Origin of the sequence: Pseudomonas sp. PDM17 (genome assembly GCF_014851985.1) — a bacterium.
Classification (GTDB): Bacteria; Pseudomonadota; Gammaproteobacteria; order Pseudomonadales; family Pseudomonadaceae; genus Pseudomonas.
The window spans coordinates 947,481-1,001,759 of record NZ_JACVAT010000001.1; the positions used below are offsets into that span (position 1 = coordinate 947,481).

Here is a 54,279-nt window from a genome sequence, read left to right on the forward strand (position 1 = left end):
CGCGGGTCGTCGTGAATCCGTTCGAGCATGCGTGCCACGCTGCGGGACGGCAGGGTCGCCACGCTTGTGTCGAGGCGCTGGTCGAGTAGTTCGCCGAACAGGTCGAGCACGCCTTCGCTGGCTTCCTCCGCACAGGCGCCCGGCAGATGTTGCAGCAGGCTGGCAATGCGCTGGGCGAGTTGTCGGTCGGCGAGGGCGGGTATGGTGAACTCGCGTCGGGCCATTTCCCCGCCGGCCAGTTCTGCCAACAGTGCCGGCTCCACGTAGAGCATCCACCAGCGCCGCGGCGCACCGCGCAGGGGAATGCCGTCGTGCAGTTCATTGGGGTTCACGGTGATGATGTCGCAGGGCCCGGCCTCGATCTGTCCGCGGCCACTCCAGGAGCTGTGCCCGCCTTCGAGCATCACGCCGATGCCGTACTCGTCATGGGCGTGGCGCGGGAAGCTGCGCTGCGTGAGTATCTCGACGATGCGCAGGCCGGGCAGTGCGGCGGCGGTGCAGTTCACTCGGTGCAGCATTGGGTCAGGCCTGCGGGCGCGGAGAGGTGATAGGCAGAGTAGTCCCTGGTACAGCGTCGATCTTGAATGAAATTGACTTTCTCGGCGCCGGGAGCTTTCCGCGCGAGGTCTCGCCCTCACCCCAGCCCTTTCCCCCCCTGGGAGAGGGCTGGGGTGAGGGGCTGGCGTCTCAGAAGAACGGTCGTGAGGCCTTGAACATGAACGCCGAGTCGCAATAGGCATTGTGCCCGGAGTAGGCGCTGCAGTCGCCGCCGGTCAGGCTGCTGCCGCTGTAGGAGAAGTTCAGATCAATGCCGTTCCAGGGGCGGCTGAAGTTCACTGACCAGTCGCCGAATTCGCTGACGCTGCCACCGCTGTTCAGACTCACGGGGGAGGCGAGGTTGTAGGTGGAATACTTGAAGGTCACGTCAAAGCCGAGGTCAGGCTGCACGCCCAGGTCGGTGAACAGCGTGGTGGTGCTGCGCCCGGCCTGGGCGCTGTAGGCCGCGCCGAGACGGCTGCCGAATACCGAGAGGCCGCCGTACAGGGCCTGGCTGTCGTAGTCGGGCTGTTCCGGCCGGGTGTAGCGCAGGGTGCCCACTTCGTAGCCCAGCTTGCCGTCGCCCAGCGGGTGCTTGAAGCCGGCGTAGCTGTCGATCTCCAGCGGCTTTTCCTGCTCGATGTTCGAGGTCCAGCTGCCCACGTACCAGCCACTGTCGTGGGTTATGTCGAGGCCGCCCTGGGCGCTGTTGGCCTGGCCCGGCTGGACCAGCCCCTGGGCCATGCTGCGCGTTGGCGAGTTGGCGAACTTGAGTTCGAAATCGCCCAGCTCGCGCTGCATCACCTGGGCACCTGCGTACGGCGCCGCGCACAACACGCAGGCCGCGATGAGAATGGACTTGTACATGCTCCCCCCTTCTTGCGGGTGCGACCCTTCCAAGGCCTCTTGCGAGCCTTCGCTCTGCGTCGCACGCGTAAAAGGGTAAAGGCATTCGCCGCGCCTGTGGCGACCGGCGGTCCATTAATCGACCTGCCGGGGTACCGTTCGACCGGTCTGGCGAGGCGGTTTCCCATCGTTCGCCGAGGTTGCCGCTGTCCCCGCTAGCTGCTACATCTTCAAGCTCGTGCGCGACCATCGATCGATAAGGAGAATCCCATGGCCATCACTTCCGTTCCCTCCGCTGACGGGCAGGAGCTCACCATCGTGGTCCAGGGACGTTTCGATTTCGGCGCGCACCAGGAATTCCGCAACGCCTACGAACGCGTAGAGACCACGCCCAAGCGCTATGTGGTGGACCTGAAGGGTGCCACCTACCTCGACAGCTCGGCGCTGGGCATGCTCCTGCTGCTGCGCGACCACGCCGGCGGCGAGAGCGCGCAGATCAGCCTGGCGCACTGCAATCCGGACGTGCGCAAGGTGCTGTCCATCTCGAACTTCGAGCAGCTGTTCAAGATCAGCTGACGCGGCTCGCTCTGCAGTGGCAACGGCCATGTCCGAACTCCTCACCGTCCTGATCGCCGACGACAACGCCGCCGATCGCCTGTTGCTGTCGACCATCGTCAGCCGCCAGGGCCATCGTGTGATCACCGCCGGCAACGGGCTGGAAGCGCTCGCGCTGTTCGCCCAGGAGCGCCCGCAGCTGGTGCTGATGGATGCGCTGATGCCGGTGATGGACGGCTTCGAGGCGGCGCGGCGGATTCGCCGGCAGGCTGGCGAGGAGCTGGTGCCGATCATCTTCCTCACGTCGCTGAGCGAGCCCGAGGCGCTGGTGCAGAGCCTGGAGGCGGGCGGCGATGACTTCCTTTCCAAGCCCTACAACCGCGTCATCCTCGAGGCCAAGATCCGCGCCATGGGCCGCCTGCATCACCTGCAGCGGATGGTGCTGGAGCAACGCGACCTGATCGCCCGGCACAACGAGCACCTGCTCAACGAGCAGCGGGTGGCCAAGGCGGTGTTCGACAAGGTGGCGCATTCGGGTTGCCTGAACGCGGCGAACATTCGCTACCTGCAATCACCCTTCGCGCTGTTCAACGGCGACCTGCTGCTGGCGGCGTTCAAGCCCTCCGGCGGCATGCACGTGCTGCTCGGCGATTTCACCGGCCATGGCTTGCCGGCAGCCATCGGCGCCATGCCGCTGGCCGAGGTGTTCTACGGCATGACCGCCAAGGGCTACCCGATGGCGGACATCCTTCGCGAGATGAACGCCAAGCTCAAACGCATTCTCCCGGTGGGCGTGTTCTGCTGCGCGGCGGTGCTCAACCTGAGTTTCCAGCGCGGCCTGGTGGAGGTGTGGAACGGCGGCCTGCCCAACGGCTACCTGCACCGCCACGACAGCGGCGAACTGCAGCCGCTGGTGTCGCGGCATCTGCCGCTGGGCATTCTCGACCCTTCGGCCTTCAGCGACCATGTCGAGGTCTACGCGATGGAGGAGGGCGACCGTGTGTTCCTCTTCTCCGATGGCGTGCTGGAAGCGCGCAATGCCACGGGCGAGGCCTTCGGCGAGGAGCGCCTGCACCAGGTGTTCGGTGAGGGCCTCGTGCCGTCGCGCCTGTTCGACGGCATCCAGGCGGCGGTGGCGCGTTTTCGCGGCGAGGCCCAGGACGACGTCAGCATGCTGGAGATCGCACTGGTCCCCGAGGACTCGCTGCAGCGCCCGCCGCTGGCTTTCTCCGACAACGGACTGAGCAGCCCGCTGGACTGGTCCGCCAGCTTCGAATTCCGCGCGCCGACGCTGCGCAACTTCAATCCGCTGCCCTTCCTGTTGCAACTGCTGATGGAAGTGCAAGACCTGCGCCCGCGCGGCGGTGCGCTCTACACCGTGCTCGCCGAGCTGTACTCCAACGCCCTGGAGCACGGTGTGATGGGCCTGGACTCCTCGCTCAAGTGCGATGCCGCCGGCTTCGCCCGCTATTACCAGGAGCGCAGCAAGCGCCTGATCAGCCTGCGCGACGGCTTCGTGCGCTTCCATCTTGATCTCGCCCCCCACGGCGATGGCGGGCGCCTGCTGGTGCGGGTGGAGGACAGCGGCGACGGTTTCGACGTGGGCGCGGTGCTGGCTTCGCAGCGGGCCGCCGGCAGCCTCTGCGGGCGCGGCCTGACGCTGGTTCGGCAGCTATCGGACCGCTGTCAGTGGTCGGCCGACGGCAAGGCGGTCTCCGTGGAGTTCTTCTGGTCGGCTCAGGCATAATCGGGGCCTTCTTGTCCCCCGCAGGGTGGCGAGCCGTCTTTCAGGGAGTGCCCAATGTCCGAGCCGCATCTCGATGGCGCCGTGCTGAGCAATTTGCTGTCGATCATGGAAGACGAGTATCCGCTCCTGGTGGAAACCTTCCTCAGCGACTCCGAGGAGCGCCTGCGTAGCATCCGCGAGGCATCCGCCGCCAGCGATGCGCCGGCCCTGCGCCACGCCGCGCACAGCTTCAAGGGCAGTTGCGGCAACATGGGCGCCTCAGTACTGAGCAGCCTGTGCAAGCGACTCGAGGAGGCCGCGCGGCAGAACGACCTGGCCGGCGCGCAAGGCCTGATCGGCAAGGTCGAGCACGAATTCTCCATCGTCCGCACCCTGCTGTTGCCCGGTCGCCCCTGACCTTTTCCGAGTTGGCCCGCGCCTTGCTATCTCCGTGTTGGATATTCACATCAACGGAGAACTCCGATGGCTGTCGCCCCGGATATTTTATTGACGTCGACGCCTGACACCCGGCCCAAGGCGGCGCTCTCCAAGTCTGCGCAAAGTTCGTCGAACAGCAGCAGCGACAAGGGTTCCAGCTTTGCGGACGTCTACGCCAAGGAGCAGCGGCCAGCCGCCAGCGAGCGCGCCGACAAACCGGTAAAGGCGAAGAACGACAAGCCGCGGGACAGTGCCGACAAGGACACCGCGAGCAAGGACTCCACCGCGCCGGCTGCCGCTGACCAGCCAAAGGTTGCCGAGGACGGCAAGGCCTTGCCGGCCGATGGCGCCAGCAAGGCGGACGAGAAGGTAACGGATACCCAGACCAGTCCCGACGCGACCCTCGACCCGCTGCTGATGCTCGGCATGACCGGCCAACTGCCGGAGCCCGAAGCGCCGCCGCTGGTGGTCAGCACCGGCACCAGTCCGCTCACCGATGCCAGCAGCGATGGCGATCTGCAGAAGCTCAACGAGATTCCGGGGGTGAACCTGACGCTCGCCGTGGGCGCCGACGACCAGGCCCAGCAGGCGCAGCAGACCCAGCTCACCGGTCATCTCGGCGCCAAGGCGGGGGACAAGTCACTGGATGCCAGCGGCAAGAACGATCTGTCCGCCGCCCTCGCTGCACTGACCTCGGACTCGACGGCCAAGGGCTCCGAAACCAAGCTCGCTGAAGGCGCATTGAAAGATGGCGCCGACCTCACCCAGCAACTGGCGGACGTGCAGACCGACGCCAAGCCGGAGATGCCGCGCAACGAGGCCTTTGCCGCACGCCTGGAGTCGCTGACGCAGGCGCTGAACACGCCGCAGGCCATGACCAGTCGCCCGGTGAACCCGCTGGTGCCGGGGCAGGCGGTGTCCGTGCAGCAGAACGGCTGGACTGATCAGGTGGTGGACCGGGTGATGTGGATGTCCTCGCAGAATCTCAAGTCGGCCGAGATCCAGATGGACCCGGCCAACCTCGGCCGCCTGGAAGTGCGCATCCACATGACCGGCGACCAGACCCAGGTGAACTTCGTCAGCGCCAACGCCAACGTCCGCGAAGCGCTGGACAGCCAGCAGCACCGTCTGCGCGAGATGTTCAACCAGCAGGGCATGCAGCTGGACGTGAACGTTTCCGACCAGTCCGCCCGTGGCTGGCAGCAACAGCAGCAGGGCGACGGCCGTGGCAGCTCGCGGAGCGTGGCGGGTAGTGGCAGCGGTGACGATGAGCCGATGCTCAGTGGCGTGTCCGAGATCCGCCCGCAGACGGCGGCGCAGGGCAGGGGATTGGTGGATTACTACGCGTGATCCCCGCGGGCTTCATGGGGCGTAGAACGGACAGCGTTTTACGCCCCATACCCCGATTAGCTGGCATCGACTGAAATTTCTCTTCGCTCCCCGTGACATCCTCCGTCTAGCCTGTAATATCCGCGGCGTCGCCAGTAGGACTCTTCCAAACTGGCACAGCCCTTGCTGCTACCCCGGTATCAGCGCTTCGCGCCGCAAAAGTGACGGATTATTGGCATGGCCAAGAAAGAACAGACGCCTTCTCTCCCCGATGGCCAGGCGCCCGGCAAGGGCAAGCTGAAGCTCATCATCATCATCGTGCTGGCTTTCCTGCTGGCGGTGGGTGCGTCGGTGGGCGGTACCTGGTTCTTCCTGCACAAGAGCGCCAAGCCCGACGAAGCCCAAGCCAAGGCCGCGGAACACGCCGAGCCGACGAAGAAGCAGGCGGTCTACGAGATTCTCGCGCCGTCCTTCGTGGTCAACTTCAACCAGAACGGCCGCCAGCGCTATCTTCAGGTAGCCGTTGCCCTGATGGGCCGCGACCAGGCGCAGATGGATGCCCTGCGCGAGCAGATGCCGCTGGTGCGCAACCAGCTGGTGATGCTGTTCTCCAGCCAGAATTTCGACAATCTGGTGACTCCGGTCGGCAAGGAGATGCTTCGTCAGCAGGCCACGTCCAGTCTTCAGGAACTGGCGAAGAAGGCGACCGGTCAGTTGACCGTGGAGCAAGTGCTTTTCACCAACTTCGTATTGCAGTAGGTACCCGCCATGGCCATGCAGGATCTACTTTCCCAGGACGAGATCGACGCGCTGTTGCACGGCGTCGACGACGGCCTGGTGGAAACCGAGTCCGACGTCGAGCCGGGGGCGATCAAGTCCTACGACCTGACCAGTCAGGACCGTATCGTCCGGGGTCGCATGCCGACCCTGGAGATGATCAACGAGCGATTCGCCCGTTATACCCGCATCAGCATGTTCAACCTGCTGCGCCGCTCGGCGGATGTCGCCGTGGGCGGCGTGCAGGTGATGAAGTTCGGCGAGTACGTGCACTCGCTGTACGTACCCACCAGCCTCAACCTGGTGAAGATGAAGCCGCTGCGCGGTACCGCGCTGTTCATCCTCGACGCCAAGCTGGTGTTCAAGCTGGTGGACAATTTCTTCGGCGGTGACGGTCGTCACGCCAAGATCGAGGGCCGCGAGTTCACCCCCACCGAGCTGCGGGTGGTGCGCATGGTCATCGAGCAGGCCTTCGTCGATCTCGCCGAGGCCTGGCATGCGGTGATGCCGATCAACTTCGAGTACGTGAACTCTGAGGTGAACCCGGCGATGGCCAACATCGTCAGCCCTAGCGAAGTGGTGGTGGTCTCCACCTTCCACATCGAGCTGGACGGCGGCGGCGGCGACCTGCACATCACCTTGCCGTACGCGATGATCGAGCCGATCCGCGAGATGCTCGATGCCGGCTTCCAGTCCGACGTGGACGATCAGGACGAGCGCTGGATCAATGCCCTGCGCGAAGACATCCTCGACGTCAGCGTGCCGCTGGGGGCCACCGTCGTGCGCCGCCAGCTCAAGCTGCGCGACATCCTGCACATGCAGCCGGGCGACGTGATCCCGGTGGAGCTGCCCGAATACATGATCATGCGCGCCAACGGCGTGCCTTCCTTCAAGGTCAAGCTGGGTTCGCACAAGGGCAACCTGGCCTTGCAGATTCTCGATCCCCTCGAGCGCTTGCGCTGAGCGGATCCCACGAGGACCCACCATGTCTGACGAAGAAAACGTGACTCCCGAAGAACAGGCGCTGGCTGATGAGTGGGCTGCGGCCCTCTCCGAATCCGGTGATGCCAACCAGGACGACATCGACGCGATGATGGCCGGCGCTGCGGCTCCGGCCGTGCCCGCCGCACCGCGCGCACCGATGGAAGAGTTCGGCATGGCGCCCAAGACGCCGATGATCGCCGGGCTGGAAGGCCCCAACCTGGATGTGATCCTGGATATTCCGGTGACCATTTCCATGGAGGTCGGCCATACCGACATCAACATCCGCAACCTGCTGCAGCTCAACCAGGGCTCGGTAATCGAACTCGATCGCCTGGCCGGCGAGCCGCTGGACGTGCTGGTCAACGGCACCCTGATCGCTCATGGCGAAGTGGTGGTGGTGAACGAGAAGTTCGGCATCCGCCTCACCGACGTGATCAGCCCCAGCGAACGCATCAAGAAGCTGCGCTGACATGGGCCGCCTGCTTGCGAATCCCCGTCTGCTCTCCAGCGTAGGCGCCCTCCCGCTGCTGGGGCTGTCGCTCTTCGCCCTGGGAGAGGAGGCCAAGGCACCGGCATCCAATCCGGCCATCGTCCACGCCAGTTCCACGCCGAGCATCATCACCGGCAGCGCCGGCGCGCAACTGATGCAGTTGCTGCTGGGCCTGGTGCTGGTGGTCGGGCTGATCTTCCTGCTGGCCTGGCTGGTGCGTCGCGTGCAGCAGGTCGTGCCGCGCGGCAACCAGGCGATCCGCCTGATTTCCAGCCAGTCCCTCGGCCCGCGTGATCGGCTGGTGCTGGTGCAGGTGGGCGAGGAGCAGGTGCTGCTGGGCCTGACGCCCGGACGCATCACCCCGCTGCACGTCATGCGCCAGCCAGTGCATGCTGCCGAATCGGAACCGGCGCAGCCGGAATTCGCCCAGCGCCTGCTGGAATTGCTGAACAAGGACAAGGGCCGCCCGCAGTGACCCGTTCGCCGAACCTCTCCGCTCTGATCGGTGCGCTCAAGGCAGTCGCGCCGCTGCTCCTGGGCCTGCTGGCGCTGATGGCGCCGCAGGCCTTCGCCGCCGATCCGACGCAGCTGACGGCGATCACCGTGACCACCAACCCGCAGGGGCAGCAGGAATACTCGGTCAGCCTGCAGATCCTGCTGATCATGACCGCGCTGAGTTTCATCCCGGCGTTCGTCATGCTGATGACCAGCTTCACCCGGATCATCATCGTCTTCTCCATCCTGCGCCAGGCGCTGGGCCTGCAGAGCACGCCGTCGAACCAGGTGCTGATCGGCCTCGCCATGTTCCTCACCCTGTTCGTCATGGCGCCGGTGTTCGACAAGATCAACACGACTGCGCTGCAGCCTTACCTGAGCGAGCAGATCCCCGCGCAGGAAGCACTTACTCGCGCGGAAGTGCCGCTCAAGGCCTTCATGCTGGCGCAGACCCGGCAATCGGACCTGGAGCTGTTCGTGCGGCTGTCCAAGCGCACCGACATCGCCAGCGCCGACGCCACGCCCCTGACCATCCTGGTGCCGGCGTTCGTCACTTCGGAGTTGAAGACGGCGTTCCAGATCGGTTTCATGATCTTCATTCCGTTCCTGATCATCGACCTGGTGGTGTCCAGCGTCCTGATGGCGATGGGCATGATGATGCTCTCGCCGCTGATCATCTCGTTGCCGTTCAAGATCATGCTGTTCGTCCTGGTGGACGGCTGGGCATTGATCATCGGCACGCTCGCCGGCAGTTTCGGGACGGTCTAGCGATGAACCCCTCTGCTGAACGACAGGAGCAGCCATGACCCCCGAAGTCGCCGTCGACCTGTTCCGTGAAGCGCTCTGGCTGACCGCCGTGATGGTCGGCATCCTGGTGCTGCCCAGCCTGCTGGTGGGCCTGATCGTGGCGATGTTCCAGGCCGCCACGCAGATCAACGAGCAGACCCTGAGCTTCCTGCCGCGCCTGCTGGTGGTGCTGCTCACCCTCATCGTGCTGGGACCCTGGCTGCTGCGGCAACTGATGGAATACACCCAGTCGCTGATCACCAGCATCCCGACGCTGATCGGCTGATGCTCGAGCTCAGCAACGCGCAGATCGGCGGCTGGATCGGGGCCTTCCTGTTCCCGCTGTTCCGCATCGCCGCGATGTTGATGGTGATGCCGATCATCGGCACCCAACTGGTGCCGACCCGCGTGCGCCTGTACCTGGCCGTGGCCATCGCGGTAGCGCTGACGCCCAACCTGCCACCGATGCCGCAGGTGGATGCGCTGAGCCTCAAGGCGATGGTCTACATCGCCCAGGAAATCCTCGTCGGCGCCATGCTCGGCTTTGTCCTGCAGCTGATGTTCCACGCCTTCGTCATTTCCGGGCAGATCATCTCGATGCAGATGGGCCTGGGCTTCGCGTCCATGGTCGATCCCACCAACGGCATCTCGGTACCGGTGCTGGGGCAGTTCTTCACCATGCTGGTGACCCTGCTGTTCCTCTCCATGAACGGCCACCTGGTGGTCTTCGAGGTGCTGGCGGAAAGCTTCACCACACTGCCGGTGGGCGAGGGGCTGTCGAGCAACCACTTCATCACGGTGGCCGGCAAGCTCGGCTGGGTCCTGGGCGCAGGCCTGATGATCGCCTTGCCGGCGATTACCGCGCTGCTGGTGGTCAACCTGGCGTTTGGCGCGATGACCCGCGCGGCGCCGCAGCTGAACATCTTCTCGATCGGTTTCCCGCTCACCCTGATCATGGGCTTCGTCATTGTCTGGATTGGCAGTGCCGAGATTCTCACCCAGTACCAGGCGCTGGCCAGTGAGGGCCTGCGCCTGCTTCGCGAACTCGTGGGGGCCCGCTGATGGCCGAGAACGACAGTAGCGAAGACAAGACAGAGGAACCTACCGAGAAACGGCGCCGCGACGCGCGCGAGAAGGGCCAGCTCCCTCGGTCCAAGGAGCTTAATACCCTGGCCGTGCTCCTGGCCGGCGCCGGGGCCTTGCTGATGTTCGGCGCCAGCCTGGCCGATGCGCTGATGCGCCTGATGCGCGGCAGTTTCGAGCTGGACCGCGCCACGGTGATGAACAGCGAGAGCATGCTCAACCTGCTGATCGCCGGCGGCAAGATCGGCGCCGATGCGATCTGGCCGATCCTCGCGGTGCTGCTGATCGCGGCGCTGGTCGGTCCGGTTGCGCTGGGCGGCTGGCTGTTCTCCGCCGAGGCGCTGGCGCCCAAGTTCAGCCGGATGAACCCGCTGGCCGGGCTCAAGCGCATGTTCTCGCTGCGCTCGCTGACCGAGTTGCTGAAGGCCCTGGCCAAGTTCGTGCTGGTGCTGATCGTGGCGGTCCTGGTGCTCAAGTCCGACCAGGACGACCTGCTGGCCATCTCCCACGAGCCGCTGGAACAGGCGATGGTGCACAGCGCCCGGATTGTCGGCTGGAGCGCCTTCTGGCTGGCCTGCAGCATCATCTTCATCGCCGCCGCGGACGTGCCCTTCCAGCTCTGGGACAACCGCAAGAAGCTGATGATGACCAAGCAGGAGGTCAAGGACGAGTACAAGGACTCCGAGGGCAAGCCGGAGGTCAAGGCCAAGGTCCGCCAGATGCAGCGCGAGATGGCCAACCGGCGGATGATGCAGGCGGTGCCCGAAGCCGACGTCATCATCACCAACCCGACGCACTTCGCCGTGGCCCTGAAATACGACGCGGAGAAGGGCGGGGCGCCCAGACTGCTGGCCAAGGGCAACGACTTCATGGCGCTGAAGATTCGCGAGATCGCCCAGGAGCACAAGGTCACGGTGCTCGAGTCGCCGGCGCTGGCGCGGGCGGTTTACTACTCCACCGAACTCGACCACGAGATTCCCGCCGGCCTCTACCTCGCCGTGGCCCAGGTGCTGGCCTACGTCTACCAGCTCAAGCAGTACCGCGCGGGCAAGGGCAAGCGTCCGGGACCGATGCCGAACCTGCCGATCCCGCCGGATTTGCGACGCGACGAATAAATTTGCGGACTGGAGGTTGCAGACATTGAGTGCACGACCTCGGGTTGGTAGACCAGATGGTGCACTCAGAATTCATAGATGGTTATTTTAGCCGCCTGAAATCATTGGGTGCCTGCATTGCTTGTTGTTGCTAAAAGCGATTGTTCAACGCCTTGGTGAAGTTGGGGTTATGGTTTCTTTGATGATGTATTTGTGGTGTATTTCATCTCTTTCTGGCTGAAGGAGAGCGTTTCTCTAGTTAGTGCTGCTTCTTTTCCGTTGTAGACTATTTGATCTCTGCTGTCCCTTTTGTAGGATTTGGCTATAATTTTTTTATAGTTATTTTTTGATTGGCTCGATACTTCCATTTCTGCATAATAGTCTCCGCCAGCAAATACGTAATATCCTCGGCACCTTATAAGTATATCAAAGGTGTTATCTTTGCTTGATCCCACTCCTTCGTAAGATTTGAATATTGCATCATTGTTGCCATCAAGATTTAAATCGCCTGAGTAAATTAGTAGCCCTTCTGAAACTGATAGCTCTCCTGTTGTTGTGTTTATTCTTGTCAAAGTGTCGATTGAGTTGTCTGGGCTTTTCCAATTGCTTATAAAGTACTTTGTTGTGGATTCTTGAGTGCATGGGGTTGCCTGTTCTGCATAGGCATGTGTGGAAAGTATTGCTATAATTAATGAGGAAGAAATTTTCATTATTAGTTCTCAAGAGAAAATGTATTTCTACCCGTGCGGGGTTGCCCTGGGGGAGTGCCGGAACCATAGTCTGCGGCAGTGGTCGCAGAGTTATTCACGACTGTAGCTGCGTTTAGTAGGTGCGTGGTTAGGGCTGTCTCATGTGCATCAGTCCAGTCAGCTATAGGCTCAGTCCAAGTTAAGTTGGAGTTGCTATTTATTGCTGATTGGATTGCTGCAGTAATACGCTGGCTCTGGTCCCTAACTACATGGCTAGGTCTGTATATGTGCCATCGCAGAAGGATGGCAGTAGCTCGTTCAGATGTATATATTTGGCCGATTGTGGAATTTATAGTGGTGTTGTTTACTTGGAATGATATGCTCTTTGAACGGATGTCGCTGATTCTCCTTTTTGCCATTCCCCACATTGCGTGCCTATAGTTTGTTATGGTTCGGCTGGCCATGGAGAAGCGGAAGAACCAATGCCAGGTTTTTAGATAATGAGCTTCTTCTCTATTTCGAGATAGTGGCGTGAACTCTGAGTCCTGATGAGGTTGTTGAGATGATAAGAAATTAGAGTTGCTCAATTTGATCCATGTCGAATACGTCCTTGTTTCAGAAGAGTATAAGTTAGCGCTTCCCCAAGCTGTGAGTGGGAATAGGCCAAAATGTCCAAATGCACTATCATAGTTTTGGGGGGTTCTGTCTCTGAAGTAGGATAGAAAGGCTGGGAGTTCTCCATTGGAGTACTGGTTGTTGTCAAAAATCCCTGCCGTCCAATGACATGGTCCAGTGGAAAGTAGAGCGTTATCCCAACAGTTTATTACATCGAATTTTCCATAACATTCAGCCTGGGCAGAGCCGCGAATAACTCTATATGTCGATATTTGCGCTGTATTTATATTTTCTGGTGTGAGGTTTGATCCGGTTAAGTTCGAGATGGACATTTCCGACTCGGGAGACCAGCTGTGATTGGATGATGAGGAAGGCCCTCCAAATGATTGTGCTTCGTAATAACCTAGCGTGTGATATTCAGTCTGCGGCCTGCTTGGCGGGTATGTGTAATAATTGGAGAAGTCTCTAAAATATACTCTTGGGCCTGTGTTTGTTATTGCATTATGTTTCCATAGATTGCACCCGTTGGCGGCCAGATTTGTTCTTGTGTTGCTCGTAATGCTCCACGCCTCAATGATTACAGGGCATCTATAATTATTCTCCAGCCAGAATTCGAGCGCTACTATGGTTTCTGCGTTCAGCGCGCCGCAAACGGCTCCACTGTATATGCTTTGGTTGGCGACCGACTCTAGGGAGTCTACGTAGTAGGTAGCAGGCCGTGGCGTGCTTCCTGTCGGTGCCGGTGATTGTCCAGCCGCGCAAACATATACTGCTGAGCTATCGTAGTGTACTTCTTGGTTGTTTATAGTTTGCGGAGAGCCAGAGGCTGTGAGCAGGGGTTGGCCAACTCTATCATTTCGCACTCTTGCGACTTGACCCATCTTTGCATAGATCTGAAATTCGCGAACAGCCCATTCTGTAGTTCTTCCAAAATCTCCATCAGGAGTTTCAACTATAAAAAAACCAAGGGATCTTAGGTCTTCCTGAAGAGAACGAACGTGTTCCGGAATAGTGAGCGTTGTGGTGCTACTGGCAGATGTGCTGCTGGTTTCGGCGTTGGTTTGGGGCTGTGGAGGGTTGTTTACTGCGCCCCACCGAGGAGGAGTTCCTTGCTGGATATTCCCATCATGGTCACCGCGCTGAAGATTGAAATTTCCATACCGCATGTGATTTTCCTTTTAAAAATCATGCTTTTTCTTGAGGTGGGATAATTCTTTATTTGATAGGTTTGCGATATCTGGTAGCTTGCAGGAGCGCAGTAGGCATCTGTTGGCGAATTGTGTTTTTGGGCCAGATTTTCCATCAAGTTCACCATCGTAGAATCCGAGGTTTTTTAATCTTGATTGTTGTCCTTTGATTTCTTCGCTGGGAGCTTGCTTGCCTATATCTATATTCCAAACCCAAGGGTTGTTTTCGCTTCCAAAGGGATACACCTTTAAGTTCGCTACTCCCGATTTTTCCTCCGTATCGCACACTATATTTCCAGAGCTATCTGTCCTTCCTGAAAATATTTTTCCATTTACTTCCAGTGCATAATCCTTATTGGATATTAATTCCTCGGAATACGGTCGAGTTATTCTGATTTTAAGCTTTGATTTTGGGGTGGGCTTTAATGCCTCTGCCAAGGTTTTGGGTTGTATAGTTGGATTGGTTGAAGACAATGGCCCCAGCGGAGCGATGATTCGATTGCTCCCATGTGGACAGCCGCAACTGACGATATTGCCGTCCACAGCACAGAGTGCACCGTCCCATTTGTTCCTGGGGTCGCCTTCGGCGACGACTCCTTCCCGGCCACATCTGGGGCAGGTGGTGGTTGGGTCTCCCATTCGGACGATGCCTCGGGAGAGGCTCGTCGCGGAGTACGTCAAGGTGCTGATCAGGGTCGCGCCCGAGGTTGTCTTGTCACCGTCCAGGGCCTGACCGCGCCCATAGATTTCCGGGCGGCTCATCGCTGAGCTTCCGAGCCTGGAAGGAAGTCGCCGGGCCAGGTGTGCCCCTTGCGGAGGACAAGGACGGCGCAGCCTTGCGGGGTGTTGACGATTTCGTCGCCGTTGTCCAGCAGGCTGCCAACCAGGGCAAGGTTGGAATAGCTCTGGCCTGCGCCTGTCACGATATGGGCAATGCTTCCATCCGGATATTCGACCAGGTCCCCGATGATGGCGGCAGAGACTTTTTCGCCATCGGCAAGCGTGAAGTTCACTGGCGAACTCCCTCTGACGATTCTTCCACCCAGTCGGCTCTGGCTACCTTCGGTGGCAAGCCGGCGAATACCTGCCGCCGGATGCGTGAGCAGCCGCGATTGGCTCTGGCGTATCGTTTCGAGTTCCGCTGGATGGAAAGAAGCGAGTTGCTCCTCTGAAAAAGGCAACTCATCCAGCTTGCGCAACAATGCTTCGGTTGTCTCGTTGGTGTAATAAATGCGGGGGCTTGGTGTGTGAGTCATACCGTTCTCCTGATTGAGCAGTGCGCTGATTTCCCTACTCCGGGGAATGCAGGCGGAGCCCAGAACGCTATCAATGGTGATATGGGCGCGGCTGTCGGAAGTGGCCGAGGTTGCTGTGCTAATCGGGATTTCAGTTGGAGATACTGGGAGGGTTGAGACGCGAAAGCTGCGTAGGACTGTGGGGCGATATTCCGGCTGGACCTGCCGATCCCGCCGGACCTGCGCCGGGACGAGTGACCCGCAGGCTCCGCCCGTGCAGTAGGATGGTCGGCCTGCGTCCGGCGTCGAAGGCTCCGGGCGGCCTGTTCAGCCAAGGAAACGTTTCATGCTTCGGGATTCCTTCGCCGGCCTGCGCTTCGCGTTCTGGCTCTTGCTCTGCCTCTTCACCTGCGTCCAGCCCGTCTGGGCCGACGCGCCCGCCGATGGTGGCGTGCTGCTGCCGCTGAGCGAGCGTGTGGTGGACGTCACTGGCACCCTCGACCCCGCCGCCAAGGCGCGCCTGATCGACAAGCTCAAGGCTCTGGAGGACCGGCGTGGTGCGCAGATCGCCGTGGTGATGCTGCCGACGGTGGGCAAGATGGGCATTGAGGCCTTCTCCAACAAGCTGTTCGACCTCTGGAAGCTCGGCCGCAAGGGCGTGGACGACGGTGTGCTGCTGGTGGTGGCGAAGGACGATCACCTGATGCGCATCGAGGTCGGCTATGGCCTGGAAGGCGCAATTCCCGACGTGCTGGCCGGGCGCATCATCCGCGAGCGCATGGCGCCGGCCTTCCGCGAGGGCGATTTCGCTGGCGGTATCGATTCGGCGGTGGATGCGCTGATCCTGCTGGTCGATGGCGAGGTGCTGCCGGAGCCCGCCTCCGAACCCTTGCGCTTGCCGCTGGAAGCCTGGCTGTTGCTGGCGTCCTTTGTGGCCGGTGGCGTGGGTGGCGTGCTGCTGGCCGCACGGCGGATGGGCTGGCGCGGCGCACTGGCGTTTTGCGCGGTGGTGGTCGTGCTGGTGGCCATATTGTCCGGCGGCAAGGATGCCCTGGGAGTGGTTGCCGTCACGCCAATCTGCCTGCTGGTCGGCGGCGCTACCTTCGGTGCGCTGTGGACGGCTCGGGTGGTGTTCTACGGCGTGCTGGGGCTGATTGCCTACTGCATCCTGCTCGGTTTCCTGACGCCGCGCTTCGGCGGCCTGCTCTGGGTCTATGCGCTGGCTGCGCCGCTGGCGGTGCTGATGGTCATCGGCCTCTGGTGGCTGCTGATCTCGATGATGCGCGACGTCTGGCGCGGACCTCGCAAGGGGCGCAAAGGGCGCAAGACCGCCAAGGCGCCGGCCGGGCACAAGGCCTTCTACTGGCGCCTGGCGATATTCCTCGGCCTGTACCTGCTGATCGGTTTCTTCGCCGGTGCTCCGGCGGCTCCGCTGAACTGGCTGCTGGTGCTGCCGTTCATGTGCCTGCCGGGGCTGGTAGTGTTCGCGGCGGGGCAGGGCGGCGCGGGCGGCAGCTCGGGCTCCGGCGGCAGTTCGTCCAGCGGGTCGTCCGGCGGCAGTTCGGGCGGTGGGTTCTCCGGTGGCGGTGGTTCCAGTGGCGGAGGCGGTGCCTCCGGGAGCTGGTGACCGGCCTAAAGACAGGGGAACCTTTCGCCGGGAGTTGCCGGTCGAACCTTCGACGCGAGGGCGCCAGCCTTCGTGCGCCGGGGCACTGAGCGGAGAAGGGCGATGAGCGAAGCGAGACACTTCAGGATGCTGGCGATGGCGGTGGGCGTCGGACTGTGCGGCGCCTGCGCACCCGATACACCGGTGACGCAGTACCGCCTGCAGGTCTGTGGCACCCAGCACGAAGCGCAGGTGACCGATCGCTGGTGGGGCTCGCTGTATGTCGCCCAGCTCAGCGGTGACAACCAGCTGGTGGTTGGCGTGCCTCTGGCGGTGCAGGGAGAGGGCGGCCACCCGGCGACGCTCACCGCGCAGTTCCACCTGACCACTGCGCAGGACCAGTTGCGCCTCGATCCTTCGAAGCTCTCCGGTCGCTACGCCATAGGCCCCCAGCGCGAGGGTCGGGCAAGGCTGGGTGAGGGCGCGGCGGTACTGTTCCAGGAGGTGCCCGAGGATGCCTTGCGCGCCAGTCATGGCGAGCTGGTGATCGACCGCGTGGAGATCGTCCGCAGCGAAGACGACACCGAGTACGGCGTGATGTCCGGCCACTACCGATTCGAGGCGCGTAGCGACGCCAACCAGTCCACCTGCGCGGTGGCGGGCAGCTTCAAGGACGGTACTTTCAAACTGGTGAAAGACAGTTCCTGAAGCGTTTCGAAGAAGTTGGAACGCTTCCTGCAAAACCCTGTGCGGATGCCCGGTTGGGCGTCAAAAGTTTGATCCGGTGGCCGGCTCGGTCACCAACGCGCAGGGGAAATTCGGGTGGATCGTACGCAACTGATCGGCACTGTTCGCAGCAATCTGGTAGGGCTCAGCCGGGGCAACCTCGGCGTGCCGCTGCTGTTGCTCGCCATGCTGGCGATGATGACCCTGCCCATCCCGCCGTTCCTGCTGGATGTGCTGTTCACCTTCAACATCGCCCTGTCCATCGTGGTCCTGCTGGTCAGCGTTTACGCCCTGCGCCCGCTGGACTTCGCCGTGTTCCCGACCATCCTGCTGGTCGCCACGCTTTTGCGCCTGGCGCTGAACGTCGCATCCACCCGCGTCGTGCTGCTGCACGGCCACGACGGCCACGCGGCTGCGGGCAAGGTGATCCAGGCATTCGGCGAGGTGGTGATCGGCGGCAACTACGTCGTCGGTATCGTGGTTTTCGCGATCCTCATGATCATCAACTTCGTGGTGGTCACCAAGGGTGCCGGGCGTATCTCCGAGGTGAGCGCGCGTTTCACCCTCGACGCCATGCCCGGCAAGCAGATGGCCATCGACGCCGACCTCAACGCCGGCCTGATCGAGCAGGCGGAAGCCAAGAAGCGCCGCGCTGAAGTGGCCCAGGAAGCCGACTTCTACGGTTCGATGGATGGTGCCAGCAAGTTCGTCCGCGGTGACGCCGTCGCCGGCCTGCTGATCCTCTTCATCAACCTCATCGGTGGCGTGGCCATCGGCATGATCCAGCACTCGATGAGCTTCGGCGACGCCGGCAAGGTCTACGCCCTGCTGACCATCGGTGACGGCCTGGTGGCGCAACTGCCCTCGCTGCTGCTGTCCACCGCTGCCGCGATCATGGTGACCCGTGTCTCCAGCTCCGAGGACATGGGCCAGCAGGTCAATCGCCAGATGTTCGCCTCGCCCAAGGCGCTGGCGATCTCTGCCGCCATCCTGATCGCCATGGGCCTGGTCCCCGGCATGCCGCACGTCTCCTTCGTGGGCCTGGGTGGCCTGGCCGCTGCTGGCGCGTACCTGATCTGGCACCGCCAGCGCCAGGCCAGCCAGAAGGCCGAGCAGGAAGCCCAGACCCAGCAGGAACTGCTGCCGGCACAGCGCGCCGAGCAGACCAAGGAGCTGGGCTGGGACGACGTGACCCCGGTGGACATGGTCGGACTGGAGGTAGGCTACCGCCTGATTCCGCTGGTGGACCGCAACCAGGGTGGACAGCTGCTGGCGCGGATCAAGGGCGTGCGCAAGAAGCTGTCCCAGGACCTCGGCTTCCTGATGCCTTCGGTACATATCCGCGACAACCTTGACCTGTTGCCCAACGCCTATCGTTTGACGCTCATGGGCGTCAGCGTGGCGGAAGCCGAGATCTACCCGGACCGCGATCTGGCGATCAACCCCGGCCAGGTGTTCGGCACCCTCAACGGCATCGCCGGCAAGGACCCGGCCTTCGGCCTGGAGGCCGTGTGGATCGAGGCCTCGCAGCGTGATCAGGCGCAATCGCTGGGCTACACCGTGGTCGATGCCAGCACCGTGGTCGCCACCCACCTCAACCAGGTGCTGCACAAGCATGCCCACGAGTTGCTGGGTCACGAGGAAGTCCAGCAACTGATGCAACTGCTGGCCAAGACTTCGCCCAAGCTTGCCGAAGAGCTGGTGCCGGGGATGATTTCCCTGTCGACGCTGCTCAAGGTCCTTCAGGCGTTGCTGCAGGAACAGGTGCCGGTACGTGACATCCGTACCATCGCGGAAGCCATCGCCAACGTGGCGGTGAAGAGTCAAGATCCCGCCGCGATGGTGGCAGCGGTTCGTGTCGCGCTGTCCCGCGCAATCGTGCAAACCATTGTGGGACTAGAGCCGGAGCTGCCTGTGATCACTCTGGAACCCAGGTTGGAACAGATATTGCTCAATAGTCTTCAGAAGGCCGGACAGGGCTCCGAAGAAGGCATGTTGCTGGAACCCGGAATGGCCGAAAAGCTGCAACGCTCGATGGTTGAAGCGGCGCAGCGTCAGGAGATGCTCGGCAAGCCGGCGATTCTGCTGGTGGCAGGTCCCATCCGCGCGATGATGTCGCGATTCGCCCGGATGGCGGTTCCCACCATGAACGTGCTGGCTTACCAGGAAATCCCCGACAACAAACAAGTCACGATCGTTGCCACTGTTGGGCAGAATTGATTGAGGTCGCAGGCCATGCAGGTAAAACGCTTCTTCGCCGCTGATATGCGTCAGGCCATGAAACTGGTCCGTGACGAGCTGGGCCCGGACGCCTCGATCATCGGCAATCGCCGTGTCGCAGGTGGCGTAGAGCTGACCGCGGCGCTGGATTACCAGGCCCCGGTGGCAGCCAGCAAGCCGAACCCGGCGCTGGAAGCCGAGCTGCGCAAGACCCAGGCGAAGATCGCCCAGGCCAAGGCTGACCTGTCGGCTCCGACCCGCGCCAGCGATAGCGTGCGCGGCGACCGTCAAATGTACGGCACCGAGAAGCCGCGTCGCAGCGCCGCCGAAACCCTGGCCGCCGCCATGGATGCACCGGTTGCCCCGGCACCGGCCGCTGCCGGCCAGCAGGCGCTGGAAGCCATGCGCTTCGAGCTCAACGGCCTGCGCGAACTGATCGAAGTGCAGCTGGGCTCGATTGCCTGGAACCAGCTGCAGAACCAGCGCCCGAAACAGGCCGGCCTGTGGCGTCGCCTGCAGCGCATGGGGCTGCCGGCCGACCTGTCGCGCAACCTGCTGGAGCGCGTGGCGTCCATTGCCGACCCGAAGCAGGCCTGGCGCATGCTGCTGGCGCATCTGGCTCGCTCGATCAATACCCCGGAAATCGACCTGCTGGAGCAGGGCGGCGTAATCGCCCTGGTCGGCCCGGCCGGCATGGGCAAGACCACTACCCTGGCCAAGCTGGCCGCGCGCTACGTACTGAAGTACGGCGCGCAGAGCATCGCCCTGGTGTCCATGGACAGCTTCCGCATCGGTGCGCAGGAGCAGATCAAGACGCTGGGCCGCATTCTCAATGTGCCGGTGACCCTGGTCGATCCGGGCCAGTCGCTGATCCAGGCCATGGCACCGCTGGCGCGCAAGCGCCTGGTGCTGATCGATACCGCCGGCCTGCCCGCCAACGATCCGGCGCTGCGCATGCAGCTCGAAGCGCTGTCGTCGCTGAGCCTGAATGTGAAGAATTACCTCGTGCTGGCCGCGACCAGCCAGAGCCAGGTACTCAAGTCCGCCTGGCAGAACTATCGTTCCTGTGGGCTGGCCGGGTGCATCCTGACCAAGCTGGACGAAGCGGGAAGCCTCGGCGAAGCTCTGGCTCTGGCTATCAGCCAGCATCTACCGGTAGCCTATCTGGCTGACGGGCCGAAGATCCCGGACGACCTGCATGTGGCACGCGCGCACCAACTGGTCAGCCGCGCGGTGAGCCTGCAGTCGCCCGAAGAGCCTTGCGAGGATGCCATGGCGGACATGTTCGCCGGCCTTTACCAACAGCCGGTGCGTCGCGCCAGCTGAAGATTGTGAGCCCCGGGTGGGGCGTGGGGTGGCCGGTTGAGCCGCCCAAGCGATGCGGATGCTCTGCAAGACGATCCGCGAGCGCCGGAGGCAGTAGAGCACTGCAGCCGGATTAGCCGAAACGCCGATGCGTGACGGTCGAACGACGAGACAAGGTATTGATATGGGTATGCATCCCGTTCAGGTAATCGCAGTCACCGGCGGCAAGGGTGGCGTGGGCAAGACCAACGTGTCGGTGAATCTGTCGCTGGCGCTGGCCGATCTCGGCCGCCGCGTCATGCTGCTGGATGCCGACCTGGGCCTGGCCAACGTCGACGTGCTGCTGGGGCTGTCGCCCAAGCGCACGCTGGCCGACGTCATCGAAGGCGAATGCGACCTGCGTGACGTGATCCTCCAGGGCCCCGGCGGCATCCGCATCGTCCCGGCGGCCTCGGGCACCCAGAGCATGGTGCACCTCACGCCGATGCAACACGCCGGCCTGATCCAGGCGTTCAGCGACATCAGCGACAACATCGACGTGCTGGTGGTGGACACCGCCGCCGGCATCGGCGACTCGGTGGTGAGCTTCGTGCGTGCCGCCCAGGAAGTGCTGCTGGTCGTTTGTGATGAACCCACGTCCATCACCGATGCCTACGCTTTGATCAAGCTGCTCAACCGCGACTACGGTATGACCCGTTTCCGCGTGCTGGCGAACATGGCCCACAGCCCCCAGGAGGGCCGCAACCTGTTCGCCAAGCTGACCAAGGTCACCGACCGCTTCCTGGACGTGGCGCTGCAATACGTCGGCGCCATTCCCTACGACGAGTCGGTGCGCAAGGCCGTGCAGAAGCAGCGTTCGGTGTATGAGGCGTTCCCGCGCAGCAAGGCTTCCCTGGCCTTCCGTGCGGTGGCGCAGAAGGTCGACAGCTGGCCGCTGCCGGCCAACCCTCGAGGGCACCTGGAGTTCTTCGTCGAGCGCCTGGTGCAACATCCCACGGGTTCGGCCGTATGACCGCGGCCTCCGGAGCGCGTATGTACAGCAAGGCACAGGCGCACAACTCCCAGGAACTGCTGATCCAGAAACACGCCCCGCTGGTGAAGCGCATCGCCTACCACCTGCTCGGCCGTCTGCCGGCCAGCGTGCAGGTGGAGGACCTGATGCAGGCCGGCATGATCGGCCTGCTGGAGGCTGCGAAGAAATACGATCAGGGCAAGGGTGCGAGCTTCGAAACCTACGCCGGCATCCGCATCCGCGGCGCCATGCTCGACGAGGTGCGCAAGGGCGATTGGGCCCCGCGGTCGGTCCACCGCAACACCCGCATGGTCAGCGACGCCATCCGCGCCGTCGAAGCGCGCACCGGACGTGACGCTAAAGATCAGGAGGTCGCTGCCGAACTCAATATGAGCCTTGAAGACTATTACGGCATCCTCAGCGACACCCAGGGCAGCCGTCTGTACAGCTTCGATGACATGTTGCAGGACGGTGACCAGGGCGGCGGCTTTGCCGAAGACGCCTCGCACCACGACAACGAGCCGTCCCACGGGCTGGAAGACGAGCGCTTCCAGGCGGCCCTGGCCGACGCCATCACCAAGTTGCCCGAGCGCGAGCGATTGGTGCTGGCGCTGTACTACGACGAGGAACTCAACCTCAAGGAGATCGGCGAAGTGCTGGGTGTCAGCGAGTCCCGCGTCAGCCAGCTGCACAGCCAGTGCGCCGCGCGCCTGCGTTCGCGACTGGCGGAGTGGCGCGCTCGCTGAGCATCGGGTAGTTTCGCGTCGGCTGCTTCTGAGAGGCGGTGCTGAAGGGATTTTCCTTAGGCAAGTTATAGGCTTACGAATTTTTGGGTGACGTTCCTTTGACGCGCCCACAGCAAAGAGCGCACGGCGCTCGATGAATTGACGGCACGCCCGCCAGGGCGCGTTTGGTATCGATGGAGGCAGGTTTGGACAAGAACATGAAAATTCTCATCGTGGACGACTTTTCCACGATGAGGCGCATCATCAAGAACCTCCTGCGGGACCTGGGGTTCACCAACACCGCAGAAGCCGACGACGGCACCACTGCGCTGCCGATGCTGCACAGCGGCAACTTCGACTTCCTCGTTACCGACTGGAACATGCCCGGCATGACCGGCATCGACCTGCTGCGTGCGGTCCGCGCCGACGAGCGTCTGAAGCACCTGCCGGTACTGATGGTCACCGCCGAAGCCAAGCGCGACCAGATCATCGAAGCGGCCCAGGCCGGGGTCAACGGCTATGTGGTCAAGCCTTTCACCGCTCAGGTGCTGAAAGAAAAGATCGAGAAGATTTTCGAGCGGGTCGGCGGCTGAGGCTGACCAAGAGGGCGTCATGGATTTCAACGAATCCGCGGGTGACTTCGAGTCGACCCTGAAAAAACACGCGCGCGAATTGGTCGACTGCCTCGAGCAGGGCGACGTACAGACCGCCGTGCAGCTGATCTCCGAGCTCAACCAGGCGCGTGATCGCGGGCTCTACCAAGAGGTAGGCAAGCTTACCCGCGAGCTGCACAACGCCATCGTCAACTTCCAGATCGATCCCAGCTCCCCGCGCGCCCAGGAAGTCTCGCAGATTGCCGACGCCACTGATCGCCTGTCCTACGTGGTAACGATGACCGAGAAAGCGGCCAATCGGACCATGGACCTGGTGGAAGAGTGCACCCCGGTGGTCATGCACATCGAGACCCAGGCCAAGGAGCTGCAGGAAGACTGGTCGCGTTTCATGCGTCGCGAGCTGGGCCCCGAGGCCTTCCGTGACCTGGCCAAGCGTGTCGAGCAGTTCCTCTACATCAGTGCCCAGGACAGCCGCAAACTTTCCGCGCACCTGAACGACATCCTGCTCGCGCAGGACTTCCAGGACCTCACCGGGCAAGTGATCAAGCGCGTCACCAAGCTGGTGACCGAGGTCGAGTCGAACCTGGTGAAGCTGGTCTGGATGGCGGGGCAGGTCGATCGCTACGCCGGCATCGAGCATGACCACGAGAGCATGCGCGACGCGGTGGAAAAAGAAAGATCGTCCAAGGGTGAAGGTCCGCAGATTGCTGCCGATACAAGAAAGGACGTCGTATCCGGTCAGGACGATGTCGATGACCTGTTGTCCAGCCTTGGTTTTTAAGCGTCCGCTGACGCTGTAGAGGGAGCACCGAATGAGCTTCGACGCCGATGACGAAATCCTCCAGGACTTCCTGGTGGAGGCCGGCGAGATTCTCGAGCTACTGTCCGAACAACTGGTCGAGCTGGAAAGCCGCCCGGATGACATGGACCTGCTCAACGCAATCTTCCGTGGGTTCCATACCGTCAAAGGTGGTGCCGGCTTCCTCCAGCTGAATGCGCTGGTGGAGTGCTGCCACATCGCCGAGAACGTGTTCGACATGCTGCGCAAGGGCGAACGCCGCGTGGATGCCGAGCTGATGGACGTGATGCTGCAGGCGCTGGATACCGTCAACGTCATGTTCCAGCAGGTGCGTGATGCGGAGGAGCCGACGCCGGCGACTCCCGAGCTGCTGGCCGCGCTGTCGCGCCTGGCGGATCCGAACGCTGCTCCTGCCGAAACTCCCGCTGCGGCTGTTGCCGAGCCTGTCGTGGAGGAGGCCCCGGCCGCTGCGGCCGCCTATGGCGACATCACCGACGCCGAGTTCGAACAACTGATGGATGCCCTCGAGCCCGCCGCCGAAGCGCCTGCCGCACCGGTTGGCAGCGGTGGCGACGACATCACCGACGACGAGTTCGAAGCACTGCTCGACCAGCTGCACGGCAAGGGCCAGTTCAGCGCTGCTGCCAAGGAGCCCGTCAGCGCGGCTCCGGCACCGGTTGCCGAGGCGCCCGCCGTCGGTGCTGGCGACGAGATCAGCGACGACGAGTTCGAAGCGCTGCTCGACCAGTTGCACGGCAAGGGCCAGTTCACCGGTGCGAAGGAAGAGGCCCCGGCTGCCGTCGAGGCTGTTGCCCAGACCAAGCCTGAGGAAGCTCCGGCGGTCGGCGGCGACGACAACATCACCGACGACGAATTCGAGAAGCTGCTCGACGAGCTGCACGGCAAAGGCCAGTTTACCGGCGCGAAGGAAGAGCCGGTCGCGGCTGCGCCATCCCATGCACAGCCCAAAGCGGCTGCTGCGCCCGCACCCAAGCCTGCTGCCGCTCCGGCGCCGGCCGCTGCCGCCAAGCCAGCGCCGGCCAAGCCCACCGCTGCCGCCGCCGAGAAGCCGGCCAACGAAGCGGAAACCACCGTGCGAGTGGACACCGCCCGCCTGGACGAGATCATGAACATGGTCGGCGAACTGGTGCTGGTGCGTAACCGCCTGGTGCGCCTGGGCCTGAACAGTGGCGACGAGGCGATGGCCAAGGCCGTCTCCAACCTCGACGTGGTCACCGCCGACCTGCAGTCGTCGGTCATGAAGACCCGCATGCAGCCGATCAAGAAGGTCTTCGGCCGCTTCCCGCGCCAGGTCCGCGATCTGGCGCGCAACCTGAAGAAAGAGATCAACCTCGAGCTGATCGGCGAAGAGACCGACCTGGACAAGAACCTGGTCGAGGCCCTGGCCGACCCGCTGGTGCACCTGGTGCGCAACGCGGTGGACCACGGCATCGAAGGCCCCGACGAGCGAGAAGCCGCCGGCAAGTCGCGTTCGGGCAAGGTGGTGCTGTCCGCCGAGCAGGAAGGCGACCACATCCTGCTGTCGATCTCCGACGACGGCAAAGGCATGGACCCGGATGTGCTGCGCGCCAAGGCCGTGGAAAAAGGGCTGCTGGACAAGGACGCGGCCGATCGCCTGTCCGAGTCCGACTGCTACAACCTGATCTTCGCGCCGGGCTTCTCGACCAAGACCGAGATTTCCGACGTCTCCGGCCGCGGTGTCGGCATGGACGTGGTGAAGACCAAGATTTCCCAGCTCAACGGCATCATCAACATTTACTCGACCAAGGGCCAGGGCTCGAAGATCGTCATCAAGGTTCCGCTGACCCTGGCGATCATGCCGACCCTGATGGTGATGCTGGGCAACCAGGCCTTCGCCTTCCCGCTGGTCAACGTCAATGAGATCTTCCACCTCGACCTGTCGAACACCAATGTGGTCGACGGCCAGGAAGTGGTGATCGTCCGCGACAAGGCCCTGCCGTTGTTCTATCTCAAGCGCTGGCTGGTGCCGGGCGCGCAGTATGACGAGCCGGGCGAGGGCCACGTGGTGATCCTCTCCGTGGGCACCCAGCGCATCGGCTTCGTGGTCGACCAGTTGGTGGGCCAGGAAGAAGTAGTGATCAAGCCGCTGGGCAAGATGCTGCAGGGCACGCCGGGCATGGCGGGGGCGACTATTACCGGGGACGGCCGCATTGCGCTGATCCTCGACGTGCCGAGCATGCTCAAGCGCTACGCCCGTCGTATCTGACCGCCATGGGCGGGACGTGGGACGACCCCGCGCCCGCCCGTGTGATGGAAGAAGTTTTTTTCAGGAGTGTCTATGGCTGTCAAAGTCCTGGTGGTGGACGATTCGGGGTTCTTCCGCCGCCGCGTCTCGGAGATTCTTTCGGCTGACCCGCAGATCCAGGTGGTCGGCACGGCAACCAATGGCCGCGAGGCAATCGATCAGGCACTGGCGCTCAAGCCCGACGTGATCACCATGGACTACGAGATGCCGCTGATGGACGGCATCACCGCCGTGCGGACCATCATGCAGCGCTGCCCGACGCCGGTCCTGATGTTCTCCTCGCTGACCCACGAGGGCGCGCGGGTGACCCTGGACGCGCTGGACGCCGGCGCCGTCGATTACCTGCCGAAGAATTTCGAGGACATCTCGCGCAACCCGGACAAGGTCCGCCAGTTGCTGTGCGAGAAGGTCCACACCATCGCCAAGAGCAACCGCCGCTTCGCCGCGTACTCTTCGTACTCGTCGAGCCCGGCCGCGCCGGCTTCGGCTCCCGCTGCCGGCATTGCGCGTCCGGCCGCTCCCGTTTCGTCGGGCGCCAGCCACGCGCCGGCCGCTCCGGCTCCGGCGACTTCCGCCGCCCCAAAGCGTAAGCCCTACCGGCTGGTAGCCATCGGCACTTCGACCGGTGGGCCGGTGGCGCTGCAGCGGGTCCTGACCCAGCTGCCTGCCAATTTCCCCGCGCCGCTGGTGCTGATCCAGCACATGCCGGCGGCCTTCACCAAGGCCTTCGCCGAGCGCCTGGACAAGCTGTGCAAGATCACCGTCAAGGAAGCCGAGGATGGCGACATCCTGCGTCCCGGCGTGGCCCTGTTGGCTCCCGGCGGCAAGCAGATGATGGTCGACGCCCGTGGCGCGATCCGCATCCTGCCCGGTGACGAACGCCTGAACTACAAGCCCTGCGTCGACGTGACCTTCGGTTCCGCGTCCAAGGCCTATGGCGACAAGGTCCTGGCGGTGGTCCTCACCGGCATGGGCGCTGACGGCCGCGAAGGCGCGCGCATGCTCAAGCAGGGCGGCGCCCAGGTTTGGGCGCAGGATGAAGCCAGCTGCGTGATCTACGGCATGCCCATGGCGATCGCCAAGGCCGGCCTGGCCGACGCGGTGTACAGCCTGGACGACATCGGCCGGCACCTGACCGAGGCCTGCGGCTGATGGATGTCCTCAGCCTGGTCGGCCTGATCCTCGCGCTGGTTGCCATCATCGGCGGCAACTTCCTCGAGGGCGGGCACGTCGGTGCCCTGGCCAACGGCCCGGCGGCACTGATCGTGGTGGGCGGCACCCTGGCAGCCGCACTGCTGCAGACCCCGGTCGCGGTGCTCAAGCGCGCTGTGACCATGCTGCGCTGGATGGTCCTGCCACCCAAGGTGGATCTGGTCGGCGGCATCAACCACGTGGTCGGCTGGAGCATGACGGCGCGCAAGGAAGGCCTGCTGGGCCTGGAAACCGTTGCCGACGCCGAGCGCGATCCTTACGCGCGCAAGGGCCTGCAACTGCTGGTGGACGGCACCGAGCCCGAGGCCATCCGCAGCATCCTCGAAGTCGACCTGTACAACCAGGAAAGCCGCGACCTGGCGGCCGCCAAGGTATTCGAAGCCATGGGCGGCTACTCGCCGACCATTGGCATCATCGGTGCGGTGATGGGCCTGATCCACGTGATGGGCAATCTCGCCGACCCCAGCCAGCTGGGCAACGGTATTGCCGTGGCCTTCGTCGCCACCATCTACGGCGTCGGCCTGGCCAACCTGCTGCTGTTGCCCATCGGCAACAAGCTGAAAAGCATCGTGCTGCGCCAGTCCTGCTACCGCGAAATGCTCATGGAGGGCCTGCTGTCCATCGCCGAGGGTGAGAATCCGCGCTCCATCGAGCTGAAGCTGCAAGGCTTCGTCGGCTGAGGGGGAGGGGATGCGCATGCCTCGCCGCAGACGTCATGAGGAACACGAGAATCACGAACGCTGGCTGGTGTCCTACGCGGACTTCATCACCCTGCTGTTCGCCTTCTTCGTGGTGATGTACTCGATCTCCTCGATCAACGAGGGCAAGTACAAGATCCTCTCGGAAACCCTGACCGGGGTGTTCAACCAGCCGGACCGCTCGATCCGCCCGATCCCGGTCGGCGAGGAGCGCCCGCGCACCCAGCAGCCGGACCAGTCGCTCAATGAGCCGCAGGACGACGGCCAGGCCCAGAGCAACCCCGATACCCTGCAGCAGATCAGCGACAGCGTGCGCCAGGCCTTCGGCGACCTGATCTCCACCGACCAGCTGTCGGTGCGCGGCAACGAGTTCTGGATCGAGATCACCCTCAATTCCAGCCTGCTGTTCCCCAGCGGCGATGCCATTCCCAATGACGCCGCCTTCGAGATCATCGAGAAGGTCGCCAGGATTCTGGCGCCTTACCGCAACCCGGTGCACGTCGAAGGTTTCACCGACAACGTTCCGATCCATAATTCGCAGTACCCGACCAACTGGGAACTGTCCGCTGCACGGGCCGCCAGCATCGTCCGCATGCTCGCCCAGGACGGCCTCGACGCCGGTCGGCTGGCGGCGGTGGGCTATGGCGAATTCCAGCCAGTGGCGGACAATGCCACGGCGGATGGCCGCGCACGCAACCGCCGGGTGGTGCTGGTGATCTCCCGCAACCTGGAGGTGCGCCGCAGCATCAGCGGGGTGGGCAGTGGCAAGGCGCAGCCGGACCCGGCGTTGCGGCATGCTGGCACGCAATCTGCACCAGTGATTGCCAGTGAGGCGCCCGGCAGTGGCGCCGTCAATTCTTCGTCATCGGCAGGGGACTGAACGATATGAAAACCCTGAACCGAATCACGGCCTGCGGGGAGCCAGCACTATGAAAGTCTGGGCGGTAGCCAACCAGAAAGGTGGCGTCGGCAAGACCACATCCTCGATCGCATTGGCAGGCCTGCTGGCGGATGCCGGCAAGCGCGTGCTGATCGTCGACCTGGACCCCCACGGCTCGATGACCAGCTACTTCGGGCATGACCCGGACACCCTGGAGCACAGCGTGTTCGACCTGTTCCTGCACCAGGGCAACGTGCCCGAGGGGCTGCCGGAATCGCTGCTGCTACCCACCAGCCACGAGAACATCCGCCTGCTGCCGTCGAGCACCGCGCTGGCCACCCTGGAGCGCCAGTCGCCCGGGCAGAACGGCCTGGGCCTGGTGATCGCCAAGAGCCTGGCGCAGCTGTGGAACGAATTCGACTACGCGATCATCGACAGCCCGCCGCTGCTGGGCGTGCTGATGGTCAACGCCATGGCGGCCAGCCAGCACCTGGTGATCCCGGTGCAGACCGAGTTCCTCGCCCTCAAGGGCCTGGAGCGCATGGTCAACACGCTGAAGATGGTCAACCGCTCGCGCAAGCAGGCGCTGCCTTTCACCATCGTGCCGACCCTGTTCGACCGCCGTACCCAGGCATCGCTGGGCACCCTGCGGGTGCTGCGCGATACCTACCCGGAAACCCTCTGGCAGGCGTTCATCCCGGTGGATACCAAGCTGCGCGACGCCAGCCGGCTGGGCACGGTGCCGTCGCGCAACGACAGCAACAGCCGGGGTGTGATCGCCTACCGTGCTTTGCTCAAGCATCTGCTGGCCCATGTGCCGGCGAGCCAGGTAGCCTGACGATGGCAGGCCTGAACAAAAGAATCCGACGGATGCGCTCAAGAGCGGCGCGTCCGCTGCCGATAGGCTGGACAGTCACCTTGCGCGGTTATCCATCATGAGTCGTTCCGCTACCGCCACTCGCCCCCAGCTCGCGCTGCAGTCCTACCTGGACGCGCTGCTGCAGGAGGCCACTTTCGAAGACTTCGCACCGGAGCCGGTGGCGCAGCCTGCCGCCGCGCCGGTTGCTCCGGCTCCGATCGCCCCGGTGGCGCTGGTGGTCAGCGAGCCGGTCGCGCCGCTGATCGCCGAGCCTCAGGTTGCGGTACAGCAGGCGCCGCAAGCCAGCGTCAGCCTCGATGAATTCGAAGCGGCCGTGCTCGAAGAACAGGTCCGCGATGCACGCCTGAACGTCGCCGCTCGCGCACCGGTTACCCCGGCTCCGGTGGCCGAACTGCGCCTGCCAGAGCCCGTAGCCCCGGTCATCGAAGCGCCCGTTGCCGATGCTGCCGAGGCCGACGAGCCGCCAGCGCAACTGGGTCAGGTCATCGACCTGCACCAGCCCGGCAGCGCCGAGATGCCCGCCGCGCCGCTCAAGCTGCTCGACGACGGTCGCCCGGTCTGGGCCGCCGAGCCCTTCGAGTGCCTGCTGTTCGACGTCGCCGGATTGACCCTGGCGGTGCCGCTGGTTTGCCTGGGCTCCATCTATCCACTGGCGGGGCACGACCTGACCCCGCTGTTCGGCCAGCCCGACTGGTTCCTCGGCATCCTGCCGGGCCAGAACGGCAACCTGAAGGTACTCGACACCGCGCGCTGGGTGATGCCCGAGCGTTACCGCGACGACTACCGCGAGGGGCTGCAGTACGTGATTTCCGTGCAGGGCTACGAGTGGGGGCTGGCCGTGCATCAGGTCAGCCGCTCGGTGCGCCTGGACCCGTCCGAGGTGAAGTGGCGCAGCCAGCGCCAGCAACGCCCGTGGCTGGCCGGCACGGTGATCGACCAGATGTGCGCACTGCTCGATGTCTCGGCCCTGGCCGAACTGATCGCCAGCGGCGCCGCCAAGCGCCTGCAGCCCTGAGGCTGCGCGCAAGCAGATTTGAAAGACAACCTCCACGCCGCAGGCGGCGTGGAACCAGAAGAGGCGAGGGGATATGAAGAAAACGTCAGCGCAAGGTGCCGAAGATCCGATTCTGCAGTGGGTCACCTTCCGCCTGGACAACGAGACCTACGGCATCAACGTGATGCAGGTCCAGGAAGTGCTGCGCTACACCGAGATCGCGCCGGTCCCGGGTGCTCCGAGCTACGTGCTGGGCATCATCAACCTGCGCGGTAACGTGGTCACCGTGATCGACACCCGCCAGCGCTTCGGCCTGGACCCGGCGCCGGTCTCGGACAACACCCGCATCGTCATCATCGAAGCCGACAAGCAGGTAGTGGGCATCCTCGTCGACAGCGTCGCCGAGGTCGTCTACCTCCGCCAGTCCGAGATCGAGACCGCGCCGAACGTCGGTAACGAGGAATCGGCCAAGTTCATCCAGGGCGTCTGCAACAAGAACGGCGAGCTGCTGATCCTGGTCGAGCTGGACAAGATGATGACCGAGGAAGAGTGGTCGGAGCTGGAGAGCATCTGAGGTGCTGATCGCTCTGGTGGTGCTCGGTATCGCCTGCGCGGGCCTGGCGATGGCCTGCGTCTGGCTGTCCGGCCGGCAGCGCGCCCAGGAAGCCCAGGCGGTGCAGCTGGCCAAGCAGCTGGCGGTGTTCGAGCAGCGCCTGAAGGAACAGGGCAAGCGCATCGAGTCGTACCAGCAGATCAACATCCGCATGGGCGAGGAGCTGCGCGAGCTGAACAAGCAGGTCGCGCCGCTGCCCGAGCGCCTGGTGCGCATCGAGCAGCGCGACCCCACCAGCCTCTCCTTCAGCCAGGCGGCACGTCTGGTTGGCATGGGCGCCAGTCCCGAAGACCTGACCCAGAGCTGCGGCCTGTCCCAGGCAGAAGCCGAACTGGTCGCCCGCCTGCATCAGGGCAAGGCGCGGGACTGAGCCCGCGCCGCCGCCTTTTTCGAGCCCCAGCCGCCTGTCGGGATTCCTGGCTTGTAGGAGTTTCACTACAGGCAATTAGGACTCGTCTGATAAGAATCGCGGCAATACGTCGCTAAATTGGCCTCGTCAAAATTTTTCCGAGGCCATCGATATGGCGACCATTTCCCGCCGGGCCATGGTGCTGTGCTCGCACCCCGGCCGGCTGCTGAACTACAGCGTGCTGCTCAATCGTCTGGAGTTCTACCACCTGAGCCTGTGTCTGAACCTGGACGAAGTCCGCAAGGCGCTTTCGGGCCGCCAGCGCTACAGCCTGTTCATCCACGACGATTTCCGCCCCGGCCCCAACGAGCTGATGAGCCTGAAGGCGCTGAGCCAGAGCAACACCTTCCGCCAGTTCCTGCTGGTGGGGAACTACAGCGCGGAGGAGCGGCGCGGCCTGATGCAGTGGGCCTGGGCCAACCGTGTGCCGCTGCTGGATGTGTTGGACAAGCCGATTTCCCTGGCGCAGTTGCGCGAGGTGACCAGCAGCATGGTGCTCTACCACAGCGAAGACGAGCAGCCGATCCGCAAGTCGGTGCGCGAGTTCAGTGACTTTGCCCCGGCCGGCGACCTTCCTCCTGCCCGCAGCGGCTGCGAGTGCCGCGGCTGAGAAGGCTCACCGGCGACGGGAGTCCGGCCCTTCCAGCAACAGCGGCATCGCGTCCGGCGGCGCCTCCTGCTTGCTGTTCAGTGGGCTCTTGCCCTTGAGGTACCAGGCGAAGGCGATGATCTCGGCGATGGTGCGGTAGAGCGCCTCGGGAATCGCATCGCCCAGCTCCAGGCGCGCCAGCAAACGCACCAGCTCGCCGTTCTCGTAGATCGGCACCTCGTGGTGGCGGGCGATGGCGAGGATGGTTTCCGCCAGTTCATCGTCGCCCTTGGCGGTGAGCGTCGGTGCGCTCTGCCCGTCATAGTTGAGGGCAATGGCCTGGCGCGGCGCTTTCCTGGATTTCTTCATGCAGTCTCGTCCACCCAGCGTTGTTCCACCGCCGTGCGCGCGCCCTGGGGCGGCTTGCCCTGGCGGCAACTCAGCTCGCCCACGCTGAGACCCGCGTCGTTCAGGCGCTGGCGCAGGGTGCCCAGTTCGCCATCGATCAGGCTGGCGGTGGCGGCGCGCTCGGCCCACAGCTGAGTGCCGATGCTGCCGTGGGCCAGGGTGGCCTGGACCTGCAGCGGGCCGAGGCTGTCCAGGTCGAAGGCCAGATCGACGCGCCAGAGCATTTCCCGCGGCTGCTGCTCGCGATCGTTCGCCGGGCTGTCCTTTTCTTCCTGCTGGATACGCACCTGGATCGGCACCATCTGCTGTTGGTGGCGCAGGGGAATCTCCAGCTGCCAGGTGTTCAGTACCGTGCCGTCGGGCAGCACATCGCTCTGCGCCAGGCTGCCCAGCTGGTGGGTCTGCAGGCGGGAGACCGCAGCGGCGGCCAGTTTGAGCAGCGACTCGAGGTCGCCTTCTTCCTCCAGTTCATTGGCCAGCCGGCTGGGGAGCGGGAAGCTGACCGGTGGCGGCGTGCGCCCGCTGGTCTGGCCGATCACACCCAGTGCATTGCGCACGAAGGCCGGCATGGCCTGTGCCAGATTGTTGGCACCGGCCAGGGCGCTGCCCGGCAGGTTGCCCAGCACCGCGGCCGCCGTACCGCCCTGGACGGTTGGCAGTATCTGGGCAATCAGCCGCAGCAGATTGGCCTTGAGGTCCTGGGGCAAACTCTCTACGCCGCGCAGCAACTGCCCTTCGAGGAACGCGCCGCTTTGCTGGAAGGCCTGGGCGACGCCCTTGGCATCACTGAGCTGGCGGATGTCTGGCAGTGCGCCGAGCAGCTTGTCCACCGACTGGCGCAGCTCCGGGCTCAGGTTCGGGTTGCTGCCGCTACCCTGCAGCGCTTTGAACAGATTATCCAGCGGGCCCTGGCGGTTCTGCTGGGCGCCGAGCTGCAGGCTCAGGTCGAGCTGGTCCAGGCGGGCGTTCATCGGCAGGAACTGCAGGGCCTGCTGGTCCTGCACCCGGGCGCTGAGCAGGCTGTTGAGGGGGAGCGGGTTGGGCGATTCGATGCTCAGCTGGCGCCCGGCCAGCGGCGTGTTGAGCAACGTCACCAACACCTTGTAGACCACCTGCTCGGCCTTGCCCATGGCGATCAGCTGGCTGGCGTCCACCTTGCCCTGGATCAGCGTGCCCACCGGCAGCACGTCGAGATCGAGACTGCCCAGTGGCGCCTGGCTGGCGCCACTCATGCCGAGGGTGCTAAGGCTCGGTTGCGTCAGCAGGGTGGCGGCGAGGCTGGTCTGGTTCAGCGTCGACAGCTGCAGGGTGCTGCCCTTGGGCAGCGCCTGAGGGCTTTCCGCCACCACCAGCGCCTGCTGTCCGCTGGCCATGGTCAGGCGCAGCAACAGCTGAAAATTCACCTGCCCGTCGCGCACTGCCAGCACTTCTGCGTGGGCTTTGTCTCCCGGCGGCAGAAGGTCGCCGAGGCTCTGCGCGAGCTTGAGCGTCAGCTCGGCCGCGCTCGGCGTGCTGCGCAGCGACGGGGTAGGCGGTAGCGGACGGGAAGCGCCAATTTCACTCGGCATCGGGGACCTGCAGGCGGCGTGACGGGGTTGCGCCCAGTGTATCGGCGGCGATTGCCCGCACTTTAGACCGTCCGGCGGCAGGAGGGCAGGGCGGTGGTTGCGCATGGACGCAGCTCAAGGTGCGCTGATTTGACGTTACACCCTGTCGAAAAACCTGACGTCGGGTGTAGGAACCGCTGTGTATAATGCGCCGCCCGAGGCCGTGCTTGGCGGCCCGCGCGGTATGGCCGCGTTTTTGCACCACTGACTGTTTTCTGCCCGACGGTTGCCGATGCCCTTGACCCATCCCCTCCTCGAAACCGTGGCGCTCGCCTGCGAGCGGGACTGGCGCATGCTGTTCGAGCGTCTCGATCTGCGACTGGGCGCGGGCGAAATGCTACAGATCGTCGGTCCCAACGGCAGCGGCAAGACCAGCCTGCTGCGCCTGCTCAGCGGGTTGATGCAGCCTACCGCCGGTGATGTGCTGCTCAATGGCAAGCCGCTGACCGAGCAGCGCCACGAACTGGCCCGTCAGCTGCTGTGGATCGGCCACGCGGCTGGCATCAAGGGCCTGCTCACCGCCGAAGAGAACCTCGCCTGGCTCTGCGCGCTGCACCAGCCGGCCAACCGCGATGCCATCTGGCAGGCGCTGGAAGCCGTCGGCCTGCGCGGCTTCGAGGACGTTCCCTGCCATACCCTGTCCGCCGGCCAGCAGCGCCGCGTGGCCCTGGCGCGCCTGTATCTGGACGCGCCGCCGCTGTGGATCCTCGACGAACCCTTTACCGCCCTGGACAAGCAGGGCGTGGCGCAGCTCGAAGAACACCTGGCCGGCCATTGCGAACGCGGTGGACTGGTTGTGCTGACCACCCACCACAGCCTGGAGCGCATGCCGCAGGGTTACCGCGCCCTCGACCTGGGCCAGCATGCGCGGGAGGTGGCGGCGCGATGAGCAACGTCTTCACCCTGCTGCTCGCCCGCGAAGCGCGCCTGCTGTTCCGTCGTCCGGCGGAGCTGGCTAATCCTTTGGTGTTCTTCGCCATCGTCATCGCGCTGTTCCCGCTGGCGGTCGGTCCCGAATCGGAAATGCTCAAGAATCTCTCGCCGGGGCTGGTCTGGGTCGCGGCACTGCTCGCAGTGCTGCTGTCGCTGGACGGCCTGTTCCGCAGTGATTTCGAAGATGGTTCTTTGGAACAGTGGGTCCTTTCGCCGCACCCCCTGCCACTACTGGTACTGGCCAAAGTGCTGGCACACTGGCTGGTTTCAGGGCTGGCCCTGGTGCTGCTGTCGCCGCTGTTCGCCCTGATGCTGGGCCTGCCGGCGCGCTGCCTGCCGGACCTGCTGCTGTCGCTGCTGCTGGGGACACCGATCCTGAGCCTGCTGGGCGCCGTGGGTGCGGCGCTCACCGTCGGTCTCAAGCGCGGTGGCCTGCTGCTGGCCCTGCTGATCCTGCCGCTTTACATTCCGGTGCTGATCCTGGGCAGCGGAGCGCTGCAGGCGTCGTTGCAGGGGCTGCCCACCGCCGGGCACCTGCTGTGGCTGGCCAGCCTGACGGCGTTAGCATTGACGCTGACGCCCTTTGCCATCGCCGCCGGGCTGAAGATCAGCGTCGGCGAGTGAACGAACGATCGCCGGGCTGGGAAGCGGCACCGGCGGCAGACTAGAGCTTTGAATTACAGAGCCTGATGATGAACTGGACTTGGTTTCACAAGCTTGGCTCGCCCAAGTGGTTCTACGAGATCAGCGGACGCTGGATGCCCTGGTTCGCGGTCGCCGCGATCCTGCTGATGGTTGCCGGCACTGTCTGGGGCCTGGCCTTCGCGCCGCCGGATTACCAGCAGGGCAACAGCTTCCGCATCATCTATATCCACGTGCCGGCGGCGTTCCTCGCCCAGTCCTGCTACGTGATGCTGGCCGTGGCCGGCGCGGTCGGGCTGATCTGGAAGATGAAGATCGCCGACGTCGCCGTACAGTGCGCCGCGCCGATTGGCGCCTGGATGACCTTCGTCGCGCTGGTCACCGGTGCGATCTGGGGCAAGCCGACCTGGGGTGCCTGGTGGGTCTGGGACGCACGCCTGACCTCGATGCTGATCCTGCTCTTCCTCTATTTCGGCATCATCGCCCTGGGCCAGGCCATCACCAACCGCGACAGCGCGGCCAAGGCCTGCGCCGTACTGGCCATCGTCGGCGTGGTGAACATCCCGATCATCAAGTACTCGGTGGACTGGTGGAACACGCTGCACCAGCCGGCCACCTTCACCCTGACTGAAAAGCCGCCGATGCCGCCGGAGATGTGGATTCCGCTGCTGATGATGGTCGCCGGCTTCTACTGCTTCTTCGCCGTGGTGCTGATGATGCGCATGCGCCTGGAAGTGCTCAAGCGCGAAGCCCGCGCGAGCTGGGTCAAGGCCGAGGTGGAGCGCGCGCTATGAGTTTCGAATCATTCTCCGATTTCCTCGCCATGGGTCACCATGGCCCTTACGTGTGGTCCGCCTACGCCATCTGCCTGGTGGTCCTGGCGATCAACGTCGTCTCGCCGATCGTGGCGCGCCGGCGTTACCTGCAAGAAGAGGCGCGTCGTCTGCGCCGGGAGGCCAGCAAGTGAATCCGGTCCGCAAGAAGCGTCTGTACATCGTCCTCGCCATCGTCGCCGGCGTTGGCGTCGCCGTCAGCCTGGCGCTGTCGGCCCTGCAGGAAAACATCAACCTGTTCTACACCCCGACCCAGATTGCCAACGGCGAAGCACCGCACGACACGCGCATCCGTGCCGGCGGCATGGTCGAGAAGGGTTCGCTCAAGCGTTCGGCGGATTCGCTGGATGTGGAGTTCGTGGTCACCGACTTCGCCAAGGAAGTCACGGTGAAATACCGCGGCATCCTTCCGGACCTGTTCCGCGAAGGGCAGGGCATCGTCGCCCTGGGCAAGATCAACGAAGCCGGCGTGCTGACCGCCGATGAAGTGCTGGCCAAGCACGACGAGAAATACATGCCGCCGGAAGTCACCAAGGCGCTCAAGGACAGCGGCAAGCTGGAGCACTACGAAGCCAGCCAGAGCGGCAACGCCGCGCCGCAACAGGGGAGCAACTGACATGGTTCCCGAACTCGGTCACCTCTCGCTGATCCTCGCGCTGTGCATGGCGCTGGTGATGTCGTTCTTCCCGCTTGTGGGTGCCTGGCGCGGTGATCGCCAGTGGATGAGCCTGGCGCGCCCGGCAGCCTGGGGGCAGTTCGCCTTCCTGCTGTTCTCCTTCGGCTGCCTGACCTGGGCCTTCCTCCACGATGATTTCTCGGTGGCCTACGTCGCCAGCAACTCCAACAGCGCGCTGCCCTGGTTCTACAAATTCAGCGCCGTGTGGGGCGCCCACGAAGGCTCGCTGCTGCTCTGGGCGCTGATCCTCGGCGGCTGGACCTTCGCCGTGTCGGTGTTCTCCCGCCAGTTGCCGGAAGTGATGCTGGCTCGCGTGCTGGCCGTGATGGGCATGATCAGCACCGGCTTCCTGCTGTTCCTGATCATCACCTCCAACCCCTTCAGCCGCCTGCTGCCGCAGGTGCCGGCCGACGGCAACGACCTCAACCCGCTGCTGCAGGACCCGGGTCTGATCTTCCACCCGCCGATGCTCTACATGGGCTACGTGGGCTTCTCGGTGGCCTTCGCCTTCGCCATCGCCGCACTGCTCGGCGGCCGCCTCGACGCCGCCTGGGCGCGCTGGTCGCGTCCGTGGACCTTGGTGGCCTGGACCTTCCTCGGCGTCGGCATCGTGCTCGGCTCCTGGTGGGCCTACTACGAACTGGGCTGGGGCGGCTGGTGGTTCTGGGACCCGGTGGAAAACGCCTCCTTCATGCCCTGGCTGGTGGGCACCGCGCTGATCCACTCGCTGGCGGTGACCGAGAAGCGCGGCGTGTTCAAGAGCTGGACCGTGCTGCTGGCCATCGCGGCCTTCTCGCTGAGCCTGCTGGGCACCTTCCTGGTCCGCTCCGGCGTACTGACTTCGGTGCACGCCTTCGCCTCGGACCCCGAGCGGGGGGTGTTCATCCTCGCCTTCCTGCTGGTGGTGGTCGGTGGTTCACTGACGCTGTTCGCCCTGCGCGCGCCGGTGGTCAAGAGCCAGGTCGGCTTCGCCCTGTGGTCCCGCGAAACCCTGCTGCTGCTGAACAACCTGATCCTGGTGGTCACCGCCTCGATGATCCTGCTGGGCACCCTCTACCCGCTGGTGCTCGACGCCATCAGTGGCGCCAAGCTGTCGGTCGGCCCGCCGTACTTCAATGCGCTGTTCGTGCCGCTGATTGCCATCCTCATGCTGGCCCTGGCGGTCGGCGTGCTGGTGCGCTGGAAGGACACCCCGACCCGCTGGCTGCGCAACATGCTCACCCCGGTGCTGATCGGCACCGTGGTGCTGGGCGGTGTCGGCAGCTTCCTGTATGGCGAGCTGCACTGGGAAGTACTGACCGTGTTCATGCTGGCCGCCTGGGTCGTGCTGGCCGGTCTGCGCGACTTCTTCGACAAGGTCCGTCACAAGGGCGTGATCGCCGGTGCCGCGGGCCTGAACCGCAGCTACTGGGGCATGCAGCTGGCGCACTTCGGTATCGCCATCTGCGCCATCGGCGTGGTGCTCACCAGCCAGTTCAGTGCCCAGCGCGACCTGCGCATGGCACCGGGCGAGTCGGTGGAACTGGCCGGTTACCAGTTCCGCTTTGAGGGGACCCATCACTTCGAAGGCCCGAACTTCACCTCCGACAAGGGCACCATCCGCGTCACCCGCAAGGGTTCGGAAGTGGCTGTGCTGCACCCCGAGAAGCGCCTGTACAGCGTGCAGAACTCGATGATGACCGAGGCCGGCATCCACGGCAGCCTGACCCGCGACCTCTACGTCGCCCTGGGTGAGCCGCTGGACAACGGCGCCTGGGCCGTGCGCGTGCACATCAAGCCCTTCGTGCGCTTCATCTGGCTCGGTGGCCTGCTGATGGCCCTGGGCGGCGTGCTGGCGGCGCTGGATCGTCGCTACCGCCTGAAAGTGAAAACGCGTGTACGCGAGGCCCTGGGCCTCGCCGGACAGGGAGCCTGAGTGTGAAGCGTGCGATCCTGCTGTTGCCCCTGGCGATCTTCCTGGTCGTCGCGGTATTCCTCTTCCGTGGCCTGTGGCTCGACCCCAGCGAGCTGCCCTCGGCGCTGATCGGCAAGCCGTTCCCGGCGTTCTCCCTGCCCAGCGTCACCGAGCCGGGCAAGACCTACACCGAGGCCGACCTCAAGGGCAAGCCGGCGCTGGTCAACGTCTGGGGCACCTGGTGCCCGACCTGCCGCTTCGAGCACCCGGTGCTGACCGATCTGGCCGCCAAGGGCGTGGTGATCTACGGCATCAACTACAAGGACGACGGCGCCGCGGCGCAGAAGTGGCTCAAGGAGCTGCACAACCCCTACCTGATGAATATCGCCGATGCGCAGGGCACTCTGGGCCTCGACCTGGGCGTCTACGGCGCGCCGGAGACCTACATCATCGACAAGGACGGCATCATCCGCCACAAGCTGGTCGGCGCCGTCGACGAGAAGGTCTGGCGTGAACAGCTGGCGCCGATCTACCAGGGTCTGGTCGACGAAGCGGAGGGCAAATGAAGCGTCTGCTTGCCGCCACCGCGCTTGGGCTTTGCCTGACCGGCATTGCCCATGCCGCCATCGACACTTACGAATTCGCCAATGACGCCGAGCGCGCGCGCTTCCGCGAGCTGACCACCGAACTGCGTTGCCCCAAGTGCCAGAACCAGGACATCGCCGACTCCAACGCGCCGATCGCCGCGGATCTGCGCAAGCAGATCTACACCCAGATGGCGGCCGGCAAGAGCAACCAGCAGATCGTCGACTACATGGTCGACCGCTACGGCGAGTTCGTGCGCTACAAGCCCGAAGTCAGCGAGCGCACCTGGCTGCTCTGGTTCGGCCCCGCCGCGTTGCTGGGGCTGGGCGTGATCGTCATCGGCGCCATCGTCGCGCGCCGCCGTCGCCCGGTCGCTGCCACTTCCACCACGCTGTCCGCCGAGGAGCAGGCGCGTCTCGACCAATTGCTGGATAACCAAGACAAATGATCGATTTCTGGCTCGCCGCCGGCCTGCTGTTGCTGGTGGCCCTGGCATTTCTCCTCGTCCCTCTGCTGCGCGGCCGCAAGGCCCAGGCTGAGGAAGACCGTACCGCCCTCAACGTCGCCCTGTACCAGGAGCGTCTGGCCGAGCTGGGTTCCCAGCGTGACGCCGGCACCCTCGACGCCGCGCAGTTCGAAGCCGGCCGCGCCGAAGCGGCCCGCGAGCTGCTCTCCGACACCGAAGGCGCCGGCGATGATCGCCGCTCCCGTCTCGGCCGCGCCGCGCCGCTGGTGGTAGCGCTGGTCCTGCCGTTCCTCGCGCTGGGCCTCTACTTGCACTGGGGGGCCAGTGACAAGGTCGAGCTGGCCCGCGAGTTCGCCACCGCGCCCAAGTCCATGGAAGAGATGACCTCGCGCCTGGAACGTTCGCTCAAGGCTCAGCCGGACTCCGCTGAAGGCTGGTACTTCCTCGGCCGCGCCTACATGACCCAGAACCGCGCCGCCGACGCCGCCAAGGCCTTCGAGCAGGCCGCGCGCCTCTCCGGCCGCCAGCCGGAAGTGCTCGGCCAGTGGGCGCAGGCGCTGTACTTCGCCGGGGACAAGGCGCTCAGCCAGCAGGTCCGCGACCTCGCCGACGAAGCGTTGAAGAAGGACCCGCAGGAAGTCACCACGCTCGGCCTGCTCGGCATCGCCGCGTTCGAGGACGAGAAGTACGCGGACGCCATCGACTACTGGGGCCGCCTGGTCACCGTGCTGCCGCAGGACGATCCGTCCCGCGACGCCATTGCCGGCGGCATTGAGCGCGCTCGCCAGCGGATGGTCGAGAAGGGCCAGACTCCGCCCGAAGCCCCGGTGGCTGCCGCCACCGCTGGCGTGACCCTGAAGGTGAAGGTCGACCTGACCGACGCCGTGAAGGGTCAGGTCAAGCCGGACGACAGCGTGTTCGTCTTCGCCCGTGCCGTGAGCGGCCCGCCGATGCCGCTGGCGGTGAAGCGCCTGAAGGTCTCCGATCTGCCCAGCGAGGTGTCGCTGAGCGACGCCGACGCGATGATGCCGCAGCTCAAGCTCTCCCAGCATCCGCAGGTGCAGCTGGTCGCGCGCATCTCCCGCGCCGGCAATGCCACTGCCGGGGAATGGATCGGACGAAGTGCTTCGTTGTCTACTTCCCAGGCGGGCGAGCAGAGCGTGACAATCGACAGCCCGGATCAGAAGTAATCACAAGAGAGGGTTGAGCGATGAAGGGCAGATTGCTGGCGCTGGGCGCCATGCTGGTACTGAGTGGTTGCGTGGTGCAACCGCAGCAGCCGGAGCAGCCGCCTTCGCAGATTCCGCCGCCCTCGCAACCGAGCAAGCCTATCCCGCCGGCCAAGACCTCCAGCTCGCCGATCACCCCGCAGCCCAGTGCTGCGCCGACCGCCAAGCGTCCGACCCAGTTCGCCCCGCCGCCCGGCGGCAAGGGCCGCTGGGACGCCAGCCTCGGCGTCTATGTGATCCAGGGCCAGAAGGACCTCTACTACCGCCAGCGCACCTACTACCACTGGGACAGCGGCTGGTACTGGGGCGTCGGCCCGCAAGGCCCCTGGACCGAGACCGACAGCAGCGGCGTACCGCCGGGGCTGACGCGTAAATACGCCCAATAGGGCGCACCCGGATAGCACGGAGCCTGGGCGCTCAATCGAACGTCCCCATTTCCGTCCCCAGCGCTATCACCTCCACCCGATTGCGTCCGCTTGCCTTGGCCTTGTACAGCGCCTTGTCCGCCGCGGCGTAGAGCCCTTCGTAGGTGCCCGGAACGCCGGCCTCCAGGCAGGCGATGCCGAAGCTCGCGGTGAGGTAGAGCAACCCGTCTTTTATCGGCAGCGGGGTTTCCTCCAGCAGTCGGCGAACCTTCTCGGCGATGACCCGTGCCTGGGGCTGGGAGGTATCGGGCAACAGCAGCAGGAACTCCTCGCCGCCCAGGCGCGCCACGCTGTCGCCGGTGCGCGTGTAGTTCCTCAGCAGGCTGGCGGTATGGCGGATGACTTCGTCGCCCAGCGGGTGGCCGTAGCGGTCGTTGATGAACTTGAAATGATCCAGGTCCACCATGAGCAGGCTGATCGGCGCCGGCTGGCGGGCGGCGCGCGACAGCTCCATGCCTACCAACTGGTCGAACTGGCGGCGGTTGAACAGCCCGGTCAGCGGATCGTGACCGGCGAGGTATTCCAGCTGGCGGTTCTTTTCTTCCAGCTCCAGCCTTTGCTGGCGGAGGAATTCGCGCTGACGCAGGTTGCGCACATGGCCGTGCCAGAGGATGAACGACAGCACCAGGCCGATACCGCAGATGGTCAGCCCGCCCATCTGGTTCGACAGGCGCAGCTGCGGGCTGGCCTGGGTCAGCGTCATGGTCAGCTCGAAGACGGCCAGCGCGAGGATATAGAGCGCGATGGCCAGGCTCGGGCGCAACAGGATGATCAGCGAGGTGGCCACCGAGGCCATCAGGAAAGGGGTGATGCTGCTGGTGACCTGCTGGTCGGCGCCGGTGATGGCGATGCCGAACCCCAGCAGCAGGATGCTACCCAGTACGCTCAAAGTCTGCATGTACCACAGAGGCGCGTGGCGCCGGGGTGGGGTGGCCAGCCAGGCGAGCAGGCCGATCAGGCTGAAGAGCACGGCGACCACGGCGTGGACGCGGATGATGTCCAGGCGCCAGCCGTCGTATTCGGGGCTGGAGCCCTGCAGGTTGAGGCGGAATACCAGGATGTGGACCAGATCGAAAGGCACCGCCAGCAGGGCGGAGAAGTACAGGCGCCGCAGGTTTTCCCGGGCGATCGGCAGCGCCAGCGCGTCGTTGACGGCAATGGCGTGGTGCAGACGCTGAAGCAACGTCCTGGACACGGGCTCTGGCCTCCTGCGCAAGTGCCGGCCAGTAGCAGGATAGACGCAGCGCCGGTTCGCTGCGGCGTGGATTGAAATCGACGTGACTTGGCGCGTCACCGCGGCAGTCACAGCCCGCTACGCTGAAATTTCCGAGCTCGGCAACAAATTGGCCTGGAACATTGTCGGATAGGCCCTCGGCGGGCATAGTCCGCAACCCTGTTTATCCAGGAATGCTGTCATGAATCCCCAGGACGCTGTCATGAATAGAGTGCAACGACTGTCGGCGCAACAGGGCCTGGACGCCGAGCGCGCGCTGCTCGACGCCACCTTCGCCGGCGAGCGCGATAGCGGCCTGCTGTTCTGGAGCCCGCTGGAGCAGTCCCTGGTGATGCCGCGCCGGTTGAGCCGCCTGGAAGGCTTTGCCGCCGCGGAGGCCGCCTGCGCCGGGCTGGGCTGGCCGATCGCCCTGCGTGACACCGGCGGCGAGCCGGTGCCACAGTCCGCCGGGGTGCTCAATGTCGCGCTGGTCTATGCGATCCCGCCGGGTGACAACGAGCAGACGCGTATCGAGACAGCCTACCTGCGCCTGTGCCAGCCACTTTGCGACTGGCTCGCGGCGCTCGGCCTGGATCCGGGCCTGGGCGAAGTGGAAGGCGCTTTCTGCGACGGCCGCTACAACGTCAACCTGGGCGGCCGCAAGCTGGTGGGCACCGCCCAGCGCTGGCGCCGCCGGCCCAGCGACGGGCGCTATGTGGTGCTGGCCCACGGCGCCATCCTGATGGAGAACCAGCGCGAGCCGATGGTGGCCGCGGTGAACGCCTTCTACGAGCACTGCGGGCTCGATGCCCGTGTGCGCGCCAGCAGCCATGTCGCGCTGGACGAGCGCTACGAGCAGCCCTGGGACCAGGTGGACGCCCTGGCCGGGCAGTTTCAGCGGCACCTGCTGGCCGAAGGCGTGGTGCTGAATGTGTGAAATGAACGACGTGGGTGGATGTTCGCTTCGCCCCAACCCTTCCAAGGAGTCTTGATCGATGGAACATGGGACGAATTACCTGCAGTCGGCAGTCGTTTTCCTGCTCGCGGCGGTGTTCATGGTGCCGCTGGCCAAGCGCCTGCAACTGGGCGCTGTGCTCGGCTACCTGCTCGCCGGGGTGTTCATTGGCCCGTCGCTGCTGGGGCTGATCGACAACCCCGAAAGCGTCGCCAGCCTGTCCGAACTGGGCGTGGTGCTTTTGCTCTTCATCATCGGTCTGGAGCTTTCGCCCAAACGCCTGTGGGTGATGCGCAAGCAGGTGTTCGGCGTCGGCCTGGCGCAGGTGCTGCTCACCGCGCTGGCCATTGGCAGCGTCGCGGTGCTGGTCTTCGACATGCCGGTGAATACCTCCGTGGTGCTGGGCGGCGGTCTGGCGCTGTCGTCTACCGCCTTTGGCCTGCAGATTCTCGCCGAGCGCAAGGAGCTGAACAGCCCCTACGGCCGCCTCGGTTTTGCCATCCTGCTGTTCCAGGACATTGCCGCGATTCCGCTGATCGCCATGATCCCGCTGCTGGGCGCGCGCGCCGATTCGGCGGCGCCGGGCGGTGACCTGGCTCACGTCATGGAAGTGGTCGGCAGCATCGCCGTGGTGGTGATCGGCGGTCGCTTCCTGCTGCGCCCGGTGTTCCGCTCGGTGGCCCGCACCGGTCAGGCTGACCTGTCCACCGCTACCGCGCTGCTGGTGGTGGTCGGCACTGCCTGGCTGATGGAATGGGCCGGCGTATCCATGGGCCTGGGCGCCTTCCTCGCCGGCCTGCTGCTGGCGGACTCGGAGTACCGCCACGAACTGGAAGCACAGATCGAACCCTTCAAGGGCCTGCTGCTCGGCCTGTTCTTCATCAGCGTGGGCATGAGCGCGGACCTCGGCCTGCTCAAGAGCGAGCCGCTGGTGGTCCTTGGCCTGACCCTGCTGCTGGTGGGCATCAAGCTGCCACTGCTGTTCCTCATTGGCCGTCTGGCCGGTGGGTTGGACAAGGTCTCGGCGATCCGCCTCGGCGTGCTGCTGGGCGCTGGCGGCGAGTTCGCCTTCGTGGTGTTCAAGCTGGCCCTGGCCCAGGGGCTGATGGACGGCAAGCTGCACTCGCTGCTGGTGCTGTGCATCACCCTGTCCATGGCGATGACCCCGCTGCTGGTGCTGGCCCTGGCGCGCAATATCAAGCCCAAGCCCGCCGTGCTGCGCGAGCCGCCGCCCGAATACCGCCAGCTGCCGGACGACGCGCCGCGCGTGGTGATTGCCGGCATGGGCCGGATGGGCCAGGTGGTCGCCCGTATCATGCGCGCCCAGGGCGTGCCCTTTGTCGCGCTGGATACCTCGGTGGACACCATCGAGCTGACCCGCAGCTACGGCAATATCCCGATCTTCTATGGCGACCCGCTGCGCCCGGAAATCCTCCGCGCCGCCCAGGTGGAGAAGGCCGAGTTCTTCGTGGTCGCCACCGACGACCCGCAGACCAACATCGAGACCGCGCGCCTGGTGCGCAAGCTCTACCCGCACCTGAAAGTTATCGGCCGGGCCCGCAACCGCCAGCACGTCTACCACCTGCTGGACGCCGATGCGACGCCGGTGCGCGAGACCTTCCACTCGAGCCTGGAGATGAGCCGCCTGCTGCTTACCGGCCTGGGCCTGACCGAGGAACAGGTCGCCGCGCGCATCCGCCGCTTCAAGCGCCACGACGAAGCGGTGCTGATGGCCCAGTACCGCGTCTACGACGACGAGACCGCGGTGATCCAGACCGCTCGCGAGGCGCGCAAGGAGCTGGAAACCCTGTTCGAGGCCGACCACCTGGAAGACCAGGGTATCGGCCACCACTGACCGGCCATTCCGCGCATCGATAGTGCTGGGGCGCCACGCGCGCCCCGGCGCATCCTCGGGCCTTCGCAACGGAGGCCCATCGATGAGCGACTACCGCACTTTCACCCGGGAAGACCGCGACGGCGTTGCCGTGGTGAGCTTCTGCCACCCGCCGATCAACCTGGTCGACCGCGCCATGGTCATCGACCTGCTGCACCTGGCCGATGAGCTGGAGCGCGACAGCGATACCCGCGTGGTGCTGCTGCGCAGTGCCAACCCGGATTTCTTCCTCGCCCACTACGACCTCGGCAGCCAGCTGGATGCGCCGCCGATGAAGCTGCCCGCCGGCATGGCCAACCCGCTCAGCGCGCTGTTCAGCCGTTTCAGCCGGCTGCCGCAGGTGACCATCGGCGAACTGCGCGGGCGCGCGCGGGGCGCCGGCAGCGAATTCCTCCTGGCACTGGACATGCGTTTTGCCTCCCGCGAGCGCGCGCTGCTCGGCCAGCCGGAAGTGGCGGTCGGCCTGCTGCCCGGTGCGGGCGGCACGGTGCGCCTGGCGCAAATGCTGGGGCGGGGCAGGGCGCTGGAGGTCTGCCTGGGCGGCGAGGATTTCGATGCGGACACGGCAGAGCGCTACGGCTGGATCAACCGGGCGCTGGCAGACGCGGAGCTGGAAGGGTTCTGTGAGGCCCTGGCGCGTCGCATTGCGGCCTTCCCGGTGGCGGGCATCGCCCATGTGAAGGCGCTGGTGGAGCAGGTGACGGCGGCGGATCAGGCGGCGTTGGTGGAGGAGTCGCAGCGCTTCGTCGGTGATATGTCGGCGCCGGAAACGCTGGAGCGGGTGCGCTGGATGATGGACAACGGCGGCCAGCAGGACGGGGATCTCGAGCGCGACCTGGGGGCCGCACTCGGGCGCTACCCGGGCTGAATCGCTGGCAAGGACGGCTTCACGCGGTTTTCGCCAGGATCGGTTCGTTCGCTACGGCGACCAGTACGGGGCGGGCCAACTGATGCTTCACCGCCGGACGCGGCTGGCGGCTGACCGAGGGACGGCGGTCGGGGATCACCACGGCCGAGCCCGGCGAACGCAGGGTCAGCACGGCGATGCCACCGGCCAGCACCGTGGTAGCAAGTACGACGCTGGCCAGGGCGACGTACAGCAGCAGCTCCACCAGGGAGCCAATGAGCAGCAGGAAATCGAGAATGACTTGCATGGTGGTGTCCTCTTGACGATCCGTTTGGGGGCGTCTCGCGAGTAGCTTGTTCGCCCCTGCGGCCCGACTGCGGGGCCGGCGAATCTCCTGCCAGCGAGTTGATGGGGCAAAGATGCCGCGCGCGGACTATCAAGAGAACTGAATGCGTCGACTGGTGACTATCGACGTTATCGATAGCGGCTGTAAGCCGCGGACTAGACGGGCGTCCTGGTTTTCCGCGGGCGCCCGCGACCTTGGTCGGGTAGACGGTCAGAACTTCTCGCCCGGCTGCAGGAAACGCCACTGGCCGACGGGCAGCTTGCCCATGGCCACGCCGCCCAGGCGCAGGCGGCGGATCGACAGGGCGTGCAGGCCGACCGCGCGGCACATGGCCGCGATCTGGCCGGGGCGGAACTGCTTGCCAGCAAAGCGCAGGCGGGTCTCGCTCTGCCAGCTGACCTTCAGCGGCGGCAGTTCGCGGCCGTCGATCAGCAGGCCGCGGCAGAGGCGCTTCAGGCCGTTGTCGGCGATCTGCCCGCTGACCTCGACCACGTACTCGTGCTCGATGTTGTCCGCCTCGTCCACCAGCCGGCGCTGCACGCCGCGGCTCTGGGTGTAGACCAGCAGGCCGCTGGCGTCGGTCTCCAGCACGGTGGTGTTGAACTGGTGGCCGAAGTGCTTGCGCAGCAGGCGCTGTTGCAGGTTGTCTTCGGTCCAGCGCTTGTCCGGCGTCAGCAGTTGCTGGGCGGAGTTGGCGCCGTTGCCGCTGCCCAGGCCGACCGGCTTGTGCACGAGGATGGTCACCGGCGGAATCGGGTCGGGGGAGGCGCCCGGCAGCAGTTCGATGCGCTGGGTATCGACCTTGAACTGCGGTTCCTCCACGCGCTGGCCGTCGACCGTGACCCAGCCACCCTCGATGTACAGCTCGGCGTCGCGGCGCGAACAGGGCAGCAGCTCGGCGAGACGCTTGGACAGGCGGATGGCTTCGGACATTTCGGGTAACCAGGCAGGGGAAAGCGTTCATTGTAACCGCAAGCCGGTGGAATGATCCGCGCCGTGTCCGGTCACAACCTCAGACCAAGCAGCGAGGAAGCGCGATGCAGATCACCCTGATCGACGGCCTGGGCTGGGACCTGGACGAGCACGGCACCGGCGGCCTGACCAACCGGCGTGGCGAGAAGGTGCACCTGCGTCAGGGCGACATGGACGGCGCCTGCGGGCCCTACTGCCTGGTGATGGCCATGCTCGCCCGCAACCAGCTGGCGCGGCGCCAGGCCAAGGGGTTGGCGCCGGTGGATTCGCGGACCCGCTACGGGCGGCTGATGGAGGCGCTGAACCAGCACGAGACGCTGGTGCGCGTCGGCACCACGGGCGCCGACCTGCTGGAACTGCTCAAGGTCATCAGCGACAAGGAGTACCGCGTCGAGCGTGGCAACGGCACGCGGATGGTCGAGCTGACCCGGCGGCACCTGGAGGAGAACATCCCGGTGGTGCTGGGCTTCCATGGCCGCAAGGACAGTGACATCCGCCACTGGTGCCTGGCGGTGGGGATGAGCGACGACGCCTTCTTCCTCCTCGACCCGGCCCACGACCTGCAGCGCGGGCTGGCCTGGAACGCGGTGCTGACCACCCAGGCCAACGGTTCGCGCTTCGGTTATCGCTACCTGAATGCGAAGGGGACCTGGGCGGTGACGCTCAAGGAGATGGTGGCGCTGCTCTGAGCCTTTCCTGGCGAGAGTGGGCTCAGCGGGTGAAGCGGAACAGGTTGTAGCCACCGAGCTGTTCGGGCACCAGCAACACGAATCCATCGTACGAATTGCGCACCACGCCGACCACGTCGGACTCGCGCGCGGCGGCTTGCTCCAACCCGCTGTAGCCGACCTGCGGGTCGTCGTTCACCGAAGCGCCGCCGACGAACACCAGCTGCCTGTCGTCCAGACGCTGCAGGTAGCCGCTGATGCGCTGCGAGCCGCTGGTCTTCTCCAGGAACAGGCCCTTGGGCGTCTGCCGCACCGAGCACTTGAAGTTCGGGTAGCCGTACAGCGCTTGTGCTTCGAGCTGCACCGAGCGGCACTTCCAGTTGCCGGTGAGGGCGGCGTCGGCAAGCGGTTCCGGGTCTTCCAGCACGATGCGGTAGAGGTTCAGCGCTTCGTTGCGGGTGGTTTCGTCCTCGCTCTGCTGGAGCTGGTCGAGCAGTTGCTTGACCTGCGCGTCGAGGGTGGTCAGGCGCTGCTGGTCGGCGGCGTTGACCGCGGCCGGCCAGACGACGGCGACCTCTTCGGCGAAGGCCAGCGGGGAGAGCAGCAGGCCGGTGGCTAGAAGGGCGGCACTGAGGGAGCAGCGTTTGGACATCATGTGCATTCCATTGCGAGGTGGGGGCCCGCGGTTTTCGCCGCGGGCGAGGGGCTCAGGGGGCTGGCGGCGTCTCGACGGGTGGCGCGACGGGCGCCTCGCGTTCGTGGACCCAGGACATGAACAGCTCGTAGCCCAGCGCCAGCACCACCGGGCCGACGAACAGGCCGATGATGCCGTTGCTGAGCATGCCGCCCAGGGCGCCGATGAGGATCACCGCCATCGGCACCTTGCTGCCGCGGCCGAACATCAGCGGCTTGAGCACGTTGTCGGAGAGCCCGCCGGCCACCGTCCAGACGGTGAACAGGATGGACACCAGCAGCGAATCGTTGGTCATGAACACATAGGCCACTGCAGGCAGGGTGATCAGCACCACCGGCAGCTGGGTGATGCCCAGCAGCAGCACACCCAGAGCCAGCAGGCCGGCGCCGGGGATGCCCATGACGATGAAGCCCAGGCCGAGGATCAGCGTCTGGATGAAGGCCACGCCCACCACGCCCTGGGCCACCGCGCGGATGGTCGCGGTGCACAGTGCGGCCAGGCCGGGCCCACGGTCCGGGCCGGAGATGCGCACGGCGATATCGCAGGACGTCTGACTGCCCAATTTGCCGTAAGCCATGATCACTCCGGCGATGACGAAGGCGGCGAGGAACTGCATCAGCCCCATGCCGACGCCCGCCGCTTGCCCGGCGACCTTCTTCGCCACGCCCTGCAGGTGCGGCGCCAGTTGCTGCGCGACGCCCATGAAGTCGGTGGCGACGCGGTGCCAGAAGGGATAGACGTACTGCCCGATCACCGGCCAGTTCTGCACCGAGTCCGGCGGCAGCGGAACCTGCAGGGTGCGGTTCTGGATGGCGTGTACCAGGTCGCGCACCGAATCGGCCATGGACAAGCCGATCACCACCACCGGCACCAGCAGGATCACCAGGCCCAGCACCACGATCAGGCTCGCGGCGCTGTTCGGGCGCTCGCCCAGCCAGCCGCTGAGCAACTGGTGCATGGGGTAGAGGGTAATGGCGAGGATCACCGACCAGAGCATCAGGTCGAGGAAAGGATGGAAGATGCGGAAGCAGAAAACGGCCAGCAACAGGATCAGGCCGGCGCGGATCAGCACATCGAGCAGGTTGCGCGACAGCAGCTTTTCCGGAGAGGGCAGCATGGGGTGCTCCTTGCGAGTGGCCTGGGATAGGCCAAGTCCTGACTATGGGCGGACTCTGCCCGAGTGCAAGGCGCGCAGGCAATACGGGATCGGCGGAATTGCGGAGGCTTTGGTGTAAAGCGGGGTAGCAGGGAGGGGGAACGCAGGACGGGTGAAGCGGAGGAGGCGGGCAGCCTGCCGGGAGCCGGCAGGCTTGCCTGCAGGTATTACTTCTTGCCGAGGCTGATGTGGCGGCTCGGTGCGCCGTAGTTCTGACCGGTCACGCCCTTGGCGATCTGCTGGATCTCACCGCCGGAGTTCAGGAAGGCCGCGATCTGGGCTTCCAGAGCTTCGCTGGTCGCGGTAGCGGCGGGGGCCTTGGGGGCTGCTTTCTGGCGGGTGGAGGGCTTGGTAGTCATATCTGCCATACCTGTCTGCGCAAATTGGCCGCCCATTGTACATCAAACGAGCACCTTTCGGGGCGGTTATGGAACGAACGGTCCCATTGCTTTGCCTGAATCGTCCTTCGCGCGGCGCGCTGCGGCGGTGCTACCCTCTGCCCATTCCGGCCGTTCAGAGCCCGCCATGTCCCTGTTGTCGTCCCGCCAGCGCAATGCCCTGCGCCTGGCTCGTTCGTTTCTCGCTCCTTACCGCTGGCGGGCCCTTGGCGCCTTGCTGGCGCTGCTGTTCACCGCCGCCATCACCCTGTCCCTGGGGCAGGGCATCCGCCTGCTGGTGGACCAGGGCTTCATCACCCAGTCCGAGCCGTTGCTGACCCGCGCCATCGGCATCTTTTTCCTGCTGGTGCTGTGTCTGGCGGTAGGCACCTTCGTGCGCTTCTACCTGGTGTCGTGGATCGGCGAGCGCTTCGTCGCCGACATCCGCCAGCGGGTGTTCGACCATCTGATCGAGCTGCACCCCGGCTTTTACGAGAACAACCGTTCTTCAGAGATCCAGTCGCGCCTGACCGCCGACACCACGCTGCTGCAGTCGGTGATCGGTTCTTCGCTGTCCATGGCGCTGCGCAACGTGCTGATGCTGCTGGGCGGGGTGATCCTGATGTTCTTCACCAACGCCAAGCTGACCAGCATCGTGGTCGCCTCGCTGCCGCTGGTGATCGCGCCGATCCTGCTGTTCGGCCGCCGCGTGCGTAGCCTGTCGCGGCTCAGCCAGGACCGCGTGGCAGACGTCGGCAGCTATGTCGGCGAGTCCCTCGGCCAGATCAAGACGGTGCAGGCCTACAACCACCAGGCGCAGGACCGGGCACGCTTCGGCCGCACGGTGGAGGACGCCTTCGACACCGCGCGCAAGCGCATCATGCAGCGCTCCTGGCTGGTCAGCGTGGTGATCCTGCTGGTGCTCGGCGCTGTCGGCGTGATGCTCTGGGTCGGCGGCATGGACGTGATCGCCGGGCGCATCAGCCCCGGCGACCTGGCGGCGTTCGTGTTCTACAGCCTGATCGTCGGCATGGCCTTCGGCACGCTGAGCGAAGTGATCGGGGAACTGCAGCGCGCGGCCGGTGCCGCCGAGCGCATCGCCGAACTGCTGCGCGCGCGCAGTGAAATCCATGCCCCGGCCAGCGACCTGCTGCACCTGCCGGAGCGCATCGTCGGCAGCATCGACCTGCAGGGCGTGCGTTTCGCCTATCCGTCGCGCCCGGAGCAGTGGGCCATCGATGGCATCGACCTGCGCGTGGAACCCGGCGAGACCCTGGCGCTGGTCGGCCCGTCGGGCGCCGGCAAGTCCACTCTGTTCGACCTGTTGCTGCGCTTCTACGATCCGCAGCAGGGGCGCGTCCTGATCGACGGCCAGCCCATCGCCCAGCTCGACCCGACGGACTTGCGTCGCAGCTTCGCGCTGGTGTCGCAGAACCCGGCGCTGTTCTTCGGCACGGTGGAGGAGAACATCCGCTACGGCCGCCCCGGTGCCAGTGATGCGGAAGTCGAGGCCGCCGCCCGCGCGGCCCATGCCCACGAGTTCATCCTGCGCCTGCCGCAGGGCTACCGGACGCACCTGGGCGAGAGCGGCCTGGGCTTGTCCGGCGGCCAGCGCCAGCGCCTGGCGATTGCCCGTGCGTTGCTGGTGGACGCGCCTATCCTGTTGCTCGACGAAGCCACCAGCGCGCTGGATGCCGAGAGCGAACACCTGATCCAGCAGGCACTGCCGGGACTGATGCGCGACCGGACCACGCTGGTGATCGCTCACCGCCTGGCCACCGTGCTCAATGCCGACCGCATTGCGGTGATCGAGCACGGTCGCCTGGTGGCGCTGGGGCGGCACGCTGAGTTGGTGGCCAGCAATCCGCTGTATGCGCGTCTGGCGGAGCTTCAGTTCGGCCAGGCGGAACACCTGTAGGGGCGGGCCATGCCCGCGATGCGCGTCGATGGCGCGCGACCGATCCGGCAACCGGCGGCAGCCATAACGCGCCAATGCGCGTAGAATGCCCGCCCCGTTCACGAGGTAAGCGTCATGGCAGTCATAGGTCGGTTCAATTCGTTGCAGGTGGCCAAGCACACCGATTTCGGTCTCTACCTGGATGGAGAGAGCCACGGCGAAATCCTCCTGCCCAAGCGCTACGTGCCGAAGAACGAACCTACCGAAGTGGGTGACTGGCTCAACGTGTTCATTTACCTGGACAGCGAAGATCGCCTGATTGCCACCACCCAGAAGCCCAAGGTGCAGGTCGGCGGCTTCGCCAGCCTCAAGGTGGTGGAGGTCAACCGTGTCGGCCTGTTCCTCGACTGGGGCCTGCCCAAGGACCTGCTCCTGCCGCACTCGGAAGAGAAGCGCCCGCTGCAGGTCGGCGACTACTGCGTGGTCTACGTCTACCTCGACGAGCGCAGCCGCCGTATCACCGCCACCGCGCGCCTGGACCGCTACCTGGACAATGTCCCGGCCAACTACAAGGCCGGCCAGCAGGTGGACCTGCTCGTCGTCGAACGCACGGACCTTGGCTATAAGGCCATCATCGACGGCAAGCACTGGGGCCTGATCCACAAGAACGAAGTCTTCAAGTTCATGCGCAACGGCCTGCGCGAGACCGGTTACATCAAGGAAATGCGCGCCGACGGCAAGATCAGCCTGAGCCTGCAGCCCGCCGGCGCCGGCCTTTCCGATGCGCTGAGCGAGCAGATCCTCAAGGCCCTGCGCGAGGCCGGCGGCCAGCTGGCGCTCAGCGACAAGAGCCCGCCGGACCTGATCGCGCAGCAGTTCGGCGTCAGCAAGGGCAACTTCAAGAAGGCCATCGGCGGGCTGTTCAAGCAGGGCCTGATCGTCATCCACGACGACGGTATCGAATTGGTCTGACGGCTCAGCCGCGCCCGCGGACGATGGATTCGGCCACCGCGCAACGCGGTTCGGCCGGGGCCAGCGAGCCCATGCGCTGCAGGTCGACCGGCGTGCCCGGTTCGGCCTTCAGCCGACGACGCAGGTCGTCGAACACCCGGTCATGTTCTCTGCGA

The 54,279-nt window shown here is 64.8% G+C and carries 60 protein-coding genes (2 of these 60 running past the window's edge); 45 read left to right on the forward strand and 15 right to left on the reverse strand.

From position 1 onward, the window contains the following. Both IB256_RS04600 and IB256_RS04605 read right to left on the reverse strand, forming a co-directional pair. Positions 1-518 carry the 5' portion of an AraC family transcriptional regulator gene (locus IB256_RS04600; protein ID WP_192291010.1) on the reverse strand. Its footprint begins 283 nt before the window's first position, so the window shows 518 of its 801 coding nt (coding positions 1-518); the start codon lies at positions 516-518; its stop codon lies beyond the left edge, outside the window. 169 nt (positions 519-687) lie between these two features. Then, entirely contained in the window at positions 688-1,404 is a 717-nt protein-coding gene (locus tag IB256_RS04605; RefSeq protein ID WP_081519283.1) for a TorF family putative porin, read from the reverse strand. A 249-nt stretch (positions 1,405-1,653) separates the two neighbouring features. Here IB256_RS04605 and IB256_RS04610 point away from each other — a divergent pair, with 249 nt between their 5' ends. From IB256_RS04610 to flhB, 12 genes are all read left to right on the forward strand, one after another. Continuing rightward, on the forward strand, positions 1,654-1,959 hold the full coding sequence (locus IB256_RS04610; protein WP_081519284.1) for an STAS domain-containing protein: 306 nt from the start codon (positions 1,654-1,656) through the stop codon (positions 1,957-1,959). A gap of 28 nt (positions 1,960-1,987) precedes the next feature. Beyond that, positions 1,988-3,685, forward strand: a complete 1,698-nt coding sequence (locus IB256_RS04615; RefSeq protein ID WP_192291008.1) for a SpoIIE family protein phosphatase — start codon at positions 1,988-1,990, stop codon at positions 3,683-3,685. Between the two features lie 54 nt (positions 3,686-3,739). After that, on the forward strand, positions 3,740-4,081 hold the full coding sequence (locus tag IB256_RS04620) for an Hpt domain-containing protein (RefSeq protein ID WP_151187839.1): 342 nt from the start codon (positions 3,740-3,742) through the stop codon (positions 4,079-4,081). Positions 4,082-4,147: 66 nt separating this feature from the next. After that, positions 4,148-5,452, forward strand: a complete 1,305-nt coding sequence (locus IB256_RS04625) for a flagellar hook-length control protein FliK (protein WP_192401463.1) — start codon at positions 4,148-4,150, stop codon at positions 5,450-5,452. A gap of 216 nt (positions 5,453-5,668) precedes the next feature. Next, on the forward strand, positions 5,669-6,190 hold the full coding sequence (gene fliL / locus IB256_RS04630) for a flagellar basal body-associated protein FliL (protein ID WP_192291002.1): 522 nt from the start codon (positions 5,669-5,671) through the stop codon (positions 6,188-6,190). 9 nt (positions 6,191-6,199) lie between these two features. Further along, complete coding sequence (fliM, locus tag IB256_RS04635) at positions 6,200-7,171, forward strand: flagellar motor switch protein FliM (protein WP_192401465.1); 972 nt, start codon at positions 6,200-6,202, stop codon at positions 7,169-7,171. A gap of 22 nt (positions 7,172-7,193) precedes the next feature. Next, entirely contained in the window at positions 7,194-7,661 is a 468-nt protein-coding gene (fliN, locus tag IB256_RS04640) for a flagellar motor switch protein FliN (protein ID WP_138215080.1), read from the forward strand. A 1-nt stretch (position 7,662) separates the two neighbouring features. Further along, on the forward strand, positions 7,663-8,157 hold the full coding sequence (gene fliO / locus IB256_RS04645) for a flagellar biosynthetic protein FliO (protein WP_138215079.1): 495 nt from the start codon (positions 7,663-7,665) through the stop codon (positions 8,155-8,157). A 77-nt stretch (positions 8,158-8,234) separates the two neighbouring features. After that, positions 8,235-8,945 carry a flagellar type III secretion system pore protein FliP gene (gene fliP / locus IB256_RS04650; protein ID WP_225594669.1) on the forward strand — a complete coding sequence of 237 codons (711 nt, stop codon included), beginning with the start codon at positions 8,235-8,237 and terminating at the stop codon, positions 8,943-8,945. 34 nt (positions 8,946-8,979) lie between these two features. Further along, positions 8,980-9,249, forward strand: a complete 270-nt coding sequence (gene fliQ, locus IB256_RS04655) for a flagellar biosynthesis protein FliQ (protein WP_045212070.1) — start codon at positions 8,980-8,982, stop codon at positions 9,247-9,249. After that, positions 9,249-10,025, forward strand: a complete 777-nt coding sequence (gene fliR / locus IB256_RS04660; RefSeq protein WP_192290998.1) for a flagellar biosynthetic protein FliR — start codon at positions 9,249-9,251, stop codon at positions 10,023-10,025. Before fliQ ends, fliR begins: the two co-directional genes overlap by 1 nt. Further along, positions 10,025-11,161, forward strand: coding sequence for a flagellar biosynthesis protein FlhB (gene flhB, locus IB256_RS04665; protein ID WP_192401470.1), 1,137 nt, complete (start codon positions 10,025-10,027; stop codon positions 11,159-11,161). The genes fliR and flhB overlap by 1 nt, the downstream gene beginning before the upstream one ends. 167 nt (positions 11,162-11,328) lie before the next feature. Here flhB and IB256_RS04670 read toward each other — a convergent pair whose 3' ends face one another. The 4 genes from IB256_RS04670 to IB256_RS04685 are packed head-to-tail and all read right to left on the reverse strand — an operon-like array spanning position 11,329 to position 14,887. After that, the gene (locus tag IB256_RS04670) at positions 11,329-11,850 is read right to left on the reverse strand and encodes a hypothetical protein (protein WP_192401472.1); all 522 of its coding nucleotides are present in this window, start codon (positions 11,848-11,850) and stop codon (positions 11,329-11,331) included. A 2-nt stretch (positions 11,851-11,852) separates the two neighbouring features. Next, entirely contained in the window at positions 11,853-13,610 is a 1,758-nt protein-coding gene (locus IB256_RS04675) for a peptidoglycan-binding domain-containing protein (RefSeq protein WP_192401474.1), read from the reverse strand. 12 nt (positions 13,611-13,622) lie between these two features. Then, positions 13,623-14,393 (reverse strand): PAAR domain-containing protein, encoded by a 771-nt coding sequence (locus IB256_RS04680; protein ID WP_192401476.1) that lies wholly within the window; start codon positions 14,391-14,393, stop codon positions 13,623-13,625. Continuing rightward, positions 14,390-14,887, reverse strand: coding sequence for a hypothetical protein (locus tag IB256_RS04685; RefSeq protein WP_192401478.1), 498 nt, complete (start codon positions 14,885-14,887; stop codon positions 14,390-14,392). The genes IB256_RS04680 and IB256_RS04685 overlap by 4 nt, the downstream gene beginning before the upstream one ends. Before the next feature lie 325 nt (positions 14,888-15,212). Between IB256_RS04685 and IB256_RS04690 the strand changes: the two genes are divergently transcribed. The 17 genes from IB256_RS04690 (at position 15,213) to IB256_RS04770 (ending at position 32,456) form a co-directional block, all read left to right on the forward strand. Next, positions 15,213-16,493 carry a TPM domain-containing protein gene (locus IB256_RS04690; RefSeq protein ID WP_192401480.1) on the forward strand — a complete coding sequence of 427 codons (1,281 nt, stop codon included), beginning with the start codon at positions 15,213-15,215 and terminating at the stop codon, positions 16,491-16,493. Positions 16,494-16,595: 102 nt separating this feature from the next. Next, positions 16,596-17,180, forward strand: coding sequence for a hypothetical protein (locus IB256_RS04695; protein WP_192401482.1), 585 nt, complete (start codon positions 16,596-16,598; stop codon positions 17,178-17,180). Between the two features lie 114 nt (positions 17,181-17,294). Continuing rightward, positions 17,295-19,418 carry a flagellar biosynthesis protein FlhA gene (gene flhA, locus IB256_RS04700; protein ID WP_192381224.1) on the forward strand — a complete coding sequence of 708 codons (2,124 nt, stop codon included), beginning with the start codon at positions 17,295-17,297 and terminating at the stop codon, positions 19,416-19,418. A gap of 15 nt (positions 19,419-19,433) precedes the next feature. Next, entirely contained in the window at positions 19,434-20,744 is a 1,311-nt protein-coding gene (flhF, locus tag IB256_RS04705) for a flagellar biosynthesis protein FlhF (protein ID WP_192401484.1), read from the forward strand. Positions 20,745-20,907: 163 nt separating this feature from the next. After that, positions 20,908-21,735: a flagellar synthesis regulator FleN gene (fleN, locus tag IB256_RS04710; protein ID WP_017520297.1), complete on the forward strand. Its 828-nt coding sequence runs from the start codon at positions 20,908-20,910 to the stop codon at positions 21,733-21,735. Next, positions 21,732-22,481, forward strand: coding sequence for an RNA polymerase sigma factor FliA (gene fliA, locus IB256_RS04715; RefSeq protein WP_045212057.1), 750 nt, complete (start codon positions 21,732-21,734; stop codon positions 22,479-22,481). The genes fleN and fliA overlap by 4 nt, the downstream gene beginning before the upstream one ends. 197 nt (positions 22,482-22,678) lie before the next feature. Beyond that, positions 22,679-23,053 (forward strand): chemotaxis response regulator CheY, encoded by a 375-nt coding sequence (locus IB256_RS04720; RefSeq protein ID WP_009621098.1) that lies wholly within the window; start codon positions 22,679-22,681, stop codon positions 23,051-23,053. Positions 23,054-23,072: 19 nt separating this feature from the next. Next, complete coding sequence (locus IB256_RS04725; RefSeq protein WP_045212054.1) at positions 23,073-23,855, forward strand: protein phosphatase CheZ; 783 nt, start codon at positions 23,073-23,075, stop codon at positions 23,853-23,855. A 31-nt stretch (positions 23,856-23,886) separates the two neighbouring features. Beyond that, entirely contained in the window at positions 23,887-26,121 is a 2,235-nt protein-coding gene (locus IB256_RS04730) for a chemotaxis protein CheA (RefSeq protein WP_192290980.1), read from the forward strand. Between the two features lie 72 nt (positions 26,122-26,193). Further along, positions 26,194-27,312 (forward strand): protein-glutamate methylesterase/protein-glutamine glutaminase, encoded by a 1,119-nt coding sequence (locus IB256_RS04735; RefSeq protein WP_192401486.1) that lies wholly within the window; start codon positions 26,194-26,196, stop codon positions 27,310-27,312. Then, positions 27,312-28,052, forward strand: coding sequence for a flagellar motor protein (locus IB256_RS04740; RefSeq protein ID WP_138215067.1), 741 nt, complete (start codon positions 27,312-27,314; stop codon positions 28,050-28,052). Before IB256_RS04735 ends, IB256_RS04740 begins: the two co-directional genes overlap by 1 nt. Positions 28,053-28,068: 16 nt before the next feature. Continuing rightward, positions 28,069-28,950 (forward strand): flagellar motor protein MotD, encoded by an 882-nt coding sequence (gene motD, locus IB256_RS04745; protein ID WP_192290976.1) that lies wholly within the window; start codon positions 28,069-28,071, stop codon positions 28,948-28,950. Between the two features lie 49 nt (positions 28,951-28,999). Further along, positions 29,000-29,788, forward strand: coding sequence for a ParA family protein (locus IB256_RS04750; protein ID WP_138215065.1), 789 nt, complete (start codon positions 29,000-29,002; stop codon positions 29,786-29,788). Between the two features lie 97 nt (positions 29,789-29,885). Next, a complete protein-coding gene (locus IB256_RS04755; RefSeq protein ID WP_192290974.1) occupies positions 29,886-30,845 on the forward strand; it encodes a CheW domain-containing protein in 960 nt (319 codons plus the stop codon). 73 nt (positions 30,846-30,918) lie between these two features. Further along, the gene (locus IB256_RS04760; protein WP_015476565.1) at positions 30,919-31,398 is read left to right on the forward strand and encodes a chemotaxis protein CheW; all 480 of its coding nucleotides are present in this window, start codon (positions 30,919-30,921) and stop codon (positions 31,396-31,398) included. 49 nt (positions 31,399-31,447) lie between these two features. Then, positions 31,448-31,807 (forward strand): DUF2802 domain-containing protein, encoded by a 360-nt coding sequence (locus IB256_RS04765; protein WP_167523289.1) that lies wholly within the window; start codon positions 31,448-31,450, stop codon positions 31,805-31,807. Between the two features lie 151 nt (positions 31,808-31,958). Then, a complete protein-coding gene (locus IB256_RS04770; protein ID WP_225601596.1) occupies positions 31,959-32,456 on the forward strand; it encodes a hypothetical protein in 498 nt (165 codons plus the stop codon). 6 nt (positions 32,457-32,462) lie between these two features. Here the strand turns inward: IB256_RS04770 and IB256_RS04775 are convergent, their stop codons facing one another. Both IB256_RS04775 and IB256_RS04780 read right to left on the reverse strand, forming a co-directional pair. After that, on the reverse strand, positions 32,463-32,804 hold the full coding sequence (locus IB256_RS04775) for an EscU/YscU/HrcU family type III secretion system export apparatus switch protein (RefSeq protein WP_192290972.1): 342 nt from the start codon (positions 32,802-32,804) through the stop codon (positions 32,463-32,465). Continuing rightward, positions 32,801-34,411 (reverse strand): flagellar hook-length control protein FliK, encoded by a 1,611-nt coding sequence (locus IB256_RS04780; protein WP_192290970.1) that lies wholly within the window; start codon positions 34,409-34,411, stop codon positions 32,801-32,803. The genes IB256_RS04775 and IB256_RS04780 overlap by 4 nt, the downstream gene beginning before the upstream one ends. Before the next feature lie 271 nt (positions 34,412-34,682). Here IB256_RS04780 and ccmA point away from each other — a divergent pair, with 271 nt between their 5' ends. From ccmA to IB256_RS04830, 10 genes are all read left to right on the forward strand, one after another. Further along, a complete protein-coding gene (gene ccmA, locus IB256_RS04785) occupies positions 34,683-35,339 on the forward strand; it encodes a cytochrome c biogenesis heme-transporting ATPase CcmA (RefSeq protein ID WP_192224209.1) in 657 nt (218 codons plus the stop codon). Beyond that, the gene (gene ccmB / locus IB256_RS04790) at positions 35,336-36,007 is read left to right on the forward strand and encodes a heme exporter protein CcmB (protein WP_017520311.1); all 672 of its coding nucleotides are present in this window, start codon (positions 35,336-35,338) and stop codon (positions 36,005-36,007) included. Before ccmA ends, ccmB begins: the two co-directional genes overlap by 4 nt. 65 nt (positions 36,008-36,072) lie before the next feature. Continuing rightward, positions 36,073-36,819, forward strand: a complete 747-nt coding sequence (locus tag IB256_RS04795; protein WP_088416741.1) for a heme ABC transporter permease — start codon at positions 36,073-36,075, stop codon at positions 36,817-36,819. Next, positions 36,816-36,992, forward strand: a complete 177-nt coding sequence (ccmD, locus tag IB256_RS04800; RefSeq protein ID WP_081519307.1) for a heme exporter protein CcmD — start codon at positions 36,816-36,818, stop codon at positions 36,990-36,992. Before IB256_RS04795 ends, ccmD begins: the two co-directional genes overlap by 4 nt. Further along, entirely contained in the window at positions 36,989-37,474 is a 486-nt protein-coding gene (gene ccmE, locus IB256_RS04805) for a cytochrome c maturation protein CcmE (protein WP_045212029.1), read from the forward strand. Before ccmD ends, ccmE begins: the two co-directional genes overlap by 4 nt. Position 37,475: 1 nt before the next feature. Next, positions 37,476-39,449: a heme lyase CcmF/NrfE family subunit gene (locus IB256_RS04810; RefSeq protein ID WP_081519308.1), complete on the forward strand. Its 1,974-nt coding sequence runs from the start codon at positions 37,476-37,478 to the stop codon at positions 39,447-39,449. A gap of 2 nt (positions 39,450-39,451) precedes the next feature. Then, positions 39,452-39,994: a thiol:disulfide interchange protein DsbE gene (dsbE, locus tag IB256_RS04815; RefSeq protein WP_015476576.1), complete on the forward strand. Its 543-nt coding sequence runs from the start codon at positions 39,452-39,454 to the stop codon at positions 39,992-39,994. Then, complete coding sequence (locus IB256_RS04820; protein WP_192290966.1) at positions 39,991-40,461, forward strand: cytochrome c-type biogenesis protein; 471 nt, start codon at positions 39,991-39,993, stop codon at positions 40,459-40,461. Before dsbE ends, IB256_RS04820 begins: the two co-directional genes overlap by 4 nt. Then, a complete protein-coding gene (ccmI, locus tag IB256_RS04825; RefSeq protein WP_192224211.1) occupies positions 40,458-41,669 on the forward strand; it encodes a c-type cytochrome biogenesis protein CcmI in 1,212 nt (403 codons plus the stop codon). Before IB256_RS04820 ends, ccmI begins: the two co-directional genes overlap by 4 nt. 20 nt (positions 41,670-41,689) lie before the next feature. Continuing rightward, complete coding sequence (locus tag IB256_RS04830; RefSeq protein ID WP_192290964.1) at positions 41,690-42,094, forward strand: hypothetical protein; 405 nt, start codon at positions 41,690-41,692, stop codon at positions 42,092-42,094. Between the two features lie 31 nt (positions 42,095-42,125). Here IB256_RS04830 and IB256_RS04835 read toward each other — a convergent pair whose 3' ends face one another. After that, the gene (locus tag IB256_RS04835; RefSeq protein ID WP_192290962.1) at positions 42,126-43,328 is read right to left on the reverse strand and encodes a GGDEF domain-containing protein; all 1,203 of its coding nucleotides are present in this window, start codon (positions 43,326-43,328) and stop codon (positions 42,126-42,128) included. 241 nt (positions 43,329-43,569) lie between these two features. On the opposite strand from IB256_RS04835, the gene IB256_RS04840 reads away from it, so the two are divergent. The 3 genes from IB256_RS04840 (at position 43,570) to IB256_RS04850 (ending at position 47,063) form a co-directional block, all read left to right on the forward strand. Beyond that, positions 43,570-44,283, forward strand: a complete 714-nt coding sequence (locus IB256_RS04840) for a biotin/lipoate A/B protein ligase family protein (protein ID WP_192290960.1) — start codon at positions 43,570-43,572, stop codon at positions 44,281-44,283. Positions 44,284-44,341: 58 nt separating this feature from the next. Further along, a complete protein-coding gene (locus IB256_RS04845; RefSeq protein WP_192290958.1) occupies positions 44,342-46,156 on the forward strand; it encodes a monovalent cation:proton antiporter-2 (CPA2) family protein in 1,815 nt (604 codons plus the stop codon). 82 nt (positions 46,157-46,238) lie between these two features. Beyond that, entirely contained in the window at positions 46,239-47,063 is an 825-nt protein-coding gene (locus IB256_RS04850) for an enoyl-CoA hydratase/isomerase family protein (protein WP_192290956.1), read from the forward strand. 19 nt (positions 47,064-47,082) lie between these two features. Here IB256_RS04850 and IB256_RS04855 read toward each other — a convergent pair whose 3' ends face one another. Both IB256_RS04855 and IB256_RS04860 read right to left on the reverse strand, forming a co-directional pair. Beyond that, positions 47,083-47,349 (reverse strand): hypothetical protein, encoded by a 267-nt coding sequence (locus IB256_RS04855; protein ID WP_192290954.1) that lies wholly within the window; start codon positions 47,347-47,349, stop codon positions 47,083-47,085. A gap of 249 nt (positions 47,350-47,598) precedes the next feature. Next, positions 47,599-48,321, reverse strand: coding sequence for an RNA pseudouridine synthase (locus IB256_RS04860; protein ID WP_192290952.1), 723 nt, complete (start codon positions 48,319-48,321; stop codon positions 47,599-47,601). A 104-nt stretch (positions 48,322-48,425) separates the two neighbouring features. On the opposite strand from IB256_RS04860, the gene IB256_RS04865 reads away from it, so the two are divergent. Then, entirely contained in the window at positions 48,426-49,049 is a 624-nt protein-coding gene (locus IB256_RS04865) for a hypothetical protein (protein WP_081519319.1), read from the forward strand. A 22-nt stretch (positions 49,050-49,071) separates the two neighbouring features. On the opposite strand, the gene IB256_RS04870 is transcribed toward IB256_RS04865, so the two are convergent. The 3 genes from IB256_RS04870 to IB256_RS04880 form a co-directional block, all read right to left on the reverse strand. Further along, the gene (locus tag IB256_RS04870; RefSeq protein WP_192401488.1) at positions 49,072-49,683 is read right to left on the reverse strand and encodes a DUF4893 domain-containing protein; all 612 of its coding nucleotides are present in this window, start codon (positions 49,681-49,683) and stop codon (positions 49,072-49,074) included. Positions 49,684-49,735: 52 nt separating this feature from the next. Beyond that, entirely contained in the window at positions 49,736-50,839 is a 1,104-nt protein-coding gene (locus IB256_RS04875) for an AI-2E family transporter (RefSeq protein ID WP_192401490.1), read from the reverse strand. Between the two features lie 206 nt (positions 50,840-51,045). After that, positions 51,046-51,246, reverse strand: coding sequence for a hypothetical protein (locus IB256_RS04880; protein ID WP_024765957.1), 201 nt, complete (start codon positions 51,244-51,246; stop codon positions 51,046-51,048). A gap of 157 nt (positions 51,247-51,403) precedes the next feature. Here IB256_RS04880 and IB256_RS04885 point away from each other — a divergent pair, with 157 nt between their 5' ends. Next, positions 51,404-53,173 carry an ABC transporter transmembrane domain-containing protein gene (locus IB256_RS04885; RefSeq protein WP_192290946.1) on the forward strand — a complete coding sequence of 590 codons (1,770 nt, stop codon included), beginning with the start codon at positions 51,404-51,406 and terminating at the stop codon, positions 53,171-53,173. 114 nt (positions 53,174-53,287) lie between these two features. Continuing rightward, positions 53,288-54,124: a S1 RNA-binding domain-containing protein gene (locus tag IB256_RS04890; RefSeq protein ID WP_081519323.1), complete on the forward strand. Its 837-nt coding sequence runs from the start codon at positions 53,288-53,290 to the stop codon at positions 54,122-54,124. A gap of 4 nt (positions 54,125-54,128) precedes the next feature. On the opposite strand, the gene IB256_RS04895 is transcribed toward IB256_RS04890, so the two are convergent. Further along, on the reverse strand, positions 54,129-54,279 hold the 3' end of the coding sequence (locus IB256_RS04895) for a DUF5064 family protein (RefSeq protein WP_192224217.1). The gene runs 263 nt beyond the window's last position; only the last 151 of its 414 coding nucleotides appear in the window; its start codon lies off the right edge, out of view; the stop codon is at positions 54,129-54,131.

Bases quoted from the DNA above. Each gene is read 5' to 3' on its own strand.
- IB256_RS04605 (WP_081519283.1), bottom strand. From the start codon at position 1,404: ATGTACAAGTCCATTCTCATCGCGGCCTGCGTGTTGTGCGCGGCGCCG.
- IB256_RS04610 (WP_081519284.1), top strand. From the start codon at position 1,654: ATGGCCATCACTTCCGTTCCCTCCGCTGACGGGCAGGAGCTCACCATC.
- IB256_RS04615 (WP_192291008.1), top strand. From the start codon at position 1,988: ATGTCCGAACTCCTCACCGTCCTGATCGCCGACGACAACGCCGCCGAT.
- IB256_RS04620 (WP_151187839.1), top strand. From the start codon at position 3,740: ATGTCCGAGCCGCATCTCGATGGCGCCGTGCTGAGCAATTTGCTGTCG.
- IB256_RS04625 (WP_192401463.1), top strand. From the start codon at position 4,148: ATGGCTGTCGCCCCGGATATTTTATTGACGTCGACGCCTGACACCCGG.
- fliL (WP_192291002.1), top strand. From the start codon at position 5,669: ATGGCCAAGAAAGAACAGACGCCTTCTCTCCCCGATGGCCAGGCGCCC.
- fliM (WP_192401465.1), top strand. From the start codon at position 6,200: ATGGCCATGCAGGATCTACTTTCCCAGGACGAGATCGACGCGCTGTTG.
- fliN (WP_138215080.1), top strand. From the start codon at position 7,194: ATGTCTGACGAAGAAAACGTGACTCCCGAAGAACAGGCGCTGGCTGAT.
- fliO (WP_138215079.1), top strand. From the start codon at position 7,663: ATGGGCCGCCTGCTTGCGAATCCCCGTCTGCTCTCCAGCGTAGGCGCC.
- fliP (WP_225594669.1), top strand. From the start codon at position 8,235: ATGGCGCCGCAGGCCTTCGCCGCCGATCCGACGCAGCTGACGGCGATC.
- fliQ (WP_045212070.1), top strand. From the start codon at position 8,980: ATGACCCCCGAAGTCGCCGTCGACCTGTTCCGTGAAGCGCTCTGGCTG.
- fliR (WP_192290998.1), top strand. From the start codon at position 9,249: ATGCTCGAGCTCAGCAACGCGCAGATCGGCGGCTGGATCGGGGCCTTC.
- flhB (WP_192401470.1), top strand. From the start codon at position 10,025: ATGGCCGAGAACGACAGTAGCGAAGACAAGACAGAGGAACCTACCGAG.
- IB256_RS04670 (WP_192401472.1), bottom strand. From the start codon at position 11,850: ATGAAAATTTCTTCCTCATTAATTATAGCAATACTTTCCACACATGCC.
- IB256_RS04675 (WP_192401474.1), bottom strand. From the start codon at position 13,610: ATGCGGTATGGAAATTTCAATCTTCAGCGCGGTGACCATGATGGGAAT.
- IB256_RS04680 (WP_192401476.1), bottom strand. From the start codon at position 14,393: ATGAGCCGCCCGGAAATCTATGGGCGCGGTCAGGCCCTGGACGGTGAC.
- IB256_RS04685 (WP_192401478.1), bottom strand. From the start codon at position 14,887: ATGACTCACACACCAAGCCCCCGCATTTATTACACCAACGAGACAACC.
- IB256_RS04690 (WP_192401480.1), top strand. From the start codon at position 15,213: ATGCTTCGGGATTCCTTCGCCGGCCTGCGCTTCGCGTTCTGGCTCTTG.
- IB256_RS04695 (WP_192401482.1), top strand. From the start codon at position 16,596: ATGAGCGAAGCGAGACACTTCAGGATGCTGGCGATGGCGGTGGGCGTC.
- flhF (WP_192401484.1), top strand. From the start codon at position 19,434: ATGCAGGTAAAACGCTTCTTCGCCGCTGATATGCGTCAGGCCATGAAA.
- fleN (WP_017520297.1), top strand. From the start codon at position 20,908: ATGGGTATGCATCCCGTTCAGGTAATCGCAGTCACCGGCGGCAAGGGT.
- fliA (WP_045212057.1), top strand. From the start codon at position 21,732: ATGACCGCGGCCTCCGGAGCGCGTATGTACAGCAAGGCACAGGCGCAC.
- IB256_RS04720 (WP_009621098.1), top strand. From the start codon at position 22,679: ATGAAAATTCTCATCGTGGACGACTTTTCCACGATGAGGCGCATCATC.
- IB256_RS04725 (WP_045212054.1), top strand. From the start codon at position 23,073: ATGGATTTCAACGAATCCGCGGGTGACTTCGAGTCGACCCTGAAAAAA.
- IB256_RS04730 (WP_192290980.1), top strand. From the start codon at position 23,887: ATGAGCTTCGACGCCGATGACGAAATCCTCCAGGACTTCCTGGTGGAG.
- IB256_RS04735 (WP_192401486.1), top strand. From the start codon at position 26,194: ATGGCTGTCAAAGTCCTGGTGGTGGACGATTCGGGGTTCTTCCGCCGC.
- IB256_RS04740 (WP_138215067.1), top strand. From the start codon at position 27,312: ATGGATGTCCTCAGCCTGGTCGGCCTGATCCTCGCGCTGGTTGCCATC.
- motD (WP_192290976.1), top strand. From the start codon at position 28,069: ATGCCTCGCCGCAGACGTCATGAGGAACACGAGAATCACGAACGCTGG.
- IB256_RS04750 (WP_138215065.1), top strand. From the start codon at position 29,000: ATGAAAGTCTGGGCGGTAGCCAACCAGAAAGGTGGCGTCGGCAAGACC.
- IB256_RS04755 (WP_192290974.1), top strand. From the start codon at position 29,886: ATGAGTCGTTCCGCTACCGCCACTCGCCCCCAGCTCGCGCTGCAGTCC.
- IB256_RS04760 (WP_015476565.1), top strand. From the start codon at position 30,919: ATGAAGAAAACGTCAGCGCAAGGTGCCGAAGATCCGATTCTGCAGTGG.
- IB256_RS04765 (WP_167523289.1), top strand. From the start codon at position 31,448: ATGGCCTGCGTCTGGCTGTCCGGCCGGCAGCGCGCCCAGGAAGCCCAG.
- IB256_RS04770 (WP_225601596.1), top strand. From the start codon at position 31,959: ATGGCGACCATTTCCCGCCGGGCCATGGTGCTGTGCTCGCACCCCGGC.
- IB256_RS04775 (WP_192290972.1), bottom strand. From the start codon at position 32,804: ATGAAGAAATCCAGGAAAGCGCCGCGCCAGGCCATTGCCCTCAACTAT.
- IB256_RS04780 (WP_192290970.1), bottom strand. From the start codon at position 34,411: ATGCCGAGTGAAATTGGCGCTTCCCGTCCGCTACCGCCTACCCCGTCG.
- ccmA (WP_192224209.1), top strand. From the start codon at position 34,683: ATGCCCTTGACCCATCCCCTCCTCGAAACCGTGGCGCTCGCCTGCGAG.
- ccmB (WP_017520311.1), top strand. From the start codon at position 35,336: ATGAGCAACGTCTTCACCCTGCTGCTCGCCCGCGAAGCGCGCCTGCTG.
- IB256_RS04795 (WP_088416741.1), top strand. From the start codon at position 36,073: ATGATGAACTGGACTTGGTTTCACAAGCTTGGCTCGCCCAAGTGGTTC.
- ccmD (WP_081519307.1), top strand. From the start codon at position 36,816: ATGAGTTTCGAATCATTCTCCGATTTCCTCGCCATGGGTCACCATGGC.
- IB256_RS04810 (WP_081519308.1), top strand. From the start codon at position 37,476: ATGGTTCCCGAACTCGGTCACCTCTCGCTGATCCTCGCGCTGTGCATG.
- IB256_RS04820 (WP_192290966.1), top strand. From the start codon at position 39,991: ATGAAGCGTCTGCTTGCCGCCACCGCGCTTGGGCTTTGCCTGACCGGC.
- ccmI (WP_192224211.1), top strand. From the start codon at position 40,458: ATGATCGATTTCTGGCTCGCCGCCGGCCTGCTGTTGCTGGTGGCCCTG.
- IB256_RS04830 (WP_192290964.1), top strand. From the start codon at position 41,690: ATGAAGGGCAGATTGCTGGCGCTGGGCGCCATGCTGGTACTGAGTGGT.
- IB256_RS04840 (WP_192290960.1), top strand. From the start codon at position 43,570: ATGAATAGAGTGCAACGACTGTCGGCGCAACAGGGCCTGGACGCCGAG.
- IB256_RS04845 (WP_192290958.1), top strand. From the start codon at position 44,342: ATGGAACATGGGACGAATTACCTGCAGTCGGCAGTCGTTTTCCTGCTC.
- IB256_RS04850 (WP_192290956.1), top strand. From the start codon at position 46,239: ATGAGCGACTACCGCACTTTCACCCGGGAAGACCGCGACGGCGTTGCC.
- IB256_RS04855 (WP_192290954.1), bottom strand. From the start codon at position 47,349: ATGCAAGTCATTCTCGATTTCCTGCTGCTCATTGGCTCCCTGGTGGAG.
- IB256_RS04860 (WP_192290952.1), bottom strand. From the start codon at position 48,321: ATGTCCGAAGCCATCCGCCTGTCCAAGCGTCTCGCCGAGCTGCTGCCC.
- IB256_RS04865 (WP_081519319.1), top strand. From the start codon at position 48,426: ATGCAGATCACCCTGATCGACGGCCTGGGCTGGGACCTGGACGAGCAC.
- IB256_RS04870 (WP_192401488.1), bottom strand. From the start codon at position 49,683: ATGATGTCCAAACGCTGCTCCCTCAGTGCCGCCCTTCTAGCCACCGGC.
- IB256_RS04875 (WP_192401490.1), bottom strand. From the start codon at position 50,839: ATGCTGCCCTCTCCGGAAAAGCTGCTGTCGCGCAACCTGCTCGATGTG.
- IB256_RS04880 (WP_024765957.1), bottom strand. From the start codon at position 51,246: ATGGCAGATATGACTACCAAGCCCTCCACCCGCCAGAAAGCAGCCCCC.
- IB256_RS04885 (WP_192290946.1), top strand. From the start codon at position 51,404: ATGTCCCTGTTGTCGTCCCGCCAGCGCAATGCCCTGCGCCTGGCTCGT.
- IB256_RS04890 (WP_081519323.1), top strand. From the start codon at position 53,288: ATGGCAGTCATAGGTCGGTTCAATTCGTTGCAGGTGGCCAAGCACACC.